Origin of the sequence: Xanthomonas prunicola, from assembly GCF_002846205.1 — a bacterium.
Lineage (GTDB): Bacteria > Pseudomonadota > Gammaproteobacteria > Xanthomonadales > Xanthomonadaceae > Xanthomonas > Xanthomonas prunicola.
This window is the reverse complement of sequence record NZ_PHKV01000015.1, coordinates 1-57,671: the sequence shown is the minus strand read 5'-3', so window position 1 is coordinate 57,671 and position 57,671 is coordinate 1. Positions and strand designations below refer to the sequence as shown.

At 60.7% G+C, this 57,671-nt stretch carries 42 protein-coding genes, 1 tRNA gene, 1 other RNA gene and 4 pseudogenes (1 of these 48 running past the window's edge); 20 read left to right on the top strand and 28 right to left on the bottom strand.

Features of this window, described 5'->3' with window-relative positions:
* A protein-coding gene (locus XpruCFBP8353_RS21650; protein WP_101365068.1) for a MobA/MobL family protein crosses the window boundary here: on the bottom strand, positions 1-564 show its 5' portion. The gene continues 282 nt to the left of window position 1, outside the view; the window shows 564 of its 846 coding nt (coding positions 1-564); the start codon lies at positions 562-564; its stop codon lies beyond the left edge, outside the window.
* 485 nt (positions 565-1,049) lie between these two features.
* Here XpruCFBP8353_RS21650 and XpruCFBP8353_RS21645 point away from each other — a divergent pair, with 485 nt between their 5' ends.
* Complete coding sequence (locus tag XpruCFBP8353_RS21645) at positions 1,050-2,441, top strand: site-specific integrase (protein WP_341475822.1); 1,392 nt, start codon at positions 1,050-1,052, stop codon at positions 2,439-2,441.
* Positions 2,442-2,908: 467 nt separating this feature from the next.
* On the opposite strand, the gene XpruCFBP8353_RS21640 is transcribed toward XpruCFBP8353_RS21645, so the two are convergent.
* Complete coding sequence (locus XpruCFBP8353_RS21640) at positions 2,909-4,804, bottom strand: DUF262 domain-containing protein (protein ID WP_101365066.1); 1,896 nt, start codon at positions 4,802-4,804, stop codon at positions 2,909-2,911.
* A 173-nt stretch (positions 4,805-4,977) separates the two neighbouring features.
* Here XpruCFBP8353_RS21640 and XpruCFBP8353_RS21635 point away from each other — a divergent pair.
* Positions 4,978-5,570: pseudogene (locus tag XpruCFBP8353_RS21635) on the top strand (integrase); the annotation flags it as partial.
* Positions 5,571-6,086: 516 nt separating this feature from the next.
* The gene (locus XpruCFBP8353_RS21630; protein ID WP_207759700.1) at positions 6,087-7,322 is read left to right on the top strand and encodes a site-specific DNA-methyltransferase; all 1,236 of its coding nucleotides are present in this window, start codon (positions 6,087-6,089) and stop codon (positions 7,320-7,322) included.
* On the opposite strand, the gene XpruCFBP8353_RS21625 is transcribed toward XpruCFBP8353_RS21630, so the two are convergent.
* Positions 7,282-8,181 (bottom strand): hypothetical protein, encoded by a 900-nt coding sequence (locus XpruCFBP8353_RS21625; protein WP_101365064.1) that lies wholly within the window; start codon positions 8,179-8,181, stop codon positions 7,282-7,284. The genes XpruCFBP8353_RS21630 and XpruCFBP8353_RS21625 overlap by 41 nt on opposite strands.
* Before the next feature lie 181 nt (positions 8,182-8,362).
* Between XpruCFBP8353_RS21625 and XpruCFBP8353_RS21620 the strand changes: the two genes are divergently transcribed.
* A complete protein-coding gene (locus tag XpruCFBP8353_RS21620) occupies positions 8,363-9,094 on the top strand; it encodes a hypothetical protein (protein WP_101365063.1) in 732 nt (243 codons plus the stop codon).
* Between the two features lie 54 nt (positions 9,095-9,148).
* On the opposite strand, the gene XpruCFBP8353_RS21615 is transcribed toward XpruCFBP8353_RS21620, so the two are convergent.
* The 4 genes and pseudogenes from XpruCFBP8353_RS21615 to XpruCFBP8353_RS21600 all read right to left on the bottom strand — a co-directional run bounded on the left by XpruCFBP8353_RS21615 (position 9,149) and on the right by XpruCFBP8353_RS21600 (position 12,166).
* A complete protein-coding gene (locus XpruCFBP8353_RS21615) occupies positions 9,149-10,216 on the bottom strand; it encodes an ankyrin repeat domain-containing protein (RefSeq protein WP_101365062.1) in 1,068 nt (355 codons plus the stop codon).
* A 246-nt stretch (positions 10,217-10,462) separates the two neighbouring features.
* Positions 10,463-10,711: pseudogene (locus tag XpruCFBP8353_RS21610) on the bottom strand (hypothetical protein); the annotation flags it as partial.
* Positions 10,712-10,813: 102 nt separating this feature from the next.
* Entirely contained in the window at positions 10,814-11,452 is a 639-nt protein-coding gene (locus tag XpruCFBP8353_RS21605; protein WP_101365061.1) for a DUF6988 family protein, read from the bottom strand.
* A gap of 234 nt (positions 11,453-11,686) precedes the next feature.
* Positions 11,687-12,166 (bottom strand): JAB domain-containing protein, encoded by a 480-nt coding sequence (locus tag XpruCFBP8353_RS21600; RefSeq protein WP_101365060.1) that lies wholly within the window; start codon positions 12,164-12,166, stop codon positions 11,687-11,689.
* 449 nt (positions 12,167-12,615) lie between these two features.
* On the opposite strand from XpruCFBP8353_RS21600, the gene XpruCFBP8353_RS21595 reads away from it, so the two are divergent.
* Positions 12,616-13,041, top strand: a complete 426-nt coding sequence (locus tag XpruCFBP8353_RS21595) for a hypothetical protein (protein WP_386261080.1) — start codon at positions 12,616-12,618, stop codon at positions 13,039-13,041.
* 187 nt (positions 13,042-13,228) lie between these two features.
* Here XpruCFBP8353_RS21595 and XpruCFBP8353_RS24560 read toward each other — a convergent pair.
* Positions 13,229-13,444, bottom strand: a pseudogene (locus tag XpruCFBP8353_RS24560) (hypothetical protein); the annotation flags it as partial.
* Between the two features lie 328 nt (positions 13,445-13,772).
* On the opposite strand from XpruCFBP8353_RS24560, the pseudogene XpruCFBP8353_RS21585 reads away from it, so the two are divergent.
* Positions 13,773-14,510 (top strand): annotated as a pseudogene (locus tag XpruCFBP8353_RS21585) (DNA/RNA non-specific endonuclease).
* Between the two features lie 110 nt (positions 14,511-14,620).
* Here the strand turns inward: XpruCFBP8353_RS21585 and XpruCFBP8353_RS21580 are convergent.
* A complete protein-coding gene (locus tag XpruCFBP8353_RS21580) occupies positions 14,621-19,000 on the bottom strand; it encodes an ATP-binding protein (protein WP_101365058.1) in 4,380 nt (1,459 codons plus the stop codon).
* A gap of 69 nt (positions 19,001-19,069) precedes the next feature.
* Positions 19,070-19,462 (bottom strand): hypothetical protein, encoded by a 393-nt coding sequence (locus tag XpruCFBP8353_RS21575; RefSeq protein WP_243391183.1) that lies wholly within the window; start codon positions 19,460-19,462, stop codon positions 19,070-19,072.
* Between the two features lie 494 nt (positions 19,463-19,956).
* Here XpruCFBP8353_RS21575 and amaB point away from each other — a divergent pair, with 494 nt between their 5' ends.
* The 8 genes from amaB to XpruCFBP8353_RS21535 all read left to right on the top strand — a co-directional run bounded on the left by amaB (position 19,957) and on the right by XpruCFBP8353_RS21535 (position 28,422).
* Positions 19,957-21,489, top strand: coding sequence for an L-piperidine-6-carboxylate dehydrogenase (gene amaB / locus XpruCFBP8353_RS21570; protein WP_101365056.1), 1,533 nt, complete (start codon positions 19,957-19,959; stop codon positions 21,487-21,489).
* Between the two features lie 501 nt (positions 21,490-21,990).
* Positions 21,991-22,275 (top strand): DUF4190 domain-containing protein, encoded by a 285-nt coding sequence (locus XpruCFBP8353_RS21565; protein WP_101365055.1) that lies wholly within the window; start codon positions 21,991-21,993, stop codon positions 22,273-22,275.
* Positions 22,276-22,277: 2 nt separating this feature from the next.
* The gene (locus XpruCFBP8353_RS21560) at positions 22,278-23,045 is read left to right on the top strand and encodes a class I SAM-dependent methyltransferase (protein WP_165786184.1); all 768 of its coding nucleotides are present in this window, start codon (positions 22,278-22,280) and stop codon (positions 23,043-23,045) included.
* 5 nt (positions 23,046-23,050) lie between these two features.
* Complete coding sequence (locus tag XpruCFBP8353_RS21555; protein WP_101365053.1) at positions 23,051-24,106, top strand: quinone-dependent dihydroorotate dehydrogenase; 1,056 nt, start codon at positions 23,051-23,053, stop codon at positions 24,104-24,106.
* Positions 24,103-25,155 carry a UDP-N-acetylmuramate dehydrogenase gene (gene murB / locus XpruCFBP8353_RS21550; RefSeq protein WP_101365052.1) on the top strand — a complete coding sequence of 351 codons (1,053 nt, stop codon included), beginning with the start codon at positions 24,103-24,105 and terminating at the stop codon, positions 25,153-25,155. The genes XpruCFBP8353_RS21555 and murB overlap by 4 nt, the downstream gene beginning before the upstream one ends.
* Complete coding sequence (locus XpruCFBP8353_RS21545; RefSeq protein WP_162301151.1) at positions 25,149-26,060, top strand: DMT family transporter; 912 nt, start codon at positions 25,149-25,151, stop codon at positions 26,058-26,060. The genes murB and XpruCFBP8353_RS21545 overlap by 7 nt, the downstream gene beginning before the upstream one ends.
* Before the next feature lie 205 nt (positions 26,061-26,265).
* Entirely contained in the window at positions 26,266-26,943 is a 678-nt protein-coding gene (locus tag XpruCFBP8353_RS21540; RefSeq protein WP_101365051.1) for an aspartate/glutamate racemase family protein, read from the top strand.
* Between the two features lie 195 nt (positions 26,944-27,138).
* A complete protein-coding gene (locus XpruCFBP8353_RS21535) occupies positions 27,139-28,422 on the top strand; it encodes an MFS transporter (RefSeq protein WP_101365050.1) in 1,284 nt (427 codons plus the stop codon).
* Here the strand turns inward: XpruCFBP8353_RS21535 and XpruCFBP8353_RS21530 are convergent.
* Positions 28,413-29,150: a phosphatase PAP2 family protein gene (locus XpruCFBP8353_RS21530; protein ID WP_101365049.1), complete on the bottom strand. Its 738-nt coding sequence runs from the start codon at positions 29,148-29,150 to the stop codon at positions 28,413-28,415. The two genes, XpruCFBP8353_RS21535 and XpruCFBP8353_RS21530, sit on opposite strands and share 10 nt — an antisense overlap.
* A complete protein-coding gene (gene ispG, locus XpruCFBP8353_RS21525; protein ID WP_101365048.1) occupies positions 29,131-30,396 on the bottom strand; it encodes a flavodoxin-dependent (E)-4-hydroxy-3-methylbut-2-enyl-diphosphate synthase in 1,266 nt (421 codons plus the stop codon). Before ispG ends, XpruCFBP8353_RS21530 begins: the two co-directional genes overlap by 20 nt.
* A 120-nt stretch (positions 30,397-30,516) precedes the next feature.
* Between ispG and XpruCFBP8353_RS21520 the strand changes: the two genes are divergently transcribed.
* Positions 30,517-31,743: an ATP-binding protein gene (locus XpruCFBP8353_RS21520; RefSeq protein WP_162301150.1), complete on the top strand. Its 1,227-nt coding sequence runs from the start codon at positions 30,517-30,519 to the stop codon at positions 31,741-31,743.
* Positions 31,740-32,306, top strand: coding sequence for a response regulator transcription factor (locus XpruCFBP8353_RS21515; RefSeq protein WP_101365046.1), 567 nt, complete (start codon positions 31,740-31,742; stop codon positions 32,304-32,306). The genes XpruCFBP8353_RS21520 and XpruCFBP8353_RS21515 overlap by 4 nt, the downstream gene beginning before the upstream one ends.
* A 411-nt stretch (positions 32,307-32,717) precedes the next feature.
* Here XpruCFBP8353_RS21515 and XpruCFBP8353_RS21510 read toward each other — a convergent pair whose 3' ends face one another.
* The gene (locus XpruCFBP8353_RS21510) at positions 32,718-33,704 is read right to left on the bottom strand and encodes a cellulase family glycosylhydrolase (protein WP_101365077.1); all 987 of its coding nucleotides are present in this window, start codon (positions 33,702-33,704) and stop codon (positions 32,718-32,720) included.
* Positions 33,705-34,166: 462 nt separating this feature from the next.
* Here XpruCFBP8353_RS21510 and XpruCFBP8353_RS21505 point away from each other — a divergent pair, with 462 nt between their 5' ends.
* Complete coding sequence (locus XpruCFBP8353_RS21505; protein WP_101365045.1) at positions 34,167-36,023, top strand: sensor domain-containing phosphodiesterase; 1,857 nt, start codon at positions 34,167-34,169, stop codon at positions 36,021-36,023.
* Positions 36,024-36,119: 96 nt separating this feature from the next.
* Here XpruCFBP8353_RS21505 and XpruCFBP8353_RS21500 read toward each other — a convergent pair whose 3' ends face one another.
* Together XpruCFBP8353_RS21500 and XpruCFBP8353_RS21490 are read right to left on the bottom strand one after the other, a co-directional pair.
* Positions 36,120-37,682, bottom strand: a complete 1,563-nt coding sequence (locus XpruCFBP8353_RS21500; protein WP_101365044.1) for a sodium/sugar symporter — start codon at positions 37,680-37,682, stop codon at positions 36,120-36,122.
* A gap of 255 nt (positions 37,683-37,937) precedes the next feature.
* Complete coding sequence (locus XpruCFBP8353_RS21490; RefSeq protein WP_101365076.1) at positions 37,938-40,550, bottom strand: glycoside hydrolase family 3 protein; 2,613 nt, start codon at positions 40,548-40,550, stop codon at positions 37,938-37,940.
* Between the two features lie 432 nt (positions 40,551-40,982).
* Between XpruCFBP8353_RS21490 and XpruCFBP8353_RS21485 the strand changes: the two genes are divergently transcribed.
* Positions 40,983-42,938 (top strand): PhoX family protein, encoded by a 1,956-nt coding sequence (locus XpruCFBP8353_RS21485; protein WP_101365042.1) that lies wholly within the window; start codon positions 40,983-40,985, stop codon positions 42,936-42,938.
* Positions 42,939-42,941: 3 nt separating this feature from the next.
* Here XpruCFBP8353_RS21485 and XpruCFBP8353_RS21480 read toward each other — a convergent pair.
* The 9 genes from XpruCFBP8353_RS21480 to pcnB all read right to left on the bottom strand — a co-directional run bounded on the left by XpruCFBP8353_RS21480 (position 42,942) and on the right by pcnB (position 50,229).
* Positions 42,942-43,016, bottom strand: a non-coding RNA gene (locus XpruCFBP8353_RS21480) — sX9 sRNA.
* A gap of 463 nt (positions 43,017-43,479) precedes the next feature.
* Positions 43,480-44,109, bottom strand: a complete 630-nt coding sequence (locus tag XpruCFBP8353_RS21475; RefSeq protein WP_101365041.1) for a hypothetical protein — start codon at positions 44,107-44,109, stop codon at positions 43,480-43,482.
* A 3-nt stretch (positions 44,110-44,112) separates the two neighbouring features.
* Entirely contained in the window at positions 44,113-44,457 is a 345-nt protein-coding gene (locus XpruCFBP8353_RS21470) for a type II toxin-antitoxin system prevent-host-death family antitoxin (protein ID WP_101365040.1), read from the bottom strand.
* Positions 44,458-44,614: 157 nt separating this feature from the next.
* The gene (gene pgi, locus XpruCFBP8353_RS21465) at positions 44,615-46,129 is read right to left on the bottom strand and encodes a glucose-6-phosphate isomerase (RefSeq protein ID WP_101365039.1); all 1,515 of its coding nucleotides are present in this window, start codon (positions 46,127-46,129) and stop codon (positions 44,615-44,617) included.
* Positions 46,126-46,506: an aspartate 1-decarboxylase gene (panD, locus tag XpruCFBP8353_RS21460; protein ID WP_008571260.1), complete on the bottom strand. Its 381-nt coding sequence runs from the start codon at positions 46,504-46,506 to the stop codon at positions 46,126-46,128. Before panD ends, pgi begins: the two co-directional genes overlap by 4 nt.
* A gap of 176 nt (positions 46,507-46,682) precedes the next feature.
* A complete protein-coding gene (panC, locus tag XpruCFBP8353_RS21455; protein ID WP_101365038.1) occupies positions 46,683-47,525 on the bottom strand; it encodes a pantoate--beta-alanine ligase in 843 nt (280 codons plus the stop codon).
* Positions 47,522-48,337, bottom strand: coding sequence for a 3-methyl-2-oxobutanoate hydroxymethyltransferase (panB, locus tag XpruCFBP8353_RS21450; RefSeq protein ID WP_101365037.1), 816 nt, complete (start codon positions 48,335-48,337; stop codon positions 47,522-47,524). Before panB ends, panC begins: the two co-directional genes overlap by 4 nt.
* 35 nt (positions 48,338-48,372) lie before the next feature.
* Positions 48,373-48,858, bottom strand: coding sequence for a 2-amino-4-hydroxy-6-hydroxymethyldihydropteridine diphosphokinase (gene folK, locus XpruCFBP8353_RS21445; RefSeq protein ID WP_101365036.1), 486 nt, complete (start codon positions 48,856-48,858; stop codon positions 48,373-48,375).
* Positions 48,859-48,861: 3 nt separating this feature from the next.
* Entirely contained in the window at positions 48,862-50,229 is a 1,368-nt protein-coding gene (gene pcnB, locus XpruCFBP8353_RS21440; protein WP_101365035.1) for a polynucleotide adenylyltransferase PcnB, read from the bottom strand.
* A gap of 49 nt (positions 50,230-50,278) precedes the next feature.
* Between pcnB and XpruCFBP8353_RS21435 the strand changes: the two genes are divergently transcribed.
* Positions 50,279-50,353, top strand: a tRNA-Glu gene (locus tag XpruCFBP8353_RS21435).
* A gap of 498 nt (positions 50,354-50,851) precedes the next feature.
* Here the strand turns inward: XpruCFBP8353_RS21435 and folE2 are convergent.
* Both folE2 and XpruCFBP8353_RS21425 read right to left on the bottom strand, forming a co-directional pair.
* The gene (gene folE2, locus XpruCFBP8353_RS21430) at positions 50,852-51,769 is read right to left on the bottom strand and encodes a GTP cyclohydrolase FolE2 (protein ID WP_101365034.1); all 918 of its coding nucleotides are present in this window, start codon (positions 51,767-51,769) and stop codon (positions 50,852-50,854) included.
* 37 nt (positions 51,770-51,806) lie between these two features.
* On the bottom strand, positions 51,807-52,958 hold the full coding sequence (locus XpruCFBP8353_RS21425; protein ID WP_101365033.1) for an N-acetylmuramoyl-L-alanine amidase: 1,152 nt from the start codon (positions 52,956-52,958) through the stop codon (positions 51,807-51,809).
* A gap of 219 nt (positions 52,959-53,177) precedes the next feature.
* On the opposite strand from XpruCFBP8353_RS21425, the gene XpruCFBP8353_RS21420 reads away from it, so the two are divergent.
* The gene (locus XpruCFBP8353_RS21420) at positions 53,178-53,402 is read left to right on the top strand and encodes a hypothetical protein (protein WP_101365032.1); all 225 of its coding nucleotides are present in this window, start codon (positions 53,178-53,180) and stop codon (positions 53,400-53,402) included.
* Between the two features lie 790 nt (positions 53,403-54,192).
* Here the strand turns inward: XpruCFBP8353_RS21420 and XpruCFBP8353_RS21410 are convergent.
* Both XpruCFBP8353_RS21410 and XpruCFBP8353_RS21405 read right to left on the bottom strand, forming a co-directional pair.
* A complete protein-coding gene (locus tag XpruCFBP8353_RS21410) occupies positions 54,193-55,743 on the bottom strand; it encodes an MASE1 domain-containing protein (RefSeq protein ID WP_101365030.1) in 1,551 nt (516 codons plus the stop codon).
* A 378-nt stretch (positions 55,744-56,121) separates the two neighbouring features.
* The gene (locus tag XpruCFBP8353_RS21405; protein ID WP_162301149.1) at positions 56,122-57,549 is read right to left on the bottom strand and encodes a sugar porter family MFS transporter; all 1,428 of its coding nucleotides are present in this window, start codon (positions 57,547-57,549) and stop codon (positions 56,122-56,124) included.
* Between the last annotated feature and the right edge of the window lie 122 nt (positions 57,550-57,671).

The following is a 57,671-nucleotide window of genomic DNA, read 5'->3' as shown; positions in this document are numbered from 1 at the left end:
TTGAACATCTACCTTCGACAGGTGAGCATTGATCTGAGCGGCGACCATTGCTCGGACCCACTCCACCTCAGTCCGTCCATTAATGGGTCCATCCAGTTCGCGCGTCTTGGCAGCTAGACCTTCGGGGGTCATCTTCCGTGTAGTGGCAAGCAATTGCGCATAGAAGTGACGTGGATCGCCCTGGACCGGGGCGTGTGAGCTTGCCTGGACGGCAAAGCCATACCGATCCACTAAGCGGTGAGCTAAGTCTTCGATGAGATCCCAGCGCTGCGCATGGCTCAACTCATGCGGGAGTGAGATGCAGAAGTTTCGACACAGCGTGCTGTCCTTGCGCTTCTCCGCTGCTTCTGCCGCTGTCCAAAGCGCCTGAGGATCATCCGCCCAGGCTGGGGAACCCGCTGGAACAAAGCATCGCGTTCTGAGCACGCCTCGGCGCGCTCGATAGTCGTGCAGTTTTCCGCCTGGCTCAGTGAGCAGCATCGCACCCCGATACGCTGCCGCAGCAATTGCGGATTGATTTTTAGAGCGGCTGAATGTTTTGACGCGAACATGAAAGATGGCCATGTGTAGTCCTATAAGTGAAGGCCACTCCTGTATGACGGCAAGTTTTCCCTCGGGCAAGAGCACGCAACTATAAAAATCGAGCCCTAATCAGACGCCTAATATCGATGGTTTTTCAGCAGCGCAAATCTTATTCATTTAACGTTTACTTTTTAACGGCGAGCAACGACCGGAATTTAAACCCGCACAAATGCCTAATCTTGCTCTTATAATAAAATATAATAAGGCGCCCTTTAGGCATATATTTTTAGGAAAATAAACACTATATAAAGTTGCCTAGTGTTTGCTTTTAAATTTTGGCGAAACCGCCAGCCCACAAGCACTTCCCTAAGTTAAGCCCGCTAATTTTAAATGCGCCGATGTTCCTTATTCGCATCAATATTCAAGACGCCGAGGCATAGGCCAAATCCATTATTTCAATTTTTTTATCCTTGACAGCTTAAAGACTGACGTTATCGCTGGATCATCTTCAACCCAAAGGAAAGTCGATGACTCCAAAGCAAAACCAACCACCCGTTGTCCCTCTCATCAATGATGGCGAACACCTTCACTTCAAATCCATTCAAGTCGGAAAAACGCTGTTTAATGACGTCACCGTTCGCGGAAGACAAGCCGCAATCCAATTGAGCGAAATGCTACAAAGTGCTTGGCAAACCTTCCAAGCATCCCGCACTCGCCGTCCTCGATCACGCTACCCGGAAGCACTTCCCACAGGCTCACCTGCGCGGCTGCTCTCTGTGGAGATCGCGGATTACCTCAAAGACATGGCGAGGCGTGATCTGCAAGACACTACGATCAACTCCGCCGCTCGATCCCTTAAAATTCTGCGCCTGACCTGTGGCGATGTGCCGGTGTCGCAGATCGACCACCAACACATTCATCAGATGTGGGATGTCTTACGCTGGGCACCGCCTGGCTTGACCAGCAATCCCCGGTTCGAGTCGATGAGTGCCGAAGACATCATTCGCGAAGGGGCCGCACTCAATGTGCCCTGCCCCGCAAGCGCCACGACCGAACTGCATCGTCGGATGGTCACAAGCTTTTTCAATGCGTTGCTCAAAACGAAAGCTGTTGCGCACTCGCCGATGGCAGCCTTCAAGCCTAAGAAGCCATCGCTCCTCACCAACACCACAACGCCATCCAGGCTCTTGTCGTCCAGTGACATTCAGCAGATCTTCGATCCTGCGACCTTCAATGCCTGGGCGTCTAAGTTCCCTCATCGGTGGTGGGGGCCGATCCTGGGGCTATACACGGGCGCACGCATCAATGAAGTCGCGCAGCTGAAAGTTGCCGACATCATCTTGGAACAAGGCCAATGGTGTATGGCCATCCGGATGACGGCAGACGATGACCTCGCCCAGTCTAACGGTGCTCAAACCCGCCAACGTCTCAAAGGCAAGAGCGCAATCCGCAAGATCCCGTTGCATCCGGATGTGATCAATGCCGGCTTCTTGGATTTCATTGCCGACATCAAGGCCTGCGGCCATCCCAGACTGTTCCCGCACTTATCCGCCGGCAAGAACAAGAAAAGCGGCGCGAGCAATTGCCGGTATAGCCAAGGACTCCTCAATCAGTTCAGTGACTACCTCAAAGATCTTGGCTTTGCCAAAGGTATTGGCTTCCATGGATTCCGCCACACCCTGGCCACAGAGCTTCATGCTGCAGGCATCACGCCTCAGGACATTGCGTTGCTCACGGGGCATTCGCTGGTTAAAAGCGTCCCAGTGCTGCAAGACCACTACATCCACAAATCGTCAGGCAATGTTATGCAAAGACAGCTCGCGGCACTCTCGCTCTATCAGCCGAGCGTCCAATTGCCCACGTATCAACGAGGCCAGTTCAAAGAGAAGCTTCGTAAGGGCGTGAAGATGTATCCCTAGTTCGGTGGATAATCCTGGCCGCTTTGGCACATAGCGCAGTATCTGGCGAAGCTGTGCAGCTGGAAGGCCGCAAGTTGACCGATCAGGCGGCGGGCGCTAGGTCCATTAAAGTGTCGGGGATCGACGCTGGGTGGATCTTGCCGAGCGGCCACGTCGAGGTCAAAGGCAAGACCGGATCGCTGCATATCAGTTCCGAGCCTTACGTGTTCATGGAAGGCCGGAACGTCTTCGCTTGTGTTGCGAAAAAAGCGGGACCAAAGATCTTGTTACTTGCCTTCTGCGATGGGCCGCAATGCCCGCCTTCCAACTGCACGTCATCGATCCCACAACGACGAGGATCGAGATCGCGACTTAGTATGAGGAATGCCCGCTTGCCTGCGCAGAACAATCCTTGGGCATCAGATTGCCCAAGGATTGCGTGATGGAACATCCTTTCGCGTTGACCAATAAATACGATTAGGAAAGACCTAGCTGTTCGCCGTCTTGCCTGCAGCCGGCCAGATACGAAGCAACTGCGCAAAGAGGTGCTCAGTGCGAGTCCGGATTGCCGCCTCGTGCCAGTCGTCGGCTTCCTTCCCATGAAAGTAGCGGGTCAAGTTCATCTTGGAATACTTCAAGAGCTCCGGGCGCTTGTTCGCCCAAGCAGCATTCTGCAAAGACGAATTGAATTTTCCGGTGATCAGGGTCAAGTTACCCAAGGTGTTGAGCATGACGCTTCTACGAACCATGGCCTTCTGCTTGGTCAGCTCATCCACCTGGTCTTGTTCCGGCAGTGGCCAGTGGGTAAGCCAGGCTTGCGGCATCACATGCTCGATGGTGAGCTTCGATGGCATCGCGATCGCTTCGCTCTTGCTGGACATGGAGAATGCATCCAAGGCTTCAAGCACGGCACGTACCTTCTTCTGTGCCAACCTGCCATAAAGCTCCTGCTCGAAAATCGCCACGAGTAATTCATCATCCGTTGGGAACTTGGTGCTCTCGCCAGTGCCCTTGCCCAGTTGCTCAGCGACGGTGGCTGCGGACACTCCGCCCGCCTTCTCAACGGCCTTGATCAAGTCCACAAAAAGCCGGTTGTAGTTCTTCGTCGTGTAATTGGTGATCAGGCGGCGCATCAGGAAGCTTTCGAGCACGCCTAAGATCTTGTCGAACTCGTCCCTGTTGTCGGGCATCAAGCTCGCGTAGGCATACAGGAGGAACGGATAGACCGTAGCAGTGTCTACCGCTTCCAAACGGCGTAGGAAAAGTGCCAAAGCGTCATGGTCTTTGGGCTCATAGAACGCCTGGAAGATATCCCCGAATTGAGCGAGTTGCTGGATATGGGCCGCAGGTGTCGTGGGAGCCGGAATGCTTGCTTCTGGATCCGCCTCTGCATGATCTACAAAGTTCTTGTATGCATTGAACAGATGGGTGGACTTCACCTCATCCCGAGTCATCATGGACAGGTAGTGGTTGATGAAAAGGTCAATGCGGGGGCGGTAGATGCGACCCTGCTGGACGGGCTCTCGCCAGAACTTGTTGTCAAAGCGCTCCCAATGCTTGGCGTAGAGCTTTTCTACATACTTCTCCGTCGCACCCTCCACCCTCGCAGCTTTGCGGAACAGATAGTTCTTGATCAGATCAGCAGGTAGGAGCTCGGTGCCGCGAGCATTGAGCGTTTCGAAGATGACTTGCGTTTCATCTCCCGCAGTCAAGTTGATCACCACCAGCTGTAAGCCATCCTGCACGGCCAACCAGATGCACTCCAGGCGGTCCCCAACCGTCTTGCCAGATAGCGCTTCGGCATCGGCCTCGTCATCAAGCTTGCCCGCAGCCCAGTCGACCAGGTGCTTGCTGAAATAGCGATAGGCGCCAACAATCTGGCTACCATGAAGCTCTGGCTTCCCTTTGGCCCCCTGCTCTACCTCGGCGTCGGAAGTGGACTCACACACCAGCCGGAATGCAGGCCGGTCGGAGTTAGTGGGAAGAAGCTTGAACTTTTCCTCTTCGGTCTCTGCCCGGTTGGCTGCGTTCTCGATCAAGCCAGTGAAGCGACCAGCGAACTTCTCCGCCCCTTTGGCAGTACATAGGTTACGCGCTGCCATCAAGAAGACTTGCAAGGTTGTGAAGCGCTGCTGGCCGTCGATGACCAGGCGTGTCTCGATGGAACCTGCGGGGTTGGGCACCTGTTCGAGCACGATGGCGCCCATGAAGTGCGGGTGCGCCTTGCCTGTGCGAAGCCGCTTGTCCAAGAGTGCTTGGATATCTTCCCAAAGCGGCTCCCAGTTCTCTTTCTCATCCCAGACATAGGGCCTTTGAAACAGCGGCACCTGGTAAAACTTGTTTCCGTCGAACAAAGCGTCGAGCTGATTGGTTTTTGCGTCCATCGATCCCCAAGATCCTTTGTTAATGCGCCTTCGAGCAGATTAGAGAGTGTGCGGTCCCTACCGAGGTTCTCCCTCCCTGAATAGTGGTCGGGTTTGGAGTCCGGGGCTAATGATATCGGTGTTTGCCAGATATTGGGTATAAGCAGCCAGGGTCATGCCGCCGATTACTTTAAGTGGCTGACATCGTGCAAGACCAGGGCGTGTGGTGCTTCTCAATACAAAAAACCGTGGACGAAGACCGGGCGCAAAGCGCAGGCAAACGCACTTGGCAAAGCCTGAAAGGCAAGAGCGCCATCCGTAAGGTGCCGATCCACCCAAGCCTCATCCAGGCGGGCTTTCTCGACTTCCTGGCAGACATCAAGGCGTCCGGCCACCCGCGCCTCTTCCCAAACTTGTCGGCTGGCACCTGTCGCAAGACCGGCGAGCCAAAAGGCCACTACAGCCAGGGCTTCGTCAACCAGTTCGCGGCTTACTTGAAAGGCCTAGGCTTTGGCAAGGGGATCGGGTCGCATGCCTTCCGCCATACTGTGGCTACCGAGCTTGATGCCAAGGGCGTGCGGGTTGAGCACATTGCTCTCATCACAGGTCACGCGCTCAACAAGAAGGCGCCCGTTCTGAAGGACACTATGTCCACAAGTCGGCCGGCAATACCCGAAAAATCCAAGTTGAAGCGCTCGGCCACTATCAGCCATCTATCACTCTGCCAAGCTACTTACGTGGACAGTTCAAGGAACGGTTGAGGAAAGGGGCGAAGATGTATCCATGAAACCAGAGGCCAACCTATTTCTGCGAAGAAGAGCGTTACGCATATCCTTTCAGCTGATGGCCTATAAAAAGCCTTAGGGAAGCTTTGAACAACTCTTTGCGACCTAACGACCAAGGGCAAAGGCTCACGCAAGTGCTTGATTTCAAGTAATGGAACTAGCCACGATCAACCACAACTCCCAAGTCCCTTGCAGTCCAGGGAGTTGCCCAGAGGATTCCTGGCAAATAAATTAATTTATACGAATTAAATTGACCAGCACCATCAACGCACGCAATGCGCACAACCTGCGAAAATACAACCCACACTCGATCTATAGAAATATAAAAATTAAAACGTTGCGCTATCCCAGATGGCGCAGTATGATAACCTCACCTGGTTACCTATTTTTTGAAAATGGCTGTTGGACTACATAAAAAAGAAATTAATGGTCGAGCTTCTATTCGCGCTGCCACATGCGAACTGTCGCCCCCACTCCCCCCCCTCGGGACACGTGTAACGCTTACTTATCCTGGAAAAATGGAAGAGCCTGATATTCTGGAAAGCAGAAGATCAGACTTTCATAAGCTTGAAGCTAAAAGCTTAAAAAAGAGCTTGTCAATTGAATTAGATAGCTTCATCTGGTCAGACAATTGGCTTGCAATGCATCGCCTTATATCGGAAAAGAAGAAAGCCAAGTTAATTTATTTGGACCCTCCCTATGCTACTGGCATGGGTTTTTCGAGCAGGACAAATGAACATGCCTATGATGACTGCTTAACCGAGGCTGCTTATCTTGAATTCATGCGCAGGCGTCTCATCTTAATGCGGGAACTCATGGATGAGGATGGCACTATTTATGTCCATATCGGCCACCAAATGGTAGGCGAGTTGAAGTTTCTCTTGGACGAAATCTTCGGACGAGAAAGATTTATCAATCTGATCACCCGGCGAAAGTGCAGTAGTAAGAATTCAACAAAAAATAATTTTGCCAATCTCAACGATTACATCTTATGTTATAGCAAAAGCAAGAACTACATCTGGAATAGGCCTCTAAAAACACCTGATTCCGATTGGATCGCAAAAGAGTATCCGAAGGTTGATAACAAAGGCCAGTATAAACTAGTCCCTATTCATGCTCCAGGCGTTCGAAACGGTGCAACGGGCGGCCTATGGCAAGGGATGATGCCCCCGGCAGGAAAGCACTGGCAGTACACTCCTGAAAAGCTGGATATTTTAAACGCTGCTGGTGAAATTCACTGGTCAAAAACCGGGAACCCTCGGCGAAAAGTATACCTAACAGCGGATAAAAGTGTTGGATATACTGATTCTTGGGAAGACTTTCGTGATGCCCATCATCAATCAATATTGGTGACAGGATATCCCACGGAAAAAAACTTTGAAATGATGAAGTTGATTGTGGGAGCTAGCAGCAATCCCGGTGATTTAATCATTGATCCATTTTGCGGGTCAGGGTCAACTCTTCATGCTGCCAGTGTAATGGGCCGAAACTGGATCGGAATTGATGAGTCGTTGTTTGCAGCCAAGACAGTCTTAAAAAGATTCGCAGCGGGCCGTGCTCCGATGGGAGACTTTGTGGAAAAAAATAAAAATATAAGAGCAGAGCTACCGTGGACCTCCGACAAGGTAGCTCGCCACGAAACAATTTCAAATGAATTCAATATTTATGTAGATGCGCTAACTGCTTCAACTTCGAAGGTCGAATTGGCTGAACTCAGACAGGCGTATCGAGACCTAAAAGCCAATCCTGCGTGATTCGTTCTGGTGCAGTTTTGAGAGTTGTCACTCTCACTGCACCACTCCACGAATTATCTAACCTACAAGCTTCTTGCCAGGTATCGTTATGTGCTAGACCAGGGCCATCAGCTAAGAAAACAATCCTAAAGCGGTATCCATATTCTAAACAGAAAGCCTTTGCTTTTGAAACCTTATCCGCGTTTCCTCCCGTTCTATCATCAGACTGTGCGCCTCCCCGAGTTGCGTCATATCGAGCAAACCCGACAGCGCATATTTCCCCATTCATATCTTCGATTATGAAGTCGCAGGGGAAGTCCCCTTCATAAGTATCATAGACCGTTCTAAGCTCAATATCCCTTCCTGCACCGCGCGGCCCCCTTATCGTGAATTTACCGGCGTAATACCCATTAAACCAATCGAAGAATAAGCCAGTCAGAATATATCCAGACTGACCGCGAGTATCATATTCACCCACCAACGCTGCCAGCGCGGCTTCCTCGGAAGGAGTAAAGCTATTAAACTGCCGCTTTACAACATCTATATTCTTGAAATACTCTCCATAGTTCGAAATAAGAGTATCGGTAGGCACTCTGAGTTTCTTTGCCATCTCAGTGTCTACAATGGGGCAAACACATCTTCGAAATATTTTTAATAGGGTCATCCGCTGTTTAGCGTCATAACCACCAGCTCTAATTTTCTTAAGCAGATCATCACTACTTATGGATTCATTGACCAAATCCCTAAAAAGGTGTATGTCCGAGTGATAGCGACCAATCGAATTTTCCAATACTTCTGGAAACCGCATCGCTAGATCGATGGGTGTAATAATCTTATGCGGATCAGAATAGCTGGCAAGCTCAGGTATTGCATTATTCATTTCATTCCGCCTCCTTATATGAGACGGACAAGACTAGCAAGGATCACTGCATCTGTACAATTTCGTTAAAATTCTTGATCAGCGCCACTTTTATGGCAAAAGCCGCGACTTCCGTCCATGGCGGCGCCGGTCCTCTGACTGCGGGCTGTAGAAAAATTTTTTATTGATCTAATACAAACCTATGGGCCATAACGAACTTATCAGATCTAAGCGTCCTGTTCCGCCACAAGAAGATCAAGGCAAGTTGCTTTCTAAGCAATCTTGGTCTATCACCCGCTTCGTCGGTAGTCTGGCTGCCGTGACAACATTAGCTGGAATCGTTCTTCACGGCTGCGGGCATGTCGCCTACACAAGCTATCTCAAAGCCTGGGGCGTTCAAGCCGACCTATTTCCACAATCGGCCGACTGGAAGGTCGTTCGCGGCTACTACGCCATCGTGCTGCAAGGGCTTGGAATGTTTCGCTCGTTCCCCTGGGTTTCCGTAGCAACAGCCTTTGTTTTTGTGTGGATCGCAGTTTTGATCTACCGGTTGCCCACTCGACCAGTTGGCGAAGGTCAAATTAAAGAGTTTTTCCTTCGACATCCATGGATCAAGCTTATTTCCTCGTCGGCCGGTATTGCTGCCTCGGGGGTTTATCTCGCACTGACACTATTTCTCGTCGGCCTGTTGGTGGCAACCCTGCCGGGTTTGCTTGGCGAGCATGCTGGTAAAGATGACGCAAACACAGAAAAGGGTCGACTCCTTGGTCCGGTATCGCGAGGCGATTCAGAACTCTGGGAAAAGGGTGAGCGAAAGATCCGAGGCCACATCATTGCCAGCAGTTCTGACCTGATCGCCATCTACGACACCGACCTCCATCAAGTCCGAACACTCTCGCGTGGCGATTGGGAAATACGAAGAGTAAGTCCTTAGAAGCAGAGGTGTGAGGATGCTGGCGACATCTGGTCTTATTTCGGCAACATCTGCTTACAAGCGCACGCCACGAGATGAGTTCATTGTTGCCGGCCCTGCCGTATCGCTCTGCGCCATCCTTTTGCGCTCGTTGGATTGAAGCTCTCTGCGCTGCTTGGCCGTATCAACTCTGGCAATCGCCTCATCAAGCTTCGCTTCAATCGCTTCGTCTGTGATCAGGTCCCGCACATGATCCAAGTTCACTCGGCGAACCAAGATGTCGGCCACCTCATCATGGCCATTTTCGAGTGCGACGTGCAAAGCCAATTCGGGATAGGCGGTCTTGTGCGCGAACTCTAAGATGGACTTGACGATACCTACATGCCCGGTTCGTGCTGCAGATTGCAGCGCCTCTTCGCCAAAGTCACGAGGCGCACGATGGGTTGTCACGATCGCTCCGAGCAAGGTGCGCACCAGTTGTTCATGGCCTTTCGCAGCAGCGACGTTAAGCCCTAACGCGTAGGTATCTTCCGGATCTGGAAGACCGGCTTCGATCAAGAACTCAACGACCTCGACATGATTGTTCTCGGCTGCCGCTGCAAAGCCGTGCTGCGCACATTGGATCTTGGATGAATAAGGCAAAAGATGCTTGACCACCTCCACATGTCCTTCTTTGCAGGCGGCAATCAATGCTCGACTGTCCTGTGCCTTGGCATCTGAGAACAGGACCAATTGAAAGACGACATCTACATGACCACGGCGCGCGGCCTCATACAACGCAAGTGAGTCATGTTGCAGAGGGCTACACTCTTTGAGCAGGCGTTTGACGCACTCCGTGTGCCCGTGCCCGGCAGCAAGCACCAATGCCTCGTTATCCTCTGTGTCGCAAAATGCCATGAGCTGCTCGACTGCCCGCAGTGATCCTGCCTTGGCAGCCACATCAAGCGGATAGACCTCAAATGACTCTGACAGCAGTGGCGCCAGTTGATCAACCAAGCTTTCTTTGCCGCTCGTGATTGCCACCTCAATGGCGTAGCGTGCAGCAGCATCGATGTCACCTTGAGCCTGACAAAGTGACTGCACATACGCCTCGCTTCCCTGCTTCACTGCCTGTCTAATCTTTCTTTTAAGTGTCTGGTCCATTTTCTCTCCTCCCCTTCAACTTAACGCCATCACGCCTTTCGTCAAGATCACAGCGTGATGGCGTCAGTCGATTGGATAAGCCCAAACGGGACTTACAGATCATCGATGTCAGGAACATCATCCTCGTAGTCGCACGCAAGGAGAGTTCCTGTTTCATCTTCGATGCGAAGGATCTCAGGTGCGCTTTGCCATTGGTCGAAATCGAACTCACTACAAGCAATCGCGTCGATATCGCATTTGGAAAGTGCTCCCTGCAAAGGGATTGCCGTGCTCTCGTTTGAGCTTGTCGAAGTGGCGTCTCGGGATACCGAGGTAGAACTTGGCCATCGGCTGCGTGAAGCGCGTCGTGCTCGGTGAGCGATCAAGTCGTTGCTTCAGGCCATCGAAATCCTGGCTAGTGATGATGGCCTCGCGCTCATCGCGCTTTGCGATGACTTCAAGCGCAGCCCGCAAAAATCCGTCTTCGAAGCTTTCCCCCTTGCTGATATTTGTCATCCAAACTGTCCTTCGTTCAAGTCTCACTGCAAGCAACTTGCACCGCAAGCTTGCCACTCATCAGCCTGACAGCCTGTGGGCGATGGCGCTTGCCTGAAAATCCTAACGTATTCGTGGAGGAAGCACAGCGGGAAATCCGTCCGCAGTCGTAGCGACCCAGCGCACCGCCTCTTGGCTACCTGCGGTGATTGCGACTTGCATGTGAGCCATCACGACCAACGCGTTGCTTTGTTTGACCACAAGTTCAACAAGTTCAAGCGGGAAGCCCGTTCGCAACCGATGAAGCGCGTGTGCACCCGCGTGGACAAACGAGTTGAGTGCCGCCCAAGAGTATTTCTTGAACTCCAAAAACACCCGCAGTGGCTCGGCTGCCTGCTTCACCGCTTCAAGAGCGATCAGCATCTTGGATAGCATTGGCAAACGAGCCGCCACGGACTCACTGATCGGCGTCAGCTCTTCTTGCAAGCAAGCCACGTCGGCGTCGCTTGCGCAGTAAAGGACCCACACGGCGCGCACCAGCGCTTCGAACTGCGCCCGATGAACGACCAAGGTGGACGGCTCAGAACCGGCTGCAAGTAAGCAGCGACTCGCAACAGCGTGCTCAATCGAAAGCAGGCAAAGCGCGCGACAAACTTGCAGTCGATCACTTTGATCAAACGGCGGAGCCGATGTGATGGGCGCCAATGCCTCCAACAGCTCATCAGAACCTTCAAAGAGCTTCTCAACCTGCTCAAACATCATGCCTCCCCAAGCATTGAAACAGTTGGATCGCATCCTGGCGCATCAACAACTCCCTCCTTCGATTTTTATCCATGCCGTAAAAATTTTCAGCAGCATCTCTTTCACTTGGATCTTGCCGTAATGGCGTCAGCAGCGAAAGAGCGTGATGACTGAACTCAAGCGTGGCGCCATATCTTTTGCAAGATCAGGCGCACTGGTGGCCCTATGCCAACAGCCGATGAGAGAGAGGGAGGGCTACGCCCACCCTCTTGCTGCAAGGCTGGTGTGCTGACGCCCGCCGATCACCAAGTGGTCCAGCACCCGGATGTCGAGGAGGCCCAGAGCCTGCTGCAGGCGCTCGGTGACCTTGCGGTCGGCTTCGCTTGGCTCCGGATTGCCGCTTGGGTGATTGTGGAAAAGGATGACGGCAGCCGCGTTCAATTCCAGGGCGCGCTTGGCGACTACTCGGGAATGAATATCGCAGCTGTCGATGGTGCCGAAGAAGAGATGTTCGGTTGCCAGGATCTGGTGCTTGATATCCAAGAAGACGACCCCGAAGACTTCGTGCGGCAGGTGAGCGCAGCGGGCAATGAGGTAGTCGCCAGCTTGGTCGGGGCTGTGGATGCGGCCTTGGCGTTGAAGGCGTTGTTCCAGGATGGTGGCTGCGGCGAGCAAGATGCCCTCCTCGTCCATCTGGAGTTGGTATTGAGCCTTGATGTCTTGGGTGCGCTTCATCGGTTCTTCTCCACCAGCGCGTTGTGCGCCTCGTGGGAACCGACAGGCGAAGCGTCCGTCCCTACCGCACCCGAGAGCGAGCACCGCGCAAGCGGCACACAGCGAAGGGCCGCAACAAAGCGCCAGCGACGAGAAGGAGGCCTGTCCTTGCGGTCGGGACAGCGAAGCCAAGATTCCCTTCAAGAGGCCAAGCGCTGGTGGAGAGTAGTGATGCGCTACTCCCATGCCGGCGGTTGAGGCGCCAAGAGGGCTGCATGCTGCTGGCGTGCAATTTTTGCCAATCGCCCTCACTCTTTTGCCGAACACAAACTTTTTCATGCCATAAGAGTCCGCTCACAAGAAGTGCTCGTGCTCACAGCATTTCGGCTGGACTAGTCTCAGGCATGCAGCTCAACCGTGTTTCGTAAAGCTATGGGACACTCGGGCCATCTCGCGACCTGCGGCCAACCATGCGAAACGCTCAGCTAAAGGCTGCCCTAGCTACTCGAATGCGAGTGCGAGTGCTTACAACGATTTGGGTCGTCTCACTTGCCGGGTGCGCAGCGACTGGCCCCGTCACTAGCTCGCCCATTGAAGGCCCCGTGCGTCTGGGCGAGATTGCGGCGGTCGATGGGCCCAAGGTGCGTCCCGACCAAGTGATTGAGGACAGCCGTTGCCCGGCTGATGTCCAATGTATTCATGCAGGGCAGCTGATCGTCAGGACGACCGTGCTCGGCGGCGGCTGGTCCCAGCAGATTGATCTCACGCTTGGCGTTCCGGTGCCTGTTGCCGACGGCACGTTGACACTGGTGGACGCCACACCCGTGCCCATCAATGGGATGGCCACCCCACTACCCGCCGCTCGCTTTACGTTCAAGTTTCAGGGCGGCCGCTAGCCAAGCGATCAATCGATCTGAACAAGCAGTTGCCGCCGCTTACTCTAGGGACTTCCGAGTCAGAGGACCAATCAAGAACTTGTCGTCCACCGCACTGGCAATAGCAAAGTGAGCTGGGTTATCGCTGCGATTTCAGTGGGCGTGAGAGTAGGTCGGCTGATTGGCAACAGACGTCACCCCAGCCTTGTTCGTCCATGCTTCTGAGCCCATGCCAGAACAAAATCTCATTGATCCGCCGTCCAACGAATTCGGCATCCTGAGCAGTGAGAGCTTTTGCCTCAATGATCTGCGCCATGCCCGCGAAAGCGCGTAAGAAATGGCATCTGTCAGGACTTGATGCCCGCAACGCCGGCACCGCATCGTCCAAGTGATCAAGGTGGGTTCTCAACTGGGCTCTATCCATAACCCAGAGTATCGATGGCGCTGTCGCATCGCCTGAGACCGCACCGCCTGTGCCACGCTGTGGAGCCACCCACTTGCTGGTGGCTCAGGTCGTTGGAGCGGGGTCACAACTTCAAGAATTAGGGATTGACGCTAGAGCTCGTTTGTTAGATACAAGTGACGACCGCGTGCCACATCGTGGCAACAGGGGCGCGGCGCAACCCTGCCACTCGCCCAGTTGGGCTGCCTGCTTCAACTCCGTCAACTCATGTGTTCCTCAACTGGCAACGGCCTTGTTCCGTGCTTGCTGAGCTTGTGCGACCCCAGAAAACACAAGGAGATGTGCTGTTATGCGATTCCGAATCTTCCTCGCCGTGTCGTTGATAACCACGTTCAGTGCTGCGGCCCAGGCCCAAGTGGTCACGCTCAACAAGGGCGGCTACACGTTGAGCTACGACTGCACGAACCGCGCCGCGCTGCGCTACGAGTATGTATTGCAAGCCGACGCCGGCTCGGCAGCGCGCCCTTCAAGCTTCAACTTGGATACCGAATTACCCAGTGGCTGCGCAGGCCAAACGTCGAGTGCTTCATATGCCAGTGTGCGTTCGGGCTATGACCGGGGGCACTTGGTGACCTCCAACCACATGGACTACAACGCCACCTACATCCGCCGCGCCAACTTGATGTCTAACATCGTTCCTCAGGTGGCTAGCTTCAATCAAGGCATCTGGGTCCGTGCCGAAGAAGTGGCTGAGTGTTATCGCGATATAGCAAGCGTCCAAGTCTATGGGGGCGTCATTTACAGCGACACGACCAATGACTACTTCGTCACCAGTCACGGTATCCGCACGCCGGATTTCCTCTGGAAGACCATCATCACGACCAATCCAAGTGGCGGCTCACGGGCCATCAGTTAGCTCATTCCGAACAGCGCAACGCTCGGCTCGCTGGACAGCTACATCGTCAGCATCAACGAGCTGGAAGACACCTTTGGCGCCAGCACGATTGGCATCACGGCACCAGCCGACGTCAAGGCGATGCTACCGGCAACCACCTGGCCGCAGCCGAGCAATTGCGATCTGAGCTGATCGCCTTAATCGCAAGCCCAAGGTTCAAGTGAACCTTGGGCTTGCCGCTAGTCGGCATCATGAGAGGTCTCGCAACTCTTGGCATCCTCATTGAAATGATCAAACGTCTTCTACTTCTTCTGTTTTCTTGCTGTCTGTCTACTAGCCTTCTTACTTGGATTGGTGGCGAAGGCTCTGGGACTCAGGTCAAGGCCGCGCACGGTAAGAAACGCGTCGCTACCAAGCGTCACCGCCAACTCTTGGGCTTCGCGGTTAAGGCGCCTGATCACCTCATCGAAGCGGACCTTTTCGCCAGTGGCCGGATCCTCCCAAGTCTTATGGCCCTTCCACGAGATTACCAAGGCACCAACGCGCCGCTGCTCGGGCAGGAGATACTTTTCCATAAGCTGCTCGCGAAGCGCGCTCTGGAGATCCGCAATCGTGTAGCCGTTCTCCCCGACTTTCAGCTCGATAACGGCTTGGATTGATGCATTGGACTTCGACACCAGCCGGATGTCGGTCTCCTTCTCATCGCCTGTCACGCCTTCTTGTGTAACGATGTAGCTCTCTCGAGCAAGACGCTCGAATTCCGCTGACAAGGCACGCCTCAACAGCCGTTCTTTTTCGTAGAGGGCCCACCCCTCTCGATGCGATGAATCTCTGAAAAGATTGTCTTCGATCTCATCGAGGCGCCCGGCCAGCACATGGGCTATCTGACGGCGCGTTCTGGGGGATATCTCGAAGTTTTTCTCGAGTTCTCTGACCTCGCGCTCAGTTAGCACCTCTGCGTCGAGTTCTTCCGCAAGTTTTTCTCGGCGGATCGCGATGATCCGGTCTCGATAGCGAGAGACCTCAGGATCACCAGACAAGCTGATTTTCGCTCGCGAAGCATCCTCTCCTTTCATCTCCATTAGGACGTTGAACAAGCTTGATCGCGCATATTCCGCGTTCTCGCGGCTACCGACCGACCGGACGCCTTCGGCCGGGTCGTTGTTCTCGCTGCGCACATGGCGGTGTGCTAACCGTAGCAGCCTAAGGATGAGATCGGGCCTTTCGCTCATTGAGCTGAGACCAAGGCTTGCGTGGTGTCCGAAGAGCGCCCCAAGCCACTCGACGACTTTCGAGTTCTTGGCGGGAATGACCGGTTCAGAGAGCTGCTCCAATGTGTCAACGAACGCTTCGGCATCCAGGCGACCCAAGATTGGTAACCAAAGGTCAACGTTTTTGGGATCGAGCCTGCCAGTCGTCGCAGCGATCGCTGCATCCCGAAGAAGCGCGGCGTCTTCTGGCGACCCATGCACGAGCATGAAGTCAGCAGCATTTCCCATGTTGCGTCGCTGGACATCAGTTAGACGCGTCTTCACAGCGACCTTGTGCGCCCAAGCTCGAACCCGGGGCAAGAGGAGATGCGCGACTGGCTCGGTGCTGCGCCGTACGTGTTGCAGGAGCATGCCGTGCGGGTCAGTCCCCTTCCCAAGCTCTTGTGATAGCTCACGCCCGATTACAGCGTCTACGGAAGCGGGATGTCGGGTCGCGAGCTGCTCAAGCCAGGGCGGGAGCCGATTGAGTTCCAAGAGCGCGTATCGGCAGGCTAGCTTAACCTCTCCAGCGCTCAGCTTGGCCGCCCAAGCAGGATCTTCCGCCTCGGCATAGATACCCGCCAAGCCAATGCCCCAGATAACTCGCGTCGTATTCCTGTCCTCCTCATTACGCTCAGATTGAAGCGTGGGAGTCTCACGGCGCCAAGCCGCAGCGAACGCCTTCTGGAAGCGGTCTGCAAGATCCTTGCTCAACATCCTCTCGATGAAACCGCGATTCCATCCCGCTTGCGAGTGCGCACTGCGCTCGTTTTTCATAGCTTTCCAGAAATTCCATAACGTGTTCTCCACGCGGACATCAGAAAAAGCTACCTCAGGGTTCCCGCACAGTTCACGATGGAATTGTCGCCAACTCGCGATGCTCTTCGCGTGCTTCCGGCGATTAGCTTCCATATACGCGGCGTTCTTTCTCTCCCAATCGCTGGGTTCGCGGCGGGCAACATACGCAATTCCTAGGGCTGCAACCCTTGCCTCCAATTCGTGCGCGCCGGCAGCCGTTGCGCTTAGTTGAGCGATCCACCTGTCAGGATCGGACTTGTGCGGCGTCCACTCAATTGCAACTTCCAATGCAAGTGCGCGATCGCCAGACCTTCTTTGAGGATCCGCAATCGCCGCCAACACCCACAGCTCGTCGCGCTGCAAAACGGGGTGGTAGCCACCCTCCCATTGCAAGTGATGGAGCCGAGGTTGCGTGCTTCGCTCACTTTTGGGGTGGTGTTTACGCGCGATGGCGTCTTGTGCCCAGAAAACGCCAGAGCGAACCGAGTCGGGCGCGTCACTCAGAGCGGCTCGCAGACCCTTGACATCGCCCCTAATTTCATAGTCATCGACCGTAAGCAAGAGCGATAGCGCAATGCCTTTTGCCAATGCCGCATCGCACCGATGATCGCTTAGGCGCCGCGAGCAAACTGCCAACAGCGCGGGAACCAGATCCTGGCGCTTTGACTGCAACCGATAGAGAGACCTATCCCAGGTCAGTCCCGCATTGACCAAAGCAGATAACTGCTTCTGCATCAATAGAAGCTTATCGGCATCGAAGGGAGAGCGCTCCACGACATTGGTGAAGTAAGTGATTGGTCCCGAGTAGGTTCTGCTTTTCGAGCCTTGCCTTGCGAAGATCTTCATCAGTTGCTCGGGAGACATTCGGCTCGGAAAGAACTCAATCACGGCGCGCTGGACAAGAAGGGGTGAACAGTCAGGCACACCTGAAGCGATTTCATCGAGGAGTGCAGGCAGCCGAGGGTCGTCGAGCCTCGATAGCGCTACGAGGGCGCTGATACGGCTTCCAATCTCGGCTAGCGCATCCACCGCAACTTCATGGGCCAGATCCGCATTTCCCTTCATCTGGCCCCAGCCGATCAGCCCTAGCAAGGTTTCGCGAACCTCTGGATTTTCGATACCGCTTGCCCAGAGGCGCGCAACGTCTGCCATAAGATCTTTCGACGCGAAGCGCTCAACTTGGAGACTTGGCACGGCCTGGCCACGCCACCCGCCCTTTCCGAAGCGTCCAACATAACCTTCCAGTGCGGCGCGGCGAAGGGGCACGTCGAGCGACTCAGGATCGCCTGCGTGGAAAAGCAGTTCGGGTTCGTGCTTGATGACCTGCCCACGTATGAATGCGTCATGCGGAGCCAGCCACGCCACCACGGGGCGCATTGCTGGCTTTACGATGCGCTCACCCTCCTGCGTGCGCGCAAAGAGCAGCTGCGCAACTTCGCGATCTGGAAGCCCCTTTTCTCTAAGTTGGCGAAGTCGCTCGGCGGCCAAGAACTCGATGGCAGATCGGTGGTAGAAGCGCACACGGCCGTAATTGGCGAACCCGAAAAGCCCACGCTCGAGCAGGGTATCAAGCTGTTCGCCCGTCCAGTCGGGGAGCACTTCGGCGGGACCAAGCGCGCCGTCTCCAGAGGCGCGGTCTCCCCCCTGTCCATGCCAGATGTTGAACTTGCGACCCAAGAGAGCAGCGAGCGCAAGCCTTGCAGCGCCTTCGCGTGCCTTGATGGGCTCCAGTGAGACACGCTCATCGCGGTCTTTGTTCGGACGCAACCTGATCTCAATCGCTGTATCCACTTGATCGCAATGCGAACGGATGGAGCCGTTCTCCCTCCAGTCACCGCACAACTCAAGGAAGTCCAGCGGCCTGCGCGCGAAGTCGTGTGCGTTTCGCGAACTGATTGCCTCAAATAACCTGTCTAAATCCGTGACACCAGCGGTCTTCGCCATTTCCCGCATTTGCTTCTCACGGAGCGGCGCGAGAGCGACATTTCTCCACGTCGGGGCCTTATCTTCTTGGTTTTCTGGCTTCTTCTCGCGCATCGCAACACTCGCGAAGGCGACCTCTGGATCCATCTGTGCTTCGACCACCGGGACCGGGAGATGCTTGGCAATGACCTCGCGATCCACCGGAACAGGCCGGGTGGTAATCACGATCGTGACTCGTCCCAGATGCCCCGCAAGTGATCTAGCGACGGACTTGATTGCGCGATCAAAGCTTGAAAGCGTCAGCTTCAACTCATCGATCGAGTCAAGAAAGAAGATCGCGTGCTCTGTCTGGGCCGACTTCCAACTATCGAAGCGAGCTTGCTCTTCTGGGCAGAAGCCGTCTTCGATTGAACGCGAAGCAAGCGCGGACAACTCCACAAAGAAGGCAGCGCGTCCCTCGTTCCACAGAGACTCTGCCGTTCTCTTGCACTCAAACGTCTTGCCCATTCCGGCTTCGGACACGATCAACACCCGATCGGATTCCAACAGAGTCGCCCAATCGATCTTGGCCCCGCTTGGAAAATTGGCCAGGAATTCGGCAGCTTCCATACTTTCAACCTTATCGTCCGGCAGATCGAAGAATGAGCGAACGAAAGCGGCATCGGTAATTGGCATGCGGTTGAGAGTTCCTTTGCTGTGATCGTTCTGCATCTACGGCGTTTAAGGGTGTTAGCAACTGCCGAGAAAGCCTAGATTATTGCGCCAAGGCCAACGTGCATTTCAGCCTGATGGGTTCCCGTTGCTCCTGACCGGCCTGCCCTGATCTTTGATTAGTGCGCGCTTGACTGAATCCGCCTTTGCCTTCGCTTCTTCATAGCGAAGCTCATTCAGCACATTAGCCGCGACCTCCCCCAGCTCATCGGCCAATTCCTGCTCGCCAATGGCCCCCATCACTTGCTCCCAGAAGCTTGCCGCCCGCACGAAACCCAGACGCGGCCCAATGGCGGATCGTCGTCGCGAGGATGAAGGAGTGATGATGGGGGCAACCGGCTGAGGTGCGGGCGCTGGATCCAAGATCTCGGCCAACGCTTCAAGGGGCATCTGGATCAATCCGTCGATCTTGCGGGCGCCCGGATAGCGCCCCGACTGCATGCCTTCGCGCACGCGTTGCACGACCCCTCTCGTGCTTTGGCCCCGAAGCACATGGGCGACCTCTTCGGGCCGAAGTGCATAGCGCTGCGGATACAACTCTCGAAGCGTTTGAAGCGCGCTTGCAGACATGTGCGATGGGCCATCCCTAGACTCATTACAACTGTCTTATAGCGCAGCCTAGGAGGCCATGGAAGCCGTGGCAATTCTGTGGCGAACAAGCGCTGTTGGAAGCTGCTCTGGGATGTCTAAACCTGCATCGCACCCGCCAAACGGGCGACCCCAGCCCTTGTTAAACAACAAGTTAGACAAGATAGCAGTGACCCTTCAATTTCCCCTCTTCCTTAGGAGGGGGACGCTCTATCCAGCTGAGCTACGGGGCCAAGGGCGGCATTGTCGCACGATCGTTGCGATTGCCAAGCCGGCAGGTGGACGGCGGAGCCTGCTAAAATCGGCGGCTACCCGTGTCGTGGGCTGGCCTTGCCGCCAGGCGACCGCCACCGTTTCCAGGAGATCCCATGTCCGCTGACCTGCTCAAGGCGCTCGACCTCGCTGCGTCCAATTCCGGCACCTACCTTGGCGAGGCGACCTGGTCGCAGGCCACCGGCGCCGGGGTGCTGCAGCCGCTGAATCCGACTACCAACGCGGTGATCGCCGAGGTGCAGGCGACCACGCTGGAGGACTATGAGCTGATCGTCCAGCGTGCGCAGGCCGCCTTCAAGGTGTGGCGTACCACGCCGGCGCCGCGTCGTGGCGAGGCGGTGCGCCTGTGTGGCGAGGCGCTCCGCGCGCACAAGGATGCGCTGGGCTCGCTGGTGGCGCTGGAAATGGGCAAGAGCAAGCCCGAGGGCGATGGCGAAGTGCAGGAGATGATCGACATCGCCGACTTTGCCGTGGGCCAGAGCCGCATGCTCTACGGCTACACCATGCATTCGGAGCGCCCCGGCCACCGCATGTACGAGCAGTACCAGCCGCTCGGCTTGGTCGGCATCATCAGCGCGTTCAACTTCCCGGTGGCGGTGTGGGCGTGGAATGCGTTTCTGGCGGCGATTTGCGGCGATATCTGCATCTGGAAGCCGTCCAACAAGACGCCGCTGACGGCGATCGCGACGATGAAGATCTGCAATGCCGCGCTCAAGGATGCCGGCTTCCCGGACATCTTCTTCCTGATCAACGATGCCGGCACCGCGCTCTCGGAGAAGCTGGTCGAAGACACCCGCGTGCCGCTGGTCAGCTTCACCGGTTCGACCCAGATCGGCCGCGTGGTCGCAGAGAAAGTGGCCCGTCGCCTGGGCCGTTGCCTGCTGGAGCTGGGCGGCAACAACGCCATCATCCTGGACGAGACCGCCGACCTGAAGCTGGCCATCCCGGGCATCGTGTTCGGCGCAGTCGGCACCGCCGGGCAGCGCTGCACCACCACGCGCCGCCTGATCGTGCACGCATCCATCTACGACAATGTGCTTGCGACCCTGGTCAAGGCGTACAAGCAGCTCGACAGCAAGATCGGCGACCCGACCGATCCGGCCAACCTGATGGGCCCGCTCAACAGCCAGGGCGCGGTTGCGCAGTTCCTCGACTCGATTGCCAAGGCCCAGGCGGCCGGCGGCACTGTCGAAGTGGGCGGCACCGCGATCGATCGCCCGGGCAACTTCGTGCTGCCGGCCATCGTCACCGGGCTGCAGAACAGCGACGCGGTGGTGCAGCACGAGACCTTCGCGCCGATCCTGTACGTGATGAAATACAGCACGCTGGACGAGGCGATCGAGCTGCAGAACGGCGTGCCGCAGGGCCTGTCGTCGTCGATCTTCACCCAGAACCTGAAGGCGGCCGAGAAGTTCCTGTCGGCCGCCGGCAGCGACTGCGGCATCGCCAACGTCAATATCGGCACCTCGGGTGCGGAGATTGGCGGTGCGTTCGGTGGCGAGAAGGAAACCGGCGGCGGTCGCGAGTCCGGCTCGGATGCGTGGAAGGTCTATATGCGGCGTCAGACCAATACCATCAACTATTCCGACTCGCTGCCGCTGGCGCAGGGCATCAAGTTCGATCTTTGATTGACGCGAGCAGGCGCGCCGGGCACTCGCTCGGCGCGATGCATTACTGAGATGAGGCTGCCCTACTGCAGCAGCCCATATTGGCCATGGGCCGCACTCGCCCAGTTGCGGCTCTCGCAATGCCAGCGCAAAGCCGGGGACATCGACGGCTCCGCGCGACACCAAGTGTCGGGCCGCTCTGCAGAGCGGGTCGTTTCTTGCCGGAAGCCGTGCATTTACTCTCAGCAGTGCAAGGCGGCGGCAAGTCGCCCGGATGGCCTTCCGCAGCGCAAACCACGCCGCGCTGGCTCGGCGCTGCCGGCCGCCAGCGTGCCCGGAAGGAGCCGCTTCAACAGACATACCACGCCATACGCCTGCACCAGCGGCTATTTCGCCCGCTCTCACCCGCCAAACCAGCCTCCGCACCTGCCTTTCGCCGCAAACGGCACGCCTTTTGCCCGGCGGCTCTGGGATAATCGTGCGACGCCAGCCCTCTGCTGCCCGCCCTCAAAGGAGTCCATGATGAACGTTGTGGTTCGACAGACCAGCGCCATGGCGATCGTCAGCCTGGTCGCAGGCATTCTCGGCTGGACGCTGATCCCGTTCCTGGGCAGCATCTGCGCCATCATTACCGGCCATCTGGCGCGGGCGGAAATCCGCCGCAATCCGCAAGGCCTGGACGGCGACGGCCTGGCCATCGGCGGCCTGATCATGGGCTGGCTGGCCGTGGCGCTGTGGGTGGTGGGAATCGGGTTTTTCCTGCTGTTCTTCGGCGGCCTGGCCTGGCTCGCGGCTGCCCACAGTTGAGTATGGCCGCGCCCTCCTCCGCCCAGCGCTTCAACGACCGCGTGGCAGCCTACGTGCGCTACCGGCCAAGTTATCCGCCGCAGTTGCTGCGCTGGCTGCATGAAGAACTGGGCGTGACGCCTGCGGCGACGGTCGCCGATATCGGCGCCGGCACCGGCATTTCCAGTCGCCTGTTTCTGGAAGCCGGGTATGCGGTCACCGCGGTAGAGCCCAACCCGGCCATGCGCGAAGCCGCGCTGCAGTGGCTGGCGGAATTCCCCAAGTTTCAAGCAATCGGCGGAACTGCCGAAGCCACCGGACTGGCCGATGCCAGCGTCGGCATGGTGTCTGCGGCGCAGGCCTTCCACTGGTTCGACACGCAGGCCGTGCGCAGCGAATGGGCGCGCATCCTGCAACCCGGCGGGCTGGCGGTGGTGTACTGGAACTCACGCGAGCTGGACAGCACTGCGTTTCTACGCGGCTACGAGCAGCTGCTGCTGGATTACGGGACCGACTATTCCGCAGTGGCCGAGCGTTATCAGGACGACGCCACCATGCAGGCCTGGTTCGGCGAGGGGTTCCGTGCGACGGCACGCTTCCCGAATGTGCAGCGGCTGGACTTCGACGGCTTGCGCGGCCGCCTGCTGTCGTCTTCCTATGCCCCGCTTGCGCACGACCCACGTCATGCCCCGATGCTCGCCGCGCTGCGCACGCTGTTCGATGCGTATGCGCACGATGGCCTGATCGACTTCCAATACCAAACCCGCGTTTTCGCCGGGAGATTGAACTAACCCGCATGTATTCGCTTGCCCGCCCCTTCCTGTTTTCTCTCGATGCCGAGCGCGCCCACGCGCTGGCATTGCGTTCCATCGACACGGCCTACCGCACCGGCACCACGTCGCTGCTGGCCAGGCGCCCGGTACCGCTGCCCACGCCGGCCTTCGGCTTGATGTTCCCCAACCCGGTCGGGCTGGGTGCCGGGCTGGACAAGAACGGCGAGCACATTGATGCGCTGCTTGCGCTTGGCTTTGGCTTTGTCGAAATCGGCACGGTGACGCCGCGCGCGCAGGAAGGCAACCCGAAACCGCGCATGTTCCGGTTGCCCGAATACCAGGCGGTCATCAACCGCATGGGCTTCAACAATCTCGGTGTGGATGCGCTGGTAGCCAACGTCCAGCGCGCGCGTCGCACTGGCGGCCTGCTCGGCATCAACATCGGCAAGAACAAGGACACGCCCAACGAAGAGGCCACCAGCGATTACCGTTACTGCATGGAGCGCGTGTATCCGCTGGCCGACTACATCACGGTCAATATCTCTTCGCCCAATACCGCCGGGTTGCGCGAGTTGCAGGAAGAGCAATCGCTGCGGCGCCTGATTTCCGACTTGCGCGAAACCCAGGAAGCACTGGGCGCACAGCACGGCAAGCGCGTGCCGATGCTGGTGAAGGTCGCGCCCGACCTCAACGACCGCGACATCGATGCCGCCGCACGCGTGCTGGCCGACCTGGCGGTGGACGGCGTGATCGCCACCAACACCACGGTGACGCGCACCTTGATCGCCAATCACCCGTTGGCTGCCGAAGCCGGCGGCCTGTCCGGTGCGCCGCTGCTGGCGCAAGCCACCCTGGTGCTGCGACGTTTGCGCGCGCGCCTGCCCGAATCGATTCCGTTGATCGGCGTGGGCGGCATCAACTCCGGCGCGGATGCGGTGGCCAAGATGGCGGCCGGTGCGAGCCTGGTGCAGTGCTACAGCGGGTTGGTGTATCGCGGCCCGCAGCTCATCGGTGAATGCGTCAACGCAATCCGGCGCCGCCGCGAAGCACCCAGCGGCGGTGCGGTATCGCCGTTATGAGCGATACCACGCAAGCGGGCTGGCAGCTGCGCGAACATGCGCCGCTGCGCGCACTCAATACCTTCCATGTCGATGCCACGGCGCGTTGGTTGCTCAGCGTCCACACGCCCGAGGCATTGCCGCAGGCACTGGCCGCGCCGGAGATCGTCGACCAGCCACTGCTGGTGCTGGGCAGCGGCAGCAATGTCTTGCTGGCTGGCGACCCGCCGGGCTGCGTGCTGTGTTTCGACAACCGCGACACCGCCATCATCGCGCATCATGCCGACCACGCCATCGTGCGTGCCGGCGCAGGCGTGAATTGGCATGCGCTGGTGCTGTACTCGCTGCAGCAAGGGTTGTCGGGGCTGGAAAATCTGGCCTTGATTCCGGGCACTGTAGGCGCCTGCCCGATCCAGAATATCGGAGCGTACGGCGCGCAGGTGAGCGACTTCATCCACGTGGTGGAAGCCTTCGATCGGCACAGCCAGCAGTTCGTGCGGCTGAATGCGGCCGACTGCGCGTTCGGTTATCGCGACAGCGTGTTCAAGCAGCAACCCGAGCGTTATCTGATCGTGGCGGTGGAATTCAATCTGCCGCTGCTGCACGAACTGCGGCTGGACTACGCCGGCATCCGCGAGGAACTGGCGAGCATGGGCGCCGAACTGGCGGGCGCGGCAGATGTCGCGCAGGCGGTGATCAATATCCGTCGCCGCAAGTTGCCCGACCCGGATGTGCTCGGCAATGCAGGCAGCTTTTTCAAGAACCCACTGCTGCCGAGCGAACAGATCGCTGCGTTGCAAGCCAGCTTTGCCGACATGCCGGTGTATCCAGGCGAGCATGCAGGTCAGGGCAAATTGTCGGCTGCCTGGCTGATCGAGCAGTGCGGCTGGAAAGGCAAACGCGAAGGCGACGCCGGCGTGTCGCCCAAGCATGCCCTGGTGCTGGTCAATTACGGCACCGCCAGCGGCGCGCAGCTGCTGGACTTCGCGCGACGCATCGCCGAATCGGTGCGCGAGCGTTATTCGGTGATCCTGGAACCGGAACCGCGCATCATCGGGGCGCATTGGTGACGCCAGCGCAGGTATCGCGGCGTGCCGCGCTGTGGATGCTCACCAGTACCTTCGCCTTCGGTTTGATGGCGATCACCATCCGTCTGGCATCGAGCACGATTGCGACGACCGAGATCGCGTTTTTCCGCAATGCCTTCGGGTTGTTGGCATTGCTGCCGTTGATCGTGCGGGCAGGCAAGCCGCTGCCGCGCACGCGGCAATTGCCGCGATATCTGGCACGCACACTCATCGGCCTGGCCTCGATGCTGTGCGGGTTCTGGGCGATCGGCCATCTGCCATTGTCGCAGGCCATCTCGCTCTCCTACGCCACCCCATTGTTTGTCACCGTGCTGGCAGTGATCTGGCTGCATGAGCAGGTACGGCTGCGTCGCTGGCTGGCGGTGGCGGCGGGTTTTGTCGGCGTGCTGGTGATTTTGCGGCCGGGCTCGTCAACGTTCACGCCCGGCCTGTTGATTGCGCTGCTGGCTGCGGTGATCAGCGCCATCGTCGCGATCCAGATCAAGCAGCTCTCGCGCAGCGACGACTCCGACACCGTGGTGTTCTACACCTATGTCTTCTGGGTGCCCATGTCGCTGATTCCGGCGCTGTTCCAGTGGACCTGGCCGCAGGGGATCGATTGGGTGTGGTTGGTGGCCACCGGTATCTTCGGTACCGCCGGGCAATTGTTCTGGACCCGCGCGCTCAAGCTGGGCGAAGTCTCTGCATTGCAGCCGATCAGCTTCATGCAACTGCCGCTGGTGGCATTGCTGGGCTGGTGGCTGTTCGGCGAGACGATCGAACGCCACACCGTGATCGGCGCGGCCATCATCATCGGCGCCAACGTCTACATCGCCCACCGCGAAACCGTGCTGGCACGCCGCGCTGCCACGCATGCGCCGGTGGAGGGGGCAAAGCCGGGCGAGTGACGCAGCAGCGTTGACGCGATACATGTGGGTGTAACGCGCGCCGCCGCATGCTTCACCACCCGTACCACATCTGCAGCGGTTGCGTTGTCGCGCACTGAGCGTTCGTCGGCGGCCTCTTCGTCACTGGGGTCATGCCACCGAGATCGTATGCGACCATGCAGACGAACCCGCTTGCACCAGGACACTGCACGTGAAAACCATCGGGATGATCGGCGGCATGAGCTGGGAGTCCACCCTGTCCTACTACCGCCATATCAATCAGGCCATCCGCCGCGAACGTGGCGGGCTGCATTCGGCCCGACTGTTGCTGTACAGCGTCGACTTCCACGATATCGAACGCCTGCAGCACGCCGGCGACTGGGAAGGCGCCGGACGCGAGATGGCGGCCGCCGCGCGTTCGCTGCACGCCGGCGGCGCGGACTTCATCGTGCTGTGCACCAACACCATGCATTGCGTCGCCAATGCAATCATCGCTGCAACGCCACTGCCCTTGCTGCATATCGCCGATGCCACCGCCGATGCCTTGCTGGCGGCGGGCATCGCCCGCGTTGGCCTGCTCGGTACGCGCTTCACCATGGAGCAGCCGTTCTATCGCGAACGCCTGCAAGCGCGCAGCCTGGATGTGCTAATACCGCCGGCCGAGGCATGCGAAGTGCTGCATCGGGTGATCTACGACGAACTCTGCCGGGGCGTGATCAAGCCCGAATCGCGCACGTACTTCCGCCAGGTCATGGCCGACCTCGGCCAGCACGGCGCGCAAGCGATCATCCTGGGCTGTACCGAGATTTCGCTGCTGGTCGACAGCACCGATGCGCAGCTGCCGTTGTTCGACACCACTGCACTGCACGCCGAAGCAGCGGCGTTGGCAAGCGTGTCCGATTGATTTGCGACAAAAACCCAGACAACGCGCGATGGCCGAAGCACGCAAGCGTGTTCGCGTGAGGTCTTATGGGCCCTATCGGCATTGCCTCGCGGGAACGACGTAGCGACGGCCCCGCATGGCGGCTAGCATTGGATCCTCGGCGCATTACTACGCTTCAATGGCAATGCGTCGCCACCCGCAACAGGATGCGACTGCATGACCACCGACGCCCCGCCAGCACAGCTCACCGGCAACGACTACAAAACGCTGGGCTTGTCCGCGCTGGGCGGCGCGCTGGAGTTCTACGACTTCATCATCTTCATTTTTTTCGCGAAGGTGCTCGGCGAGTTGTTCTTTCCGCTAGGCATTCCGGAGTGGATGCGGCAGCTACAGACGTTCGGCATCTTTGCTGCCGGCTACCTGATCCGCCCGTTGGGCGGCATCGTGATGGCGCACTTCGGCGACCTGCTCGGCCGCAAACGCATGTTCGCGCTGAGCATCGGATTGATGGCCTTGCCCACGCTTGCCATCGGCGTGCTGCCAACTTACGCACAGATCGGCATCGTCGCGCCGCTACTGCTGTTGACGATGCGCCTACTGCAGGGCGCAGCCATCGGTGGCGAAGTGCCCAGCGCGTGGGTGTTCGTGGCAGAGCACGTTCCTGTGCGGCACAGAGGGCTGGCCTGCGGCACCTTGACCGCCGGTCTGGCTGCCGGCGTGCTGCTCGGGTCACTGTGCGCCGGCGCGCTCAACCGCACGTTCACTGCGTCTGAAATTGTCGACTACGCGTGGCGCCTACCGTTTCTGGCCGGCGGCATCTTCGGCCTGCTGTCGGTGTATTTGCGGCGCTGGCTGCATGAAACGCCGGTGTTCGCCGAGCTGGTCGCCATGCGCGCATTGGCGCGCGAGACGCCACTGAAGGTGGTGCTGCGCGATCATCCGCGCAGCCTGGCACTGGCGTTGTGGCTGACCTGGGTGATCGCGGCCGCAGTGCTGGTGGTGTCGCTGATGACACCCACGCTGCTGCAAAGCGCGTATGGCTATCCGGCGCCAGTCGCGTTGCAGGCCAATCTTCTGGCAGTGCTGCTGCAGGCGATCGGTTCGGTGGTCGCCGGCGCGCTGTCTGACCGCTGGGGCAACGGACGTGTTCTGCTGGCCGGCAGCGTGTTTCTGGGCATCAGCGCATGGCTGTTCTATCGGCTGGCGGGCGACCCGCACCTCCTGTTCCCGCTGTATGCCCTGCTCGGCGCTGCGCTGGGTGTGCTGGGTGCGATTCCACGGGTGATGGTCGAAGCGTTCCCACCGGTCGTTCGTCTGTCCGGTGTCTCGTTCGCCTACAACCTGGGTTATGCCGTGTTCGGCGGCCTGACCCCGCTGCTCGTAGTGATGCTACTCAAGCAGCACCCGATGGGGCCAGCGTATTACGTGATTTTGCTGGCATCTATCGGAGCCATCGTTGGCGCCCGGCTATCGCAACGAGAGCGTACCCGTCACTCTTGATCGGCGAACGGTACGCGCCCAGGCCGCTCCACCGCTCCACCGCTCGGCGTGCGCCAGTGCGGTCGCCGCGCGCCGCGGAACATCACCAGATACAGCCCCACTACCCACACCAAGGCGGCCGACCAACCGCCGAGGATGTCGGAGGGGTAATGCACGCCCAGGTAGATTCGCGACACGCCGACCAGCACCGCGAACAGGCTGGCGGCGATGGTCACCCGCCAGCGCCAGCGCGTGTTCCAGGCCAGCGCAACGACCACTGCGACGAGCGTCATCGAGCCCATCGCATGCCCGCTGGGAAAACTGAAGGTGCTTTCCGGTGCGATCGACTCCCACAGGCTGGGCCGGTCGCGTTGAAAGAACTGCTTGGCACCCATGTTCAACAACGCCGAACCGCCGAAGCCCAGCGCTGCAAAGGTGCCCTCGCGCCAGCGCCGTGACGCCAGCAGCACCAGCACGATCGCGATATCCATCGGGATCACGCCGTACTGGTAGCCCACCTTGGAGATCACCCCGAAAAACGTATCCAGCCCGGGCGTGGCGATGCTGCGCATACTCCACAGCAAGGGTTCGTCGAAATAGACGTTTTCCAGCGCATGCACTTCATCGGCCAGGTCTACGAACAGACCTAGCGGCAGCAGCACACCGGCAAACAGCAGCGCCATGCGCCATGCATTGATGCGTAACCACGCGCTGAAGCCGGCCGGCGATTCAGCCGGCGCGGCGGACATAGGTGCGTTCGACGTACTGATCGATCAAATCGATGAATTCGTAGGCGATGTTTTCGCCACGCAGGGTGACGCTCTTTTCGCCATCGATGAACACCGGCGCCGAAGGCGCTTCGCCCGTACCTGGCAGCGAGATACCGATATTGGCGTGGCGCGATTCGCCCGGGCCGTTGACCACGCAGCCCATCACCGCCAGGGTCATGTTCTCGGCGCCGGGGTTGGAAATCTTCCACTCCGGCATCTTGGCGCGCACGTGGTTCTGCACCACCCCGGCCAGCTCCTGGAAGAACTCGGAGGTGGTGCGGCCACAACCCGGGCAGGCGGTGACCATCGGAGTGAATGCACGTTGGCCGGTGGTCTGCAGCAGCTCCTGCGCGACGATCACTTCCTGGGTACGCGACTGCCCCGGCTCCGGGGTCAGCGAAATACGGATGGTGTCGCCGATGCCTTCCTGCAGCAGCACGCTCAGTGCCGCCGCCGAGGCGACAATGCCTTTGCTACCGATACCGGCTTCGGTCAGGCCCAGATGCAGCGCGAAATCGCAGCGCGCGGCCATGTCGCGATACACCGCGATCAGCTCCTGCACGCCGGACACCTTGGCCGACAGGATGATGCGCTCGCGCGGCAAGCCCAATTCCACCGCACGCTCGGCCGAATCCACAGCCGAGCGGATCAGCGCCTCGCGCAAGACGCGGCCGGCGTCCCACGGCGTTTCGCGCTGCGAATTTTCGTCCATCAGCTGCGTGGCCAGCGACTGGTCCAGCGAGCCCCAGTTGGCGCCGATGCGCACCGGCTTGTCGTACTTGATCGCGAACTCGATCAACTGCGCGAACTGCAGGTCCTTCTTCTTGCCGAAACCGACATTGCCGGGATTGATGCGGTACTTGGCCAGCGCCTCGGCGCAGGCCGGCTCTGCCGCGAGCAACTGATGGCCGTTGTAATGGAAGTCGCCGATCAACGGTACGTCGATCCCCATCATGCGCAGCTTGTCGACGATGCGCGGGATGGCGGCAGCAGACTCGGCATTGTTGACGGTCAGGCGCACCATCTCCGAGCCGGCGCGCCACAACTCGGCCACCTGCTTGACGCTGCCGGCAATGTCGGCAGTGTCGGTGTTGGTCATCGATTGGACGACCACCGGGTGGCCGCCGCCCACGACCACGCTGCCGATTTTGACGGCCTGGGTGATGCGGCGCGGCCAGGCGGTGGCGTCGGCGGGAGGGGTTGGGCGAGTCACGGCGTCGTACATGCCGCTATTTTAGCCTGTCCGTCGTCCGCTCACAGCTGAAGCGCCGTGCGGGCCGCCATCCGGGCCGATGCGACGGTTTGTCGCAGGCCATCACGTCCGTGAGCGCATAGGATTGCCGTGATGAATAGCTCCGACGCTTCCTTCCTGCGGACCCTGTGCAGCCTGCGCTGGCTGGCCACCGCCGGCCAGGCCGCCACCATCCTGGTCGCGACCGGGCTGATGGGTCTGAACCTGCCGCAGCAGCCTCTTTGGGCCGGTGTCGCCGCGCTGGCGGTGTTCAACCTGTATGCGCAGCTGCGTGTCGCCCATCGCGGTGCGGTGAGCCCGGCTACCGAGTTCGGCCACATTCTGGTCGATGTGACGGTGCTGACCTGGATGGTGGGCTGGAGCGGCGGCATCGCCAATCCGTTCGGTTCGTTGTTCCTGGTACTGATCGCACTGGCCGCGTTGGCGCTGCCGTTGAGCTGGGCGATGGCGGTCGCGGCCTCGTGCGTTGCCGGCTATGTCATCAGTGCTGCGTTCGGGCTACCGCTGCCTTACGGCGGCTTCGACCCGCTCACCTTGCACATGTGGGGCATGGCGGCCAATTTCCTGCTGTCCACGGTGGTGGTGCTGGCCTTCGCCACGCGGTTGGCGTTGTCGATGCGCGAACGCGAGCGCGAAATTTCCACCCTGCGCGAGCGCTTCGCGCGTAACGAAGGCATCGTGGCGTTGGCCACCCATGCAGCGTCGGTGGCGCACGAACTCAACACCCCACTGGCCACGATGACGCTGCTGGTCGACGACATTGCCGACCAGTGCGACCAGAACGAGCTGCGCGAAGACCTGGACACGCTGCGCGAGCTGCTGGTGCAGTGCCACGAGCGCGTGCTGGCGCTGGCTCAGCCTGCCGACAACGGCCACCTGAGCCGCGAAGTGGCGGTGCAGGAAGTGCTGGAGCAATGGCGGCTGGTACGCCCTACCATCGAGCTGCGCCGCAACGAGGACGCACCGATGCGGCTGATGCTGCAGCCGGGCGTCAGCCATCTGCTGATGGTGCTGCTCAACAATGCCGCCGATGCCGGCGAACGCGCCGGGCGCCCGCAGATCGATCTGACCCTGCGCGTGGAGCAGGACCATCTCAGCGGCGAGGTGCGCGATTACGGCCCCGGCTTCGACACCGCGCAAGCCATGCTGCCGGGCACCTTGTTCAACAGCGGCAAGCACGACGGCATGGGCGTTGGGCTGGCGCTGTCGCATGCCACCGTCGAGCGCCTGCAAGGCGAGTTGTGGATGCTGCCCGCCGAAGGCAGCGGCGCGCGCGTCGGTTTCCGTCTGCCGCTCTCCGAACACGAGGCACTCGCATGACAAGTCCCCCGATCCGCACCGGCCTGTTGGTCGACGACGACACCTTGTACCTGCGCACGCTGCAACGCAGCCTTGCACGCCGCGGAGTGGAAACGCTCACCGCCACCGATGCGGCCAGCGCGTTGTCCACTGCACGCAGCGCGCTGCCGGACTTTGCGTTGATCGATCTCAAGCTCGGCCACGATTCCGGCCTGAGCCTGATCCAGCCGCTGCGCGAGATCCGCGCCGACATGCGCATTCTGCTGGTCACCGGTTACGCAAGCATTGCCACGGCGGTGGAGGCAATCAAACTCGGCGCCGACGATTACCTGCCAAAGCCAGCCAACATCCCCACCATCATGCGGGCGCTGGGCGAAGAGGACGACGATCTGCCCGAGCCGGATGAAGAAGAAACAGCGCAGGAGATGATGACGCCGCTCAGCCGCCTGCAATGGGAGCACATCCAGCAGGCGCTGCACGAAACCGGCGGCAACGTATCGGCGGCGGCACGCCTGCTCGGCATGCACCGCCGCTCCCTGCAGCGCAAGCTGACGAAGCGGCCAAGCCCTGGGCCGTTACGCTAGCCGTGCCGTTGCGAGTTGGCGTCGCGACGTCGACCCGTTCGTTTTATCGAGTGAGGTCCGATACGTAAGTCAAACGCTGATTGAGTCGAGGGTGCGGTGCCCTCACCACTCGCCGGACGCGCCATGAATCCGTCCCTGGAGGCTCCTTGACGGCAATGGATGCCGCCAAAGAAAGCACAAGCACGTACTTGCAGCGTGTCCCACGCTGGTGGGTGGGCAAGGGCCCTGCAGCGAACGCAAAGTCCAGTCCGCGGTGACCTCACCTAGCCAGACCGTTAACTGCCTGCTTATCGACGCTATGCACGCTGACCATATTGACTGGTCCTCCCAGCAACAACGCAGATCGCCCGTTTGCAGTGCCCTCTCCACACGCGCTGAAAAATCACAGATTCTGACTGCAGGGCTTCAAGCTCAGCGCGGGCCGAATACGCTGGCTCTGCGCGAGGTCGCTGCGATGCCATCGGTGCCCAATATCAAGTTGTGGCCCCAGGTGCTCAGTTTTGCGGAATTCCAGCCGATCGCGATGTCCAGCGATTGCGTGCTGCTGTCGTTGCCCGACCACGACCAGCCCATATAGCCGACGTTGTAGTCGCGTGCACGGCGCATGATCGCCGCTTCGTCCACGTGCGCACCGCGATGGTCGCCACCGAATTCGCCGATTACCAACGCCAGCTTTTTATCGCTGAAGGCGCGCAAATACGTGTTGACCGTGGCATCGCTGCCGAACACTTCGTACATGTGCACGCTGAAAATCAGGTTGCGTCGGCTGTCGCGCGCGAGCAGGGCAGCAGCGTTATCGCGCATGTAGAACTGCCAATCCTGGCCCCAGTTCGGCGCATCCACCATCAACGCATGAGTCAATCCATTCTTGCGCAAGGTCGCGATGGCGTTGGCATGTCCGTTGACCCATTCGCTGGCACTGAGGCGGTTCCCGAACGGTTCGTTGGCGATATTGATGACCACATGGTCTTCGTTGCCGACCAGCGCCTTGCGGATGCTGACCCAGTAATTGGTCGCATTGACCAGATTCGCCGCTGCGGTGTCTTCGCCATACCCGGTGGTGTCGTGGACCTCCAGCACGGCGATCAAGCCCAGGCTTTTGCAGCGGGCGATGATGCGTGCCACGTCCGCTTCCGGCGTGCGCGTCCAGCGGTAGCCGGAACTAAGCACGATGCGCACGCTATTAGCGCCGGTGGCGGCGATGGCAGCCAACGCCGCATCGGTACGGCCCGCATACCAGGCATGCGGAAGATTGACGCCGCGCAGGACCAAGACATTGCCATTGGACTCGCGCAACTGCGTGCCGGAGACAGTGAGCCCGGCATGGGCGGCAGATGACAGCGCCAGACCGGCGACGAGTAACAGCGTGCGTTGTGCAAAAGACAGCAATGCGTTCACGATGATTCCAAATAAGAGCGACAAACCTGCGATGGCGGAACCCACGGCACGAGTGAAGACCGTGTCAATTCGTCAGATATACGAGTCGCACGCGCATCACAAAGCGGAGATCTACCAACAATCATGGGTCGCATCAGCAATGCAAGATGGTTGCGCCAAGTGAGCATTGCTGCGGGTAAGACAATGATCGGCAGCGCACGCCGAATATTTAGTCGCTTTCGCTGCGCGAAACGTGCGTCGTGCATCGTGGTTTGAACCCCCATTCCCGCTTGAGCAAATCCCGGTTGCTCGAAAGAGCTGCGTCGCGCTGTTGCGCCACCCGAATGGCGTCATGGAGCGCGTGCGGTGTACTTCTGGCGCAGGGGCCATAAGCACCAGCGCAGCCCACGGACCGCCCGGCCGCAACTGAACGGAGTCAATCACCTCCAATCAAGGGATTACGCTTCAGGCCGATACGGGCACATGACTTCCCTGCCCGCCCCCATTGAATCCCTTCTTCCGCCAACGATGGACGAGTCCACACGGCTCGCAGTGCTGCGCGGCCTGTGCCTGCTGGATTCGCCACCAGACCCGGTGTTCGACACCGTTGCCGCCATGGCAGCAAGCAGCATGGGGACGGAAATTGGGCTGGTGTCACTGGTGGACGAACACCGCCAGTGGTTCAAGGCCCGCACTGGCCTGGAAGCGCGCGAGACTCCACGCAGCCAGGCGTTCTGCGCGCACGCGATCCGCTCGGACGACGTGATGGTGGTACCGGATGCGCGGCTGGATCCGCGCTTCTGCGACAACCCGCTGGTGCTGGGGCCGCCATTCATTCGCTTCTACGCCGGCGCACCACTCAAGCTGCGCGATGGCCACAGCATCGGCACCTTGTGCGTGATCGGCACCAGCCCGCGCGCGGGACTGGACGCAGTCGCGATCACTCAGCTGGAAGGCCTGCGCGACCTGGCCGTGCTGCGCGTGGAGAACCTGCGCAGCACTACCTACCGCGATGGTCCAACCGGGCTACCCAATCGCTCGCGTTTCAGCGAAGACCTGGATACCTGGCTGTCGCAACGCGACACCGCACCGGCCACCACGGCGGTGGCCATCGACGTCTGCGGCAGCGATTACTTGCGCGACATGGTCAAGGCGCTTGGCTGGGAATACGCAGATGGCTATGTCGCCATGGCACAGCGCCGCCTGACTGCCTATCTGCCCGGCCGCACCCTGCTGTATCGGTTGGACCCCACCACCTTCGGCTTCCTGGCGCAGGCCGAAGGCCAGCGCCTGGCCACGCTGTGCACCAAGATCTCCAAGGCGTTCACCGAGCCGCTGGATCATCAGGGCATCCCGCATACCGCGGTGGCTTCGATCGGCGCGGTCTCGCTGCAGTCCAGCTACGGCGCCGCCGACACCATTCGCTCGCTGACCACCGCGGTGGATATCGCGCGCGAGCGCTGCATCCCGTGGAGCATGTACGAGCGCAAGCACGATGTTGCCCAGCGCAATACCTTCCGCCTGCTCGCTGCGCTGCCCGCCGCCCTGGACAGCAACAGCCAGTTGCGCCTGCACTATCAACCACGCGTGGATCTGCACGATCACCGCTGCGTGGGCGTGGAAGCATTGCTGCGCTGGCAGCACCCGATGATCGGCCCGGTGGTGCCGTCGGACTTCATTCCGATGGCCGAAAAAACTGCGCTGATCAACCGCATCACCGCCTGGGTCATCGACAACGGCATCGCGCAGGCAGCGCGCTGGCAGCAGCAAGGCCTAGACTTCAATCTGGCCTTGAACGTGTCGGCTGCCGATCTGGATCGCCCCGGCTTTGCCGGCCTGCTGCGACGCGGCCTGGATCGCTACAAGCTGGACCCACGCCGGCTGGAAATCGAATTCACCGAAAGTGCGATGATCCGACACCCCGAACACCTGGCCGAACAACTGGCTGCCATCGCAGCGCTGGGCGTGCATATCGCCATTGACGACTTCGGCACCGGCTACAGTAATTTCAGCTATCTCAAGCAGCTGCCGGCCAGTTCGTTGAAGATCGATCAATCTTTCATCCGCTCGTTGCCGGACAGCCGCACCGACCGCACTCTGGTGCCGGCGATGATCCAGCTCGGCCACAGTCTGGGGCAGCGTGTGGTCGCCGAAGGCATCGAGTCGGCGGAGGCATACACGCAATTGCGCGCCTGGGGCTGCGATGAAGGCCAGGGCTACTGGATCGCCAAACCGATGCCTGCCGCCGCACTGGAAACCTGGCTGGAAACGCCGTGGCATGAGCAACATGCCGCGCCGATCAACCTGCTTGCCGCCAGCCTGGCCGCGTCACGCGTCTAGAGCAGCACCAGAAACGCAGGCGTCAAACGCAACGCGGCGCGGCACCTCGGTGCCGCGCCGCGTTGCGTTTGACGACATCAACGTGCCGGTGTGGGCTTACCAGAACACCGTGTACAACACGATCAGGATCGCGATGACGCCCGCTGCGCCGATCTTGAAACCCAGCGTGGTGCCGTAGGCCACGTCGTTGGTGCGGATCAGATCGCGTGCCTGCGTGGCCGGCGTCAGCAGCGACACCACCACTGCCAGCACCAATGCAGCGACGAACACCACGCCGATGCGGTCCATGAACGGCAGCTCGGGCCACGCAAACTTGAGCGCGAACGACAGCACCACCGAACCAATCGCCGCGGTCAGCGCGCCAGCTTCGTTGGCACGCTTCCAGAACAGGCCCAGCATGAAGATCACCACCACGCCGGGGGTAAAGAAGCCGGTGAATTCCTGGATGAACTGGAAGCCCTGATCGAAGTTGCCCAGCAGCGGCCGCGCGGTGAGGATGCCGATCAGCACCGACACGGCGGCCACGATACGGCCCACGCGCACCAGTTGCTTCTGTTCGGTCTGCGGGCGGAACTTGGCGTAGAAATCCAGCGTGAAGATCGTCGCCACCGAATTGATCTTCGACGCCAGCGAGGCGACGATCGCCGCCACCAACGCAGCGAACACCAGGCCCAGGATGCCGGTCGGCAACAGCTGCATCATGGTCGGGTAGGCCTGATCGGGCTTGGCCAGATCCGGCGCCAGTACCACTGCGGCGATACCCGGCACCACGATCACCAACGGCATCAGCAGCTTCAGGAACGCCGCAAACACCATGCCCTTCTGCGCCTCGCCGATGTTCTTGGCCGCCAGTGCGCGCTGGATGATGTACTGATTGAAACCCCAGTAACTGATGTTCATCACCCACAGCCCGCCCAGCAGCACGCTCAGGCCGGGCAGGTCCTTGTAGAACGGGTTGTCCTTGGTCAGGATCATGTGGAAGTGCTCGGGGTGCGCATTCCACAGGTGTTGGAAGCCGGCCAGCACGCCGGCGCCATCGCCGATGCGCGCCAGGGTCAGCCCAGCCACCAGTAGCCCGCCCAGCACCAGCAGGGTGACCTGCACGATATCGGTCAGCGCCACCGCCTTCAGTCCGCCGTACAGCTGGTAGACCAGCGCGAATACGCCGATCAATGCCAGCGCCAGGGTCTGGTCCATGCCGGTGACCTGGCTGACCGCGATCGACCCCAGCCACAGGATCGAGGTCAGGTTGACGAACACGTACAACAGCAGCCAGAACACCGCCATCAGCGTGCGAATCCACTTGCCGTAGCGCTGTTCCAGGAACTGCGGCATGGTGTAGATGCCGTTGCGCAGGAAGATCGGCAGGAAGAACTTGCCGACGATCAGCAGCGTCAGCGCCGCCATCCATTCGTAGGACGCGATCGCCAGACCGATGGCATAACCGGAACCGGCCATGCCGATGATCTGTTCGGCCGAAATGTTCGCAGCGATCAGCGAGGCGCCGATCGCCCACCACGGCAATGACTTGCTGGCCAGGAAGTAATCCTCGGCACTCTTGCTGTGGCCTGCCTTCTCGCGCGACACCCACTGCGCGAGTACGAAGATGCCGGTCAGGTAGACCAGCACGATCACGATATCCAACGTCGCCAAACCCACTGCACTCTCCTGTCTGGCTCTGGGGTGTGCGTCGAACGTTGGACAAGCCTGCAGAATGCCGCCGCAACGCATCGCGTGCGCGACGGCAGCGCGGCGAACCGCAGCTGCAGGCCATCCCGGCCGATCGACGCGCGCGTCCCGCGGCGGCTGATGACACCACCGATCAGGGTGGCCGCTATACCGCGTCGCCAGCACTGGCGACGCATCTGTTCGTCTGATCTCCCGCAGGCGCGCAGACGCCTGCGGGGATGCTGCTTACTTGACCGGGCAGTCGACGGTGACTTCGGCTTCGTTGAGCGCGCCCAGCGCCACCTTCGACACCGACAGGTCCAGCGCTGCAGCGCTTTCGATGCTGGCGACCTGGGTCAGCTTGGTCACGTCGGCACCGGCCACTGCGAAGCACTTGAGCGGCACGCCGACCACTTTCCACTGGCCTTGCGGCAGCGCGGCCAGCGTTTTCTGCACATCGATGCGGCCACCGCACTTATCGCCACAGCCCACGCCCAGCCACACCGGCGCAGTCACGGCGCTGTCGCGGCGCAGGGTCAGTTGCAACTGCACATCGCCATTGCTCTCACGCGAGACATCTACCGGCTTGCCGGACACCAGCAGCACGCTGGACGCCGCACTGCCGGACCACACCAGACGGCGCGCATCTTCCTGCGCCTTGTGATCGACCGCGGTCATCTTCAGGCTGCCATCGGACAGACCCACCGGCAGCGTGGTCGCCGGCATATTGGCCTGGCCGGCATTGGACAGCTGCATCGCGATGCCCAGCGCCGGTTTGCCGCGCACGAAATACACCCCGCCCACCGACTGCTCGCCGGACACGCCCGACGCTTCCGGCAACGCGGCCAGGTCGCCCTTGTCGGCGTAGGTCAGGCCGAAGCCGAACTTGAATTGCGGGTCGTAATCCTTCTGGCCGACGTTGTTGGCGAACTGCACCGCGGTCTTCGGCCAGGAGAAGCTGAGCTTGCCCTTGAAGTCGTTTTGCACCGTGCCATCTGCCTTACGCAGCAGCACATCGGCAATGCCCTCGCCTTCCGAACCCGGCAACCAGGCAGCCACGAACGCGTCCGATGCGTTGATGTACTGATTCATCCACAGCGGACGCCCGCTCAGGAACACCGCCACCACCGGGATGCCTTCGGCCTTGAGCTTCTTGATCAAGGCCAGCTCGCTCTCGTCGCCCGGCTTGTACAACAGGGTGGCGATGTCGCCCTGGAATTCGGCATACGGGTTTTCGCCGAACACCACCACGGCCACGTCCGGCTTGGTCTTGTAGGTGCCGTCTACAGCCAGCTCGGCGCTGCCGCCTGCAGCCTTGATCTGCTTGTCCAGGCCTTCCCAAATCGTGGTGCCGTTGGGGTAGTCGCTGCGCTTGGTGCCGGTGCCCTGCCAGTTCAGCGTCCAGCCGCCGGACTGCTTGCCCATGTCGTTGGCACCGTCGCCCAGCACCAACACGCGCTTGGTCGGATCCAGCGGCAAAATGCCGGCCTGGTTCTTCAGCAGCACCAGCGACTCACGCACTGCCTGGCGGGCGATCGCACGGTGTTCCGGTGCGCCCAGCAATTTGTACTTGCCACCGAGCGGGCGCTTGGACGGCTTGCCAGCTTCGAACAGGCCCAGACGCATCTTGACGCGCAGGATGCGGCGTACCGCATCGTCCAGACGCTCGGCCGAGATCTGGCCGGACTTCACTGCGGCCAGTTCGGTTTCGTAGATGCCCTTCCAGCTGTCGGCGGCCATCGCCATGTCGACACCGGCAATGAACGAGGCCGGGCAATTCTGGTTGGTGCAACCCTTGACCTGACCGTGGCCATTCCAGTCGCCGACCACGAAGCCGCCGAAATTCATGCGGCCCTTGAGCACGTCGGTCAGCATGACCTTGTTGCCGTGCATCTTTTCGCCGTTGAAACTGTTGAACGAGGCCATCACGCTCTGCGCACCAGCGGCAATTGCTGGCGGATAACCGGCCGCGTGGATGTCGCGCATGGTGGCTTCGGACACCTTGGTGTCGCCTTGGTCCTTGCCATCGGTGGTGCCACCGTCGCCGACAAAATGCTTCACCGACGAAATCACGTGGCTGCCATCCAGGAACTGCGGCGTGCCCGGCACGCCCTGCACGCCTTCGACCATCTTGCCGGCAAAGCTGGCCACCACATCCGGCGATTCGGAATAGCCTTCGTAGGTCCGGCCCCAGCGGTCGTCTTGCGGCACGGCCACGGTGGGCGCGAAGGTCCATTCCATGCCGGTGACGCGGGTTTCGGCGGCGGTGACTTCGCCGATCTTCTTGATCAGATCCGGGTTGCGCGTCGCGCCCAGGCCGATATTGTGCGGAAACAGGGTGGCGCCGACGATATTGCTCTGGCCATGCACCGCATCGATGCCGAAGATGATCGGAATCGCGTTGCCGCCCTTGGACGTGTCCATCGACGCTTCATAGAACGCGTCGGCCAGCTTCAACCATTCGGCCGGGCTGGCGTTGTACTTGCCGCCTGGATCGGAATTGCCGCCTGCCAGCACCGAACCGATGCGGTACTTGCGCACGTCGTCCGGGGTCATGCTGGCAATGTCGCCCTGGATGGTCTGGGCGACCTTCTCTTCCACGCTCATCTTGGCCATCACATCGGTGATGCGCTGCTCCAGCGCCGCGTCCTGCGCGAACGGCCACTTCGGCGACGGCCACTGGTCCGGATGGATGGTGGTCGACGACTCGGCAGGTGCGGTGGCCGGGGCGGTCTTGCTCGCCTCGGCAGCGGTGTCCTTGCCTTGGCAGGCGGCCAACATCAGCACCGCTGCAGCGGTAGCCAGAGAAAGGGCGCGGCGCGCGGCGGGCGCGGCGGTATGGCGAAGCAGCTTGTCCAAGATTTGGTTCTCCAGGGTGGTTCTCCCACGGCGATGCGTTGCGCCGCAGGCCATTAGGCGGCGTACGCTTGCGTGATTCCCCTACCCTGTCAACAACAGCTAACCGTATGCCGGATTGCAGGCAACTTATTGGCCGCGGCTATAGCGTTGGAATACCGGCAGCACCTGTGAAACCGCGCAAAACTCCCCAATCCGCTGCCGTGGCTGGCATTCGAAGCAGACGCGCTTTGCTGCATTGCACCACCTGCAGATTTGGTCAGTGCGCAGCATCGGCACGTGGTGGCATCTGGCAGCGCTCGTTTGTGCCGACGCGTTCGAATACCGGCCAACGGGTGAGCTCGCCGTCAAACAACTGTCATACAGGCGGCCTAGCGTGACCGGCTTGCCGATGCGCCACTGCCATCGTCGATCTTGTCTTTGCCTGGAGTTTCGATGCCCGCCTCCCCCGACCCCTCTCGTCGTCGCCTGATGCAATTGCTGGCGACCGTTCCCCTGTTGCCGCTCGGCAACGCCAGCGCCGCCGCCTTGCAACAACTTGGGGGTGCGGCATGGGCCGCGCGCCCGTTGCGACCATCCGACAATCCGACCCGCCTGGTCTCGGCCACCTTCCACGGCATGCCGGCACCCAGCCTGGCCAACCCGGCGGCAATGGCCACCACCACGGTCGGCTCGGCACTCAGCGTGACCCGCAGCGACGGCAACACGCAGCGCTATGCGTTGGCCTACCATCCGTTTTTCGTCACCGGCGACCAGGTGCCGGACGGCAACGGCGGCACCGTGCTGGCGGGCGGGTACTACGACATCCAGCATCGCCCGATCATCGACCGCTCCAAACCCGGTGCCGAGCGTCCGTTCTTTTCCGATTGCCCGGACGGCTCCTCGCTGCTGACCCTGCCCCATGCCAAGGTGCCGGGCGTCAAGGGCAACCACGTATTCGCGGTGGTGCAGTTCGAATACACCACCCGCGACCAGGCCGGCAACGACGTCAATCGCCACCTGCCCGCGCCGATCGCGGTGTTGACGCTGGATCAGGACCCGGCCACCGGCAAGCTGTCGCTGGTGAAGTACCACAACGTCGACACCGCGCCAGTGCATGGGCTGTGGACCACCTGCGGCGCCAGCCTGTCGCCGTGGAATACCCATCTGTCCAGCGAAGAGTACGAGCCCGACGCCACCGCGCTGGCTGGCAATACCCAGTTCCGCAGCTATAGCACGCATCTGTATGGCGACCCGGAAAAAGCCAACCCGTACCACTATGGCCACCTGCCCGAAATCACCGTGCACCCGGATGGAACGGGGAGCGTGCGCAAGCACTACTGCCTGGGCCGCATCTCGCACGAACTGGTGCAGGTGATGCCCGACCAACGCACCGTGCTGATGGGCGACGACGCCACCAACGGCGGGCTGTTCATGTTCATCGCCGACCGCAAGGCGGATCTGTCGTCCGGAACGTTGTACGTCGGCAAGTGGCACCAGACCTCCGGTGTCGGCCCGGGTGCGGCCACGTTGAGCTGGATCAAGTTGGGGCATGCCACCAGCGCTGAGATCCAGGCCATGGCCGACCGCCTCACCGCCGCCGACATCCTCGACGTGCATCTGAGCGATCCCGGCGATGCCAGCTTCACCAAGATCCCGTTCAACGGCACCTTCAACTGGATCCGCATCAAGCCCGGCATGGAAAAGGCCGCCACGTATCTGGAAACCCATCGCTACGCGGCATTGGCCGGCGGCAGCCTGGGCTTTACCAAGCTCGAAGGCACCACCGTCAACGCCCATGACAAGGTCGCCTACATGGCGATGTCCTACATCGTCACCAGCATGCTCAATGGCTCGGGCGATGTAAAAGTGCAAGGCCCGGAAGCCGGCGCGGTCTATGCCTTGAACCTGCGTGGCGGTCAACGCGACAGTCACGGTGCGCCGATCCACAGCGACTGGGTGCCGATCGACATGGCAGCCCCGGCGGCCCTCACCGGGCACAACCTGGCCAAGGCCGATGCGCTGGGCAATCTGGCCGACCCGGAACGGATCGCCAACCCGGACAACCTCAAGTTCTCCGAGTCGCTGCGCACCTTGTTCATCGGCGAAGACAGCAGCCTGCACGTCAACAATTTCCTGTGGGCATACAACGTGGACAACGGCACGCTGACGCGCGTGCTGTCGGTGCCGGCAGGCGCCGAATCGACCGGCCTGCACGCAGTCGACGAGATCCACGGCTGGACCTATGTGATGAGCAACTTCCAGCACCCTGGCGACTGGGAAAGCCCATTGCACGACACCGTCAAGGCCACGCTGGATCCGCTGGTCCGCGCCAACTACAAGGACCGCTTCGGTGGAGCCGTGGGTTATCTCACCGGCGATCCGGTGGCGGTGCAGTTGAGTAAGGCGTAGAGCGGCCAACAAACGTAGCGAGCAGTCGTCAGGTGGGTGCGGACGGCGCGCAGGAACCGGAGTGTACGAGTGGTACATGCCGATTCCGAGCGCCGCCGCGCCTGTCCGACGGCTGCGCCGTGGTTTTGTTGGCTGCGCTTAATGCAGACGGGTCACTGGCAGCGCCTGCACGGCGTTGCGACTGACGCCGGCACGCGCGCGATCGTCTGCGTTGCGGTGTGTGCGCCTTCAAACCCCGTACTGCAGACGATGCATGCTCGTTCGCGCGGTGCATCGAGAGCAATCACGGTGATCTTCCAGACTTCCAAGAGCAGTGCTCGGAATCGGCGTGGGTCACGCGCTCTTTCCGATTCCTGTGCGCCACCTCGCGACTGCCCGATACGTCTTGGTCGCCGCCCTGAGAGTGCGCGCGCCTGCGTCGCTTTCACAAGCACCGTGTCACAGCTGATGACGACGAGCTTCCTGACATCGTTTCAAACGAAGACCGCATAACGTCACTGCACGGCCGATGTGCGTACCGCGTGTGTGCCTGCTCCTGGGCCTAGTCACGGGCGCGAGGCAACTCCAGCGCCGCCATCACGATGGGCTTGGCCCAGTCGGGCACCTGCGCCAATTCGTCCGGCGTCTGCGGGTAATGCAGGCCGCTGCGGTCCAGTTCCAGCACCAGCATGGGTGCCGCCTGACCTGCCACGTCGGCGGGTGCGCTGTTGTCGTAGACATGCAGCACTGCCAGATGCGGCAGCAAGGCAATCAGGTTGGCGCGCGACGCGTCGTAACGCTCACGGATCTTGTGCTCAGGGATCGCATGACCGCCGGCCGCAACCCGCGCTGACACGCGTTGGATATGCAGGTCCACCGTCGCCAACCCGCAGAACCAGACCGCCACCGTGTGCTGCGCGCAGGCTTCGCGCAGCAGGCGCGGAATGGTCGTCGCACCCAGCGTGGTTTCGAAAGCGAAATCGCTGCCATCGGCCGTCGCCTGGCGCAGCCGCCGCACGCCCTCTTCCCAGGCCTGCGCGTTCGCCTCCGCAAGCGCCCAGCCCTGCTCGACAAGTGCCTTGGTGAACGCATCGGGATTGAACCAGGTGGCGCCGTCTTCGTGCAGAAAACGGCCCAATAACGAACTCTTGCCGGCGCCGTTGACGCCGGCCAGCACCAGGAGATTGCCCATCGGCTACAGCGATGGACCCAGGGTGACCTTGCGACCGCGGCGTGCCGGCGTGGCGATCGCCTTAGCCAAGCCTGCACCTTCGGTCGCCGCCGAAAGATGCGCATCGAACTTCGCCTGCAATGCCTGCAGCGATTGCGCGCGCGCCGAGGTTGCGGCCGCCGCACTCGCCTGACTGACCAGGCGCCGATACTCTTCGGCATCCACTACCACGGCTTCGGGGTGATTGTGGTTGGTGATGACCACCGCCCCATGCGAGCGCACCTTGCGCATCAGGCTGGGCCAGCCCTTCACCTTGATGTCGGCGGCGGGCGCTTTTTCGAGCTCGGGCAAATCCTGAAAGCGCGACATGGCCACAGTCCGGCGCGGAGGGATGGCCATCAGCCTACTCTCAAATTCCCAATTTAGGAAATTTGCCCCTTTTAGCCTCCTAGCGCAGTTGGCCATGCCGTCGAAACAAAAACGGGACCCGCAGGCCCCGTTCTCTGTCTGCGCGATACGCCAATGTTCAGCCGCGCAGCTTGCTCAGCAATTCGCGCGTCACCGGGTCGGCCACATCGGCCGACTCGCCCTTCAGCGCCGGCAGCAACTGGCTGGCCAGCTGCTTGCCCAGCTCCACGCCGAACTGGTCAAACGCATTGATGCCCCACATCACCGACTGCACATACACGCTGTGCTCGTACATCGAGATCAGCGCGCCCAGCGCCTGCGGGGTGAGCGCGTCGAGCAGGATCACCGTGCTCGGACGCCCGCCGGGATAACTGCGGTGCGGGTCGCTGCTGTCCTGGCCGTTGGCCAGCGCCTCGGTCTGTGCCAGTACATTGGCCATCAGCGCGACATGGTTTTCCGCATACGGGTCGTCGTTGTGCACGGTGCCGATGAAATCGGCCGGCACCACGCTGGTGCCCTGGTGCAGCGCCTGGAAGAAGCTGTGCTGCACATCGGTGCCCGCACCGCCCCACCATACCGACACGGTGTCGCTATCCACCGCCGAGCCGTCGAGTTTGACGCGCTTGCCCAGGCTCTCCATCACCAGCTGCTGCAGGTAGGCAGGCAACAAGGCCAGGCGTTGGTCGTAGGTCATCACCGCGTGCGTGGCGCTACCGAGCAGGTTGCGATTCCACACCGCAGTCAGCCCGTGCAGCACCGCGACGTTTTCTTCCAGCGGCGTGTCGAGCGCATGGGCATCGAACTGCGCAGCGCCTTCCAACAATTGTTCGAAACGCGCGAAGCCAATGGCCAACGCAATCGGGAAACCCACCGCCGACCACAGCGAGTAACGCCCGCCCACCCAATCCCACATCGGCAGCACGCGCCCGGGTGCGATATCGAAGGCCTTGGCGGCGCGCTCGGGGTTCGCACTGACTGCATACAACCGCTCGCTGCCACCCAACCAGGCATGCAGGATGCTGCCGTTGAGCAGGGTTTCCTGGGTGCCGAAGGTCTTGGAAATCAGGATGCCGGCAGTGCGTGCCGGGTCGAGTGTGGCCAGCGTGCGCTGCATTGCCGCGCCATCCACATTGGAGACGAAATGCACGCGGAAGCGTGCACCGGAGACCGGTCGCAACGCGTCGGCAACCAGACGCGGGCCAAGGTCCGAGCCACCGATGCCGACACTGACGATATCGGTGACGTCGGTGGCTTCCAGTTGCTGGATCAACGCACCCATGCGTTGGCGCACTTCGGCAGCGGTGGCATACGCCTCCGATGCCACAGGCGCGTCTGTCAAATCACCACGCAACGCGGTGTGCAAGGCCGCGCGTTGTTCGGTAACGTTGACCTGCTCGCCACGGAACAGGCGCTGGAACGCACCGGCCAGATCGCGTTCGCGGGCGATGGCGAACAGCGCATCAAGCGCGGCGCGGTCGTACTTCTGCCGCGCGAAATTGAAATACAACGGACCGACTTGCCTGGCGTACTGCGTCGGCCGTTCCGGCTCGGCGGCAAGCAATGCGGGGATGGCAGCGCCGCGCAGGCGCTGGGCGTGGGCGTGAAGCGCGTCGAATCCGTTGGTCTGTGTCATGCGGCCTGCGTGGGGATGCTGTGGTTGGTGTGGGAGATCGCGTTGTGCGCGTTCACATATACCAGATTGGGCTTGAAGGTCTTGGCTTCGTCTTCGCTCATGCTCGCGAACGCCGCCACGATGATCAGATCGCCGACCTGCACGTGACGCGCAGCGCCGCCGTTGAGCGACATGATGCCGCTGCCTTCTTCAGCGCGGATGGCATAGGTGCTGAAACGCGCACCGTTGGTGACGTCCCAGATATGGACCTGTTCGAATTCGCGGATGCCGGTCGCTTCCAGCAGCAGGCCGTCGATGGCGATCGAGCCTTCGTAGTTGAGCTCGGAGTGGGTGACGGTGGCGCGGTGGATCTTGGCTTTCAGCAGGGACAGATGCATGGACGCAGGCAACGACAAAAGGAAAGCCGGTATTTTAGCGGAAAGCGCCCGCCGTCACCGGTTCGCACTGCGGCCGGTGGTGAGGGCTTCAGGCCCGCGCCGTGCGAAGGCGCATCCGCACTGGCGCGCTGCGCTGCAGACCGAGGTCAGACGCGGCGTACGCAGCGTCGGCACGATCAGAATTCCAGGTTGTCGATCAAGCGCGTGTTGCCCAGGCGGGCCGCGATCAGGGCCACGCGCGCACCGGCGTGGCTGTCGCCCGGCTCGCTCAAGTCGGGCAAGCGCACCACCGCGTAATCGACCCGGAAACCGGCCTGCTCCAACCCATGGCTGGCCGCATCTTCCACCTGCGCCCGCGGCGTGCCGGCGGCATAGCTGTCGCGCATCTGCAGCAGCACCTTGCGGATCTTGGCCGAGGTCGGGCGATCTTCCGCAGACAGATACTGGTTGCGCGAGCTCATCGCCAGGCCATCGGCCTCGCGCACGATGCTGCCACCCAGAATCTCGATCGGAAACGCCAGGTCGGCCACCATTTGCCGGATCACTGCCAACTGCTGGTAATCCTTCTTGCCGAAGGCGGCCACGTCCGGCTGCACCTGATTGAACAACCGCGCCACTACGGTGCACACGCCATCGAAATGCCCCGGCCGGCATTCGCCTTCCAGCACATCACTGACGCCGGGCGCGTGGATGGGCGTGGCCAGCGCGGTGCCAAGGGGATACATGGTGTCCACGTCCGGCAGCCACAGCGCATCGCACCCGGCATCTTCCAGGCCGCGCAGGTCGGCCTCGGGCGTACGCGGGTAGCGGGCGAAATCTTCATTCGGGCCGAACTGGGTCGGGTTGACGAACACGCTGGACACCACGCGGTCGGCGTACTGGCGCGCCAGCATCACCAGCGAGTAATGCCCGGCGTGCAAGTTGCCCATGGTGGGCACCAGTGCCACGCGCAGGCCCTGGCGCTTCCAGCCATTGACCAGGGCGCGCAGTGCGGAAAGATCGGTCAGTGTCTGGATCATGCGGCGTACGCGTGCGCTGCATCGGGGAAGCTGCCGTCGCGCACGGCCTGCGCGTAGGCACGCACCGCGCCAGCGACCGAGCCGCCTTCGGCGAGGAAATCCTTGACGAACTTGGGCCGGCGGTGACCGCTGTCCAGGCCCAGCATGTCATGCATCACCAGCACCTGGCCGTCGCAACCGGGGCCAGCACCGATGCCGATGGTGGGCACGCTGAGTTCGGCACTGATCTGCGTAGCGATCGGCGTCGGCACGCATTCCAGCACCACCAGGCTGGCACCGGCGTCGACCACCGCCTGCGCATCGCGGCGCAACTGCTCACCGGCTTCGCCGCGCCCCTGCACCTTGTAGCCACCGAACCGCAGCACCGATTGCGGAGTCAGCCCCAGGTGCGAGCAGACCGGAATCTCGCGCTCGACCAGATAACGGATGACCTCAAGCTTGTGCCCGGCGCCTTCGATCTTGACCATTTCCGCGCCGGCTTGCAGCAGCTGGGTAGCGGCATCCAGTGCACGTTCGGGCGTGGCGTCGGCCTGGAACGACAGATCGGCCACCAGCAATGCGCGATCGAGCGCGCGGGCCACCGAGGCGGTGTGGTAGACCATGTCGGCGGTGGTCACCGGCAAGGTGGAATCGTGCCCCTGCACCACCATGCCGAGCGAGTCGCCGACCAGGATCAGGTCCACGCCATTGGCGTCGAAGGTGCGCGCGAAGCTGGCGTCGTACGCGGTCAACATGACCAGTTTTCGACCCTCGCGCTTGGCCTGCGCCAAGGCGGGCACGGTCCAGGGCTTGCTGTCGGCGTGGCTGCTCATGAAGTCATTACGTGGGGTGATGAGCCGGCCATTATCTACCCAATCGGCTCCAGCCCGCAGGTATCGATAGTGTGCAAAGCGTGCCGCACTGTTCCATGGCCCGGAATGATCGCCTCCGGCGCCAGCTCGGACAGCGGCAGCAGCGCGAAGGCACGCGCCTGCAGATGCGGATGCGGCACCTGCAACTGCGGCAGATCGATCACCTGCTCGGCGTACAGCAGCAGGTCCAGATCCAGCGTACGCGGGCCCCAGCGCTCGCCGGCGCGACGCTGCCGGCCGAACGACTGTTCGATGCCCAGCAAAGCCTCCAGCAGCGGCAACGGCGCCAGGCCAGTGCGCAGCTGCGCCACGGCATTGATGAAATCGGGTTGGTCTTCGCGGCCCCAGGCCGGCGTGCGGTATAGGCGCGACGCGGCGATCAGCGTGGTTTGCGGCACAGCGCCAAGCGCAGCGATGGCCGCGCGCACGCTGGCCTCGGCCGGGCCCAGGTTGGCACCCAGGCCGACAAAGGCGGTCTGCATGCCCTACTCGCCCGCAGACGCGCCAGTGCGACGGCGACGGCGGCGACGCTTGCGCGGCGCGCCCTCCTCGCCTTCCTGGTCGGCTTGCGCCGATTCGAGCGCATCCACCAGCTCCTGGCCGGACGACTTCTGCGCCTCACGCCAGAACTCCACATCGGCAGCATGATCGGGCGAAGCGAACTGGCGCAGCACCAGGAAATCGAACGCCGCGCGGAAGCGCGGATGCGACAGGGTGCGGAACACCCGCTTGCGCTGACGCGAGGAGAAGCGCGTCTGCAGCAGCCAGATCTCCTGCATCGGCAGCGAAAAGCGGCGTGGCAACGCGACGCGTTCCAGCTGATGCAAGGTGACGCGATCGGCCGCGCGACGCTGCGCATCCTCCGGTTGCACGCCCTGCGCCTGCAGCCCCATCAAGGTGCGGCAGAACGCCGGCCACAGCAGTAGCGCGAACAGGAATGCCGGCGACACTGGCTCGTCGTTGGCCACGCGTGCATCGGTATTGCGCAGGCCTTCCAGCACCATGGCGCGCAACGCGCCGCTACGGTTGGATTTCAATGCTGCCGCGCTTTCTGGAAACAGCGCGCCGAACAGGCCATAACGCTCCAGGCCTTCGAAGCTGGCGACGCCGTGTCCGGACAGGAACAGCTTGAGAATTTCTTCAAACAGACGCGCGGGCGCGGCTTCGGATAACAGCCCGGCCAGGCGCGGGATCGGTTCGGCGGTGCCGGCTTCGATCTCGAAGTTCAACTTGGACGCCAGGCGCACCGCGCGCAGCATGCGCACCGGGTCTTCCTGGTAACGCAGCTCCGGGTCGCCGATCAACTTCATCAAGCGCGCCTGTACGTCTTCGAAGCCGCCGCAATAGTCGCGCACCGAGAAATCCTCGATGGCGTAGTACAAGGCGTTGCAGGTGAAGTCGCGGCGGATCGCGTCGTCTTCGATGGTGCCGTAGACGTTGTCGCGCACCAGCCGGCCGTTATCGAGTTCGCGATCGCCGCTGCCATCGTCGCTATTGGCGCGGAAGGTGGCCACTTCGATGATTTCGCGACCGAACACCACGTGCGCCAGACGAAAGCGGCGACCGATCAAGCGACAGTTCCGGAACAGCGCCTTGACCTCTTCCGGCGTGGCGCTGGTGGCGACGTCGAAATCCTTGGGGTGGTGGCCGACCAGCAGATCGCGGACCGCGCCGCCGACCAAGTACGCACCAAAGCCCGATTCGCGCAGGCGGTAAAGCACGCGCAGCGCGTTGGGGCTGATGTCCTTGCGCGAGATGGTGTGCTGATCGCGTGGAATGACGCGCAGCGTGAACAGGGATGTAACTGAGGGTTCGATGATGGCGCTTCCGTCTTGTGTTGCAGGATTGCCCAACGGCTATTACCTCACTATACTAGCGCGCTGCACAAGACGTGACAAAAGCGCTCCCTTCGTCTAATGGTTAGGACGTGGCCCTCTCAAGGCTAAAACAGGGGTTCGAGCCCCCTAGGGAGCACCACCTCTCGTCTCGCGGCAGAAAACGCCAGGGCCCCGCATTGCGGGGCTTTTGCGTTGTGGCGCAGGCACTTCGCACCCGTACTGGACCGAGCCGCCGTGCGGCGGGCCGCGACGGTCTCCAACGCGCGCCGTGGTCTGGGCAGGACCGCGGGAGTGACGACGTGGTCGAGGTTGGTTGTCGTCATGCATCGGCGCCCAGATCGCATCGGACGCGCGCCTTGCGGAAGTGTTTGTCGGGATGCGTCTCGCCGCGACCATCAACGCGCCGCAGCTAACGCGCATGCCGCTTTCGGGAGCACCGCGCGGTGAGGGTTAGACGATGGATCGACCACAGTCACGCCGCTTAGATCAGCCACATCAGCACAAAGAAAACTGCAGGGTCCAACAGCAACGTGCCGCGCAGACCACGCTCGCCATTGTTCGTCGCGACAGCCGACTTGCGTGGTGTGTGTGCCATTCGCAGTGGCCGCTTTGGTAATTTGCAGTACATGGCGTCTGCTCACACAGCGACGGGGAAAGGCGTCTCGTCATCGCTACCGGTTTCGGCGACGGCGTCATGCGCATGCAAGCTTTCCAGATGGCGTACCGCCACATGAAACGCCGCGTAGTGCTCACCCAGCACCTTGCGTAGGCGTCGCGCCGCGTCTTCGACATACATCAGGTTGGCGCCGTTCAAGCGCGCAAATGCCTGTTCGTCGGGCCGCCGCACCGCGGCCTGCACCGGCGTTGCCAACGCCTGCTCGCACAGGCCGATCAGTTGCTGGATCGCAAAGCCCTGCGCATCCACGGGCAGATCAACACATACCTGCGCCACGCTGCGCTGGCTGTGCGGGGTGGCGTAGGAACCGTGATCCTGCAACCACTGCGCAACGTCCTGCAGCGGCAGTGCACCGCGCCCGGCGTGCTGCTGTACGAACGCATCGCTGAGCAACTGCCGCGACAACGCCGCCGAACACGGGCATGTGGACGCATACAGCACCTCGACCTGTAGCTGGATCGTGGTGTGCCCTGCCCTGCACTGCGCGGCGATATGCACCGGATAAGCACGCCAACCGCTTAGCCCCTCGCTACGCAAGGCCGGCATGCGCAGCAGCCGTTCGAAGCTGAGCGTCAGCCTTGCGGCGCGGCTTGCGCAATCTGCATGGCTTTCGATCAGCGCCTGCAGCAGTTGCGACAGCATGGCCGGCGACAATGGCCGCTGCAGATGCAGGTCCAGCAGGCGATACAGCCGCGACATGTGGATGCCTTTGAGCTCAGCCCGCGGCAGATCGACCTGCACGCTGGCGCGGGCGGCAAGGTCGCCAGCACCAGCGTCCAGATGCACGGGAATTGCGATGTCCTGCATGCCGACCCACCGCAAAGGCGCGCTCAGCGTGGATGGTTCGGTCACAGCAACATCGGGAAGCGTGGCGGACATCGGGCACTCATTGAAGGGTAAAGGTGACGACCGCGCCTCAGGCGCGACCGGGAAACGCAGCGAAGTAGTCGTCGATTCCCGCATGCAGCGTCTGCGCGAGTTCGTCCTGATGCGTATCGCCACACAAACGCTGGCAATCGTCGCGATTGCTCATGAAGCCGGTTTCCACCAGCAACGACGGAATATCCGGCGACTTCAGCACCGCAAAGCCGGCCTGCCCCACCTGATCCTGGTGCAGGCGCGTCACCTGCTGCAGGCGGCCGAGCATCAGCTTGCCGAACTGCAGGCTGTTGGCGATGGTGCCGCTCAGCGACAGGTCGGCCAGCACCTGCGACAGCACCGGGTTGCTCGGCACCCGCAGCCGGCGTGCGGTATCGCCCATGTCGTCGGCAGCGTTTTCGCTATCGGCGATCCAGCGGGCCAGTGCCGAGCTGGCCCCGTTCTCGGACAAGGCGAATACCGAGGCGCCACGTGCCTGGCTGTTGGGTGCGGCATCGGCATGGATGGACACGAACAGATCGGCATTGTGGCGATGGGCGATCAGCACCCGCTCGTGCAGAGGCACGAAGCGGTCGTCGCTGCGGATCATGCTTGGCCGGTAACGCGGATCGGCCGCCAGACGCTGGTGCAGCCGCCCGGCCACCGCCATGGCGACATGTTTTTCGTAACGCGCATCGGCACTGACCGCACCCGGATCCTTGCCGCCATGGCCGGCATCGATGGCGATCACATACGGATGCAGGCGCGAGCGTGTGAACGCAGGCGCCGCCACAGCCGGCACTGCCTCTGACGACGAGGCAGTGCCGGAAGCGGCAGCAAGATCGAATACCAGCACGCTGTCCTCCCACCGCGCCGTGGCCGTCAGCGGCTGCGACAGATCGAGCACCACGCGCAGCCCATCCCCATGCGGGCCGCTGCGGATGGCGGCGACGGCGAGACCTTCGGGCAATGGATCCATCTGCGGTGGTTGCGCCGAAATGCCCGACAGGTCGATGACCAGGCGCGCTGGATCGGACAAGGTGAAGCTGCGGTAGGCGACCTGCGTACTCAAGGCGAGTCCAAGTCGCAGCCCCCCCTCCTGACGCTGCAGGCTGCAGTTGCGCAGCCGTGGCAGCGACTGCCCGTGGACCAGGCTCGGCGACAGCACCAAGGCCGCGCCGACGGTGCGCAGCACCTGCCGCCGCCTCATCGGGCCAATCCCGAAGGATCGATGCGGCCACCGCGCCACTTGGAGCACGGAAGGTTCGGCATGGTGACCAGGCAAACGACACTCTGCGGCAAGGAACGCGACACGACGTGACCAGACGAACGATGGATGAAGTGTTATAAAGTAACACTTATTGCGCAAAATCAAGCCCGCCGCGCCCTGCCAACACCTTCACGTTCACTTTTTCCGAAGAGCACCACGATGTCTCCCGCCATCCCCGACAGCTACACCGCCTGGCGCCACTGCATCGAAGTCGACTGCGCCCAGCCACTGACCGCGCCTTTCATCGTCCAACGGCTCGCCAGCCTGCGCGACCCCGGCGACCACCACACCCAGCAATTCCTGCGTCGTTGGGGCCAAGCGCATCAGCAGCAGGTAATTGGGTGGTTCGAGCAAGCGCTGCGGGGTTTGGAACCAAAGCGCTAAATCGCTCGTTCTGGTCCTGCACCGCTTGGGCAAAGGACTACATTGGTAGCAACCCGGGACATATTTGCAATGGCACTACTTAAACACTCGGCGAAACACTATCTCCTGCTTGGAGATCAATGCGGCTTTCCGCTAAGACCAACGCCTGTGCATTGGGTGGGACTGTCAAATAACTGACTTTGCATGGTCTTGAGTGAGCAATGCGGGCAGCATGAATTCGGGACGGAAGTGAAACATTGAAATAGTCCCGTATCGGAAGCTTGCCAGAGAGTCACTTTGAGCAATTTTGCGCAAACGCCAACACCCATCCGCCTTATGGACGTAACTTAGGCGAGCCTGAATCGCAGGCAAAATCGCCCCTAGCAGGGGAAGGCGAAACCCATGGAAGTCAAAGCAAATACGTTGAAGGTTGTGTGCGTTCTGGCCTGCGCTTTGATGGCAGGCCAAGTCTCGGCTCAAACTGGCGGATGCTGTGCAGGTGGTGTAGGAGCCAAAGCAACAATGGGATTGGGGGAACGTAGCCCGGCAGCTGCCAACCTCACCCTAGACCCCGCTTGGTCGATCTACGAATTCCAACGTGACGGCGTGACATACCTGCAAATCAACGACGTCGCCGGGGAAGTTAGAGCAGTGGTCGCACGCGTTGACAATGCGCTTTGGGTACTGCCAATGGGCAAGGATGCAGATCGCGTCACAGTACCTGCAGCTAATACAATTTGGGCAAGTTCGTCGACAACGTCTGCGACTGACCTAGGACCTAACGCAAAAATGGTATACCAGACCGCACACTTTACCGTGCATGTCGAGCGGCAAGCCAACGTGGAACGCTGGAAGGTCTCTCCGACGCGGTAACAACAGCTGCCTCGGCCACGAGGAACGTAAGTACTAACGCATGGCGGCGACGAAACAGGCCGCCATGCGACTTAAGCCGCGCCCGAAATTCGTGTTCATCCTCGGGGGATTCACGCCTCACGGAATCCACCAAAGAGGTGTCGGCAAAAACTCTCATGACGACTCCCTGCCCGCCTCTGCCGCGCCAGACACGCGCATGGATGAAATGCTTATTGGACAAAGGCAGAAGTTCCAGTGCGTTGAGTGTGCAACGATAAGCCGCAAGCTGCAGTCCAAGCGAGAGCTGCTGACAATCCCCTTGCAATAGACAGTCGAGCTTGGTGGAATTCAATCTCTCAAACGCAGCCGAACGCAGCGTTCGAAACAGGCCATGCGTTTCAATCTCCAATGGATATAACGCCGCAACATATTCATGCAGAAGTTGCGACTCTAGGACTGCCACGCGCGTTATCTCCATTGCTGCCGCATGGTGGCCACGCTCCCGAAGATCTGCTATGACCGATTTACGCATCCTATTCATCTGGACGTTGATATCAGAGTATTCCACAACCCGATCCCGCAGTGTCCGCTCAGCCGCAAGATAACTAGCTTGAATGGCCTTTTGAGCATCGGCTTTAATTCGCCCGATAGTATCAAATCGCTTCAACGGCCTTACGAACCGTACGCCAAAAACGAATAAAAAAGTACTAACGGCGACATGAAAAATTTGGACTTCAAAAAGGCCGGAATTGTAATAACCAATCTCATAGGTCTTTGGTAAGGTTATTGCCAAGGCGAAGTTCGCAAGCAGCGTCCCGAGAGCGGTCCCTGTCCACCCGTGACGACGCGTCAAGACAATCGCCGGCCCTATCAGCGCAGCCATCAGCATCTTCCGAAGTAATGGCTCCTGCGCATAGACGAGTATATAGAAAAGCACAAGAATGACGACAACCGACAGTCCAAGATCTCGAGGCAGGTCTATGCGCGCTGGCTCTCGTTTTCGGGGCGACCACAACATGGCCGGAAGTAAGAAAATCAATATCCCCTGATAACTTCCCAACCAATAGCGAACAAGGAATTCCAGTACCTTGTCCGTGCTCGGCCCCCCAAGGCTGGCATTCAGGACAATGCTCCACAACGCATTAAAAAACCCAACGGCGATCGCGAATGGAATTAAGAAAGGAGTCTGCTGAAACAACTTGCGGGCATGATGGCGTGCCAACCAGATGACGAGCGCGATCATGGGGGCATGAACAAGTGGACTTATGTACGCCCACGTCAAGTCGTATCCTTGACCCTGCGAAAGCGGGACACGCAGCCAAAGCATTGCTGCCGCATCTCCTGCCAACAGGAATGGCCACTCGCGATAAGGTCTGAATAGCAGTGTTACAACACGCAAGCCGACAGGTAGGTACCACTGGTCGATGGAGCAATACCAGAGACAAAGGAATGCTAGGCAATAGCAAGCGCTAACCAGCACCCCCCTAAGGATTTCCCTTACTACCACCATACCACCACTCCTTGGTTCCACGATTCGCCCTAGTCTGGAGGGAAACTGTCTATTGGAGTATAGCGGTGGCGCACAATTTGCAAAAAGAGCCCATGCGCTTGCAGGCGGTTATCGCTGTTAAGACAGGCGTTGCACTTTGGTGGTGCGTTGGGCCACATGGAATCAGGCCGCCTGACACAGCGCAGGCCAGAGCTGTAGGCAGTTGCCAGGGCACATATCGCATCCAGCCCAACGATGACAGCCAGCGTGATCGAGTCGCCTGCAGCGATGCAGGCATACGAGACATCAGCAAGATCCCGGCGAGACCGTCAACGAACAAGGCCGCGCAATGCGCGGCCTTGTTCGTCTTCCAAACCGATATCGGCATAGCAGAGAAGATCAGCCCTCCATCTGCTCCAGCTCCTTGCCCTTGGTCTCATAAACGTACTTGAGCACGAAGAACACCGAGATGAAGGCGGCGACGGTGTAGATGCCGTAGGCGCCGGCCAGGCCGATGCTGCCGAGCAGGATCGGGAAGCTGACGGTGATAGCGAAGTTGGAGGTCCACTGCGCGGCGCCGGCAATGGCCAGGCCCGAGCCGCGGATCTGGTTGGGGAACATTTCGCCCAGCATCACCCACATCACCGGGCCCCATGAGGCGTTGAAGAACACGACGTAGACGTTGGCGGCGACCAGCGCGAGCATGCCCATGGCGTCGGACATGGCGAGCTTGCCGTTGGGGTCCAGCGAGGCGGTGGCGAAGGCATACGTCACAAAGGCCAGCGAGACAGCCATGCCCGCCGAGCCGATCCACAGCAGCGGCTTGCGACCGATCTTGTCCACCAGCATCACCGTGACCAGGCAGGCGCCGATGCTCAGGCCGCCGGAGAGCACGTTGATCAACAGCGCGTCCTGCTCGGAGAAGCCGACCGCCTGCCAGAGCACCGCGCCGTAGTAGAACACCACGTTGATGCCGACCAACTGCTGGAAGACCGCCAGTCCAATACCGATCCAGACGATGGGGCGGATCTTGCCGGTGGCCTTGTTGATCAGGTCGGAGAACTTGGGCTTGTGCTGATCGGCAGACATCGAGGCGGAAATCTCGCCCAGCTTGGTCTGCGCGACGGCGTTCCCGTACAGACGCTTGAGCACCACCAGCGCCTGTTCGCGGCGACCTTTGACCACCAGGTAGCGCGGGCTTTCAGGAATGACCAGGAGCAGCAGGAGAAACAGCAGCGACGGTATCGCCTGCATCCAGAACATCCAGCGCCATGCGGCCTGCCCTGCCCAGAGAGGCTCGGTGGAAGCGCCGGCGGCGTTGGCCAGCAGGTAGTTGCTCAAAAATGCGCAGAACAACCCACTGATGATGGCGATCTGCTGCATCGTGGCAAGCCGGCCGCGATAGCGTGCGGAGGCGACCTCGGCGATGTAGGCCGGCGAGATGACGCTGGCCGCACCCACGGCAAAGCCGCCCATCACGCGGGCGAAGATGAAGAAGCCGGAACTGTGCGAAGCACCGGCGCCGATGGCCGAGAGCAGGAACAGCGCGGCGGAAATGATCAGGACCGCACGACGGCCCCAACGGTCTGCCAGGCGGCCGGCAAAGAAGGCGCCGATGGCGCAGCCCAGCAGCATCGAGGCGACCTCGAAGCCGGTCTCGGCGGCGGTGGACTGGAAGGTCTGTTTCAGGCCATCGACGGTGCCGTTGATCACGCCGCTGTCGAAGCCGAACAGGAAGCCGCCGATCGTGGCTACACAGCTGATCAGGATGATGAAACGGGTGTTCTCGCCGGCATCGGGGGCGCCGTCAATGGAAACACTGGACATGGATTCACCTGGGAACATGCAAGGGAGCGTCCACGGGGGTGGCCGCCATCGGCCGGCGACGCAATGCGCCGCCGGCCACGGGACATCAACGCGTCAGATACTGATTGATCAGGTTTTCGTAC

What these genes read in the sequence shown, in the direction of transcription:
- XpruCFBP8353_RS21405 (WP_162301149.1), bottom strand. Translation starts at nt 57,549, where the DNA reads ATGTCCAGTGTTTCCATTGACGGCGCCCCCGATGCCGGCGAGAACACC.
- pgi (WP_101365039.1), bottom strand. Translation starts at nt 46,129, where the DNA reads ATGACACAGACCAACGGATTCGACGCGCTTCACGCCCACGCCCAGCGC.
- XpruCFBP8353_RS21560 (WP_165786184.1), top strand. Translation starts at nt 22,278, where the DNA reads ATGGCCGCGCCCTCCTCCGCCCAGCGCTTCAACGACCGCGTGGCAGCC.
- XpruCFBP8353_RS21485 (WP_101365042.1), top strand. Translation starts at nt 40,983, where the DNA reads ATGCCCGCCTCCCCCGACCCCTCTCGTCGTCGCCTGATGCAATTGCTG.
- panC (WP_101365038.1), bottom strand. Translation starts at nt 47,525, where the DNA reads ATGATCCAGACACTGACCGATCTTTCCGCACTGCGCGCCCTGGTCAAT.
- XpruCFBP8353_RS21600 (WP_101365060.1), bottom strand. Translation starts at nt 12,166, where the DNA reads ATGAAGCGCACCCAAGACATCAAGGCTCAATACCAACTCCAGATGGAC.
- XpruCFBP8353_RS21515 (WP_101365046.1), top strand. Translation starts at nt 31,740, where the DNA reads ATGACAAGTCCCCCGATCCGCACCGGCCTGTTGGTCGACGACGACACC.
- murB (WP_101365052.1), top strand. Translation starts at nt 24,103, where the DNA reads ATGAGCGATACCACGCAAGCGGGCTGGCAGCTGCGCGAACATGCGCCG.
- XpruCFBP8353_RS21420 (WP_101365032.1), top strand. Translation starts at nt 53,178, where the DNA reads ATGTCTCCCGCCATCCCCGACAGCTACACCGCCTGGCGCCACTGCATC.
- XpruCFBP8353_RS21630 (WP_207759700.1), top strand. Translation starts at nt 6,087, where the DNA reads ATGGAAGAGCCTGATATTCTGGAAAGCAGAAGATCAGACTTTCATAAG.
- XpruCFBP8353_RS21470 (WP_101365040.1), bottom strand. Translation starts at nt 44,457, where the DNA reads ATGTCGCGCTTTCAGGATTTGCCCGAGCTCGAAAAAGCGCCCGCCGCC.
- folE2 (WP_101365034.1), bottom strand. Translation starts at nt 51,769, where the DNA reads ATGTCCGCCACGCTTCCCGATGTTGCTGTGACCGAACCATCCACGCTG.
- XpruCFBP8353_RS21475 (WP_101365041.1), bottom strand. Translation starts at nt 44,109, where the DNA reads ATGGGCAATCTCCTGGTGCTGGCCGGCGTCAACGGCGCCGGCAAGAGT.
- panB (WP_101365037.1), bottom strand. Translation starts at nt 48,337, where the DNA reads ATGAGCAGCCACGCCGACAGCAAGCCCTGGACCGTGCCCGCCTTGGCG.
- XpruCFBP8353_RS21625 (WP_101365064.1), bottom strand. Translation starts at nt 8,181, where the DNA reads ATGAATAATGCAATACCTGAGCTTGCCAGCTATTCTGATCCGCATAAG.
- XpruCFBP8353_RS21535 (WP_101365050.1), top strand. Translation starts at nt 27,139, where the DNA reads ATGACCACCGACGCCCCGCCAGCACAGCTCACCGGCAACGACTACAAA.
- ispG (WP_101365048.1), bottom strand. Translation starts at nt 30,396, where the DNA reads ATGTACGACGCCGTGACTCGCCCAACCCCTCCCGCCGACGCCACCGCC.
- XpruCFBP8353_RS21645 (WP_341475822.1), top strand. Translation starts at nt 1,050, where the DNA reads ATGACTCCAAAGCAAAACCAACCACCCGTTGTCCCTCTCATCAATGAT.
- XpruCFBP8353_RS21565 (WP_101365055.1), top strand. Translation starts at nt 21,991, where the DNA reads ATGAACGTTGTGGTTCGACAGACCAGCGCCATGGCGATCGTCAGCCTG.
- XpruCFBP8353_RS21595 (WP_386261080.1), top strand. Translation starts at nt 12,616, where the DNA reads ATGCGAAACGCTCAGCTAAAGGCTGCCCTAGCTACTCGAATGCGAGTG.
- XpruCFBP8353_RS21530 (WP_101365049.1), bottom strand. Translation starts at nt 29,150, where the DNA reads ATGTCCGCCGCGCCGGCTGAATCGCCGGCCGGCTTCAGCGCGTGGTTA.
- amaB (WP_101365056.1), top strand. Translation starts at nt 19,957, where the DNA reads ATGTCCGCTGACCTGCTCAAGGCGCTCGACCTCGCTGCGTCCAATTCC.
- folK (WP_101365036.1), bottom strand. Translation starts at nt 48,858, where the DNA reads ATGCAGACCGCCTTTGTCGGCCTGGGTGCCAACCTGGGCCCGGCCGAG.
- XpruCFBP8353_RS21615 (WP_101365062.1), bottom strand. Translation starts at nt 10,216, where the DNA reads ATGGACCAGACACTTAAAAGAAAGATTAGACAGGCAGTGAAGCAGGGA.
- XpruCFBP8353_RS21520 (WP_162301150.1), top strand. Translation starts at nt 30,517, where the DNA reads ATGAATAGCTCCGACGCTTCCTTCCTGCGGACCCTGTGCAGCCTGCGC.
- XpruCFBP8353_RS21505 (WP_101365045.1), top strand. Translation starts at nt 34,167, where the DNA reads ATGACTTCCCTGCCCGCCCCCATTGAATCCCTTCTTCCGCCAACGATG.
- XpruCFBP8353_RS21555 (WP_101365053.1), top strand. Translation starts at nt 23,051, where the DNA reads ATGTATTCGCTTGCCCGCCCCTTCCTGTTTTCTCTCGATGCCGAGCGC.
- panD (WP_008571260.1), bottom strand. Translation starts at nt 46,506, where the DNA reads ATGCATCTGTCCCTGCTGAAAGCCAAGATCCACCGCGCCACCGTCACC.
- XpruCFBP8353_RS21410 (WP_101365030.1), bottom strand. Translation starts at nt 55,743, where the DNA reads ATGGTGGTAGTAAGGGAAATCCTTAGGGGGGTGCTGGTTAGCGCTTGC.
- XpruCFBP8353_RS21425 (WP_101365033.1), bottom strand. Translation starts at nt 52,958, where the DNA reads ATGAGGCGGCGGCAGGTGCTGCGCACCGTCGGCGCGGCCTTGGTGCTG.
- XpruCFBP8353_RS21540 (WP_101365051.1), top strand. Translation starts at nt 26,266, where the DNA reads ATGATCGGCGGCATGAGCTGGGAGTCCACCCTGTCCTACTACCGCCAT.
- XpruCFBP8353_RS21620 (WP_101365063.1), top strand. Translation starts at nt 8,363, where the DNA reads ATGGGCCATAACGAACTTATCAGATCTAAGCGTCCTGTTCCGCCACAA.
- XpruCFBP8353_RS21605 (WP_101365061.1), bottom strand. Translation starts at nt 11,452, where the DNA reads ATGATGTTTGAGCAGGTTGAGAAGCTCTTTGAAGGTTCTGATGAGCTG.
- XpruCFBP8353_RS21580 (WP_101365058.1), bottom strand. Translation starts at nt 19,000, where the DNA reads ATGCAGAACGATCACAGCAAAGGAACTCTCAACCGCATGCCAATTACC.
- XpruCFBP8353_RS21640 (WP_101365066.1), bottom strand. Translation starts at nt 4,804, where the DNA reads ATGGACGCAAAAACCAATCAGCTCGACGCTTTGTTCGACGGAAACAAG.